This is a genomic window from Flavobacterium sp. RSP49 (assembly GCF_003968735.1).
Taxonomy (GTDB): Bacteria; Bacteroidota; Bacteroidia; order Flavobacteriales; family Flavobacteriaceae; genus Flavobacterium.
The window spans coordinates 36550-94220 of sequence record NZ_RYDN01000010.1 but is presented as its reverse complement, the minus strand read 5'-3'; the positions used below and the strand labels follow the sequence as shown (position 1 = coordinate 94220).

Sequence of the window (57671 nt, the reverse complement as noted above, 5' to 3'; positions counted from 1 at the left end):
TCGTTTGTTAGGATTAGAAAAAAAGACCCGTATTTATCAGGCCTCTACCTCTGAATTGTATGGTAAAGTTCAGGAAGTGCCACAGTCCGAAACGACTCCTTTTTACCCGCGTTCTCCGTATGCCGTGGCCAAGATGTATGCGTTCTGGATTACGGTTAATTACAGAGAAGCGTATGGAATGTATGCTTGTAATGGGATTTTATTTAACCATGAATCGCCGATTCGCGGAGAAACGTTTGTGACTCGCAAAATTACAAGAGCTGCCTCCAGAATAGCATTGGGATTGCAGGACAAACTGTATTTAGGAAATCTGGATGCCAAACGCGATTGGGGGCATGCTAAGGATTATGTGCGCATGATGTGGATGATTTTGCAAGCGGAAGAAGCTGAGGATTGGGTTATAGCCACTGGGAAAACTACACCCGTACGCGAGTTTGTAAAAATGGCTTTTGCAGAAACAGGAATTACACTTCGTTTTGAAGGAGAAGGAGTAAAAGAAGTTGGGATTATCGAAAGTATTGATCTCATAAAATACCAAAACAGCGTCTGTCCTTATAACGACAAAAAACAAACAGCCAACAACCAGCTTCCCCAAATAGGAAAAGAAGTGTTAGCGGTGGATCCGAAGTATTTCCGACCCACAGAAGTCGACTTATTGATTGGAGATCCAACTAAAGCCCGCACCAAGCTAGGATGGGAGTGTCACTATGATTTGCCAGCATTAGTTAAAGAGATGATGCAAAGCGATTTGAAGTTGATGCAAAAAGACCAATACTTGAAAGATGGAGGATATGCTACGTTGAATTATTTTGAGTAGAGAAGTGAAGTTATTGGAAATAAATGCTGCCGATTGCTCCTCTAAGGTAAATAAAGGATATTTATCATTTATTTACCTTAAAAATTAGATTTGCCATTAATAAATTTAGTCGAGATACTAAGATTAGATAGAAAAAGCTAATTGAGTATTTTTTTAATTTTATTAAATGAATTAGAAATATTATTTATGACTCCTAAAAAAGACATCTTCGAAAAGTACAATTAATGATATAAAGATTAAATAGTAATGTTTTAATAAAAATATTAAAAATGAATATTTTGAAACTTATTGGACATGTAAAACCACTTTTTTCAACTGATATATCTAAAAGTGAAATTCAACTAAAGGAAGTTATAGCTAAATCATCTTTTTTAGTTTTTGGAGGCGCTGGATCCATAGGGCAAGCTGTAACCAAAAAAAATTTTAAACGTACTTCATCAAAGCTACATGTTGCAGATATTAGCGACAATAATATGGTGTAGCTGGTTTGGCTTCTAATTCAGATATATGTTTTTTATCCGTGTTCAATTTCTATTTGTTCGATACAAAGGAAATAAACACTTGCGAAAATCAACTAAAATCATGCGAATACTTGTTAAGAAGTAGTAAACAATTGTTTAAAATAAAGCTCTTTTGCTAAAAACATAAAGTTAAAATTATTAATAACTATGTTTTTTAGTACAGACTAAATAGTTACGTTTTTTGTTATCGTCAATTTTTCAAGTTTTTAGCCATAAATTTCATTATCGCAACAAAATTAATGTTGTTTCTCAACTTATTCACTTCACCTTTTTGCTTAAATTATGACAACAGTAAGTCGAAAGTTTAAACTTCATAAAGTCAAAAGGAACACTATTGCAAACAGTAGTTTAAAATCAATCTGTTGCGTCATTTTGTCTAATTTTAAAACTCGACATTATACAGTAGCTGTTACTTATTATTTAAAAAAATCCTGTCATAAATTAAAATTAGAAAATCCTTAATTGTAAAAATATGAAATCAGTAAATCGTGTAGCAATCAATTCTGGGATATTGTATTTTAAGTCTGTAATTACAATAACGATAACGTTGTATTCTACGCGGTTAATTTTGAATGCATTAGGAGTTCTTGATTTTGGGATTTACAGTTTAGTCTCGGGAGTTGTATTAATGTTATCGTTCCTGAACACTGCAATGTCATCTTCTACACAAAGATATTTATCTTATTATTTTGGTAAAAACGAATTGAGTATGCAACAAAGAGTATTCTCAAATAGTCTTCTTCTTCATATTGTTATCGCAATTTTTCTAAGTGTTTTGTTATTTATAGCAGGATTTTTTTTATTTGATGGTTTCCTGAATATTCCTCTTGAAAGAGTAGAAACAGCTAAGTGGGTTTATTATTTTATGATTATTTCAGTTTTTTTTACAATAATTTCTGTGCCGTTTACTGCATCGATAAACGCTAATGAGGATATGATAGTTTCGGCAATAGTTAATACAGTTGAGGTGTTGCTAAAATTGAGTATCGCTTTATTACTTTTTACAATTACTCTTGATCGATTATTTATTTATGCTCTCCTTATTGCAGTATCTAACGTATTGGCAGCAACTGCTTATTTGATTTTTAGTATAAAGAAATATGATGAATGTGATTTTAAACTATTTAAAAACAAAGACGATGCGTTATTAAAAGAATTAAGTTTTTTTGCTGGTTGGAATCTTTTCGGAACATTAAGTTTTCTATCGAGACAGCATGGTTTGGCAATTATTTTAAATATTTTTTTTGGTGCGGCGATAAATGCAGCCTATAGTATAGCATATCAAGTAGCAGGACAACTTACTTTTTTGTCTGCAACTATGTTAAGTACACTTAATCCTCAAATTATGAAAAGTGAAGGCGCAGGAGATCGGGAAAGAATGTTAAGGATATCTTCTCTCGCCAGTAAATTGTGTTTCTTTTTAGTGGCAATTTTAGCAATTCCTTTATATTTTCACATGGAATACGTTTTAACAATATGGTTAAATGTTGTACCAAAATATACGGCTGAATTTTGTAAATTAATTTTAATTTATATGCTCATTTACCAGTGGAGCGTTGGGATAATGTCTGCTGTACAAGCTATTGGTAATATAAAAGTGTATCAGACAGTCGTTGGTTTGATACAAGTTTTAATGTTGCCGATTACCTATCTTTTGATGTGGTTGGGTTATGATGCGACATATGTTTTATATTTATTGATTGGTCTTGAAATTTTGTCATTTATATTTAGAGTTTGTTTTTTAAATATTATGACCAAACATTCAAAGATTGAATATATTAAAGAAGTGGTGATATTAACAGTGTTTCCTTTAATTATAACTCTCGTATTGATAATAATTGTAAACCAATATATTGTAAGTGATTTATCTTCTCTTCTCATAAATATTTTAATTGTGGCTGTATTATTTTCTGTGACTTTCTATTTTATAAGTTTGAGTAAACCTCAAAAATTATTAATAAACAATTTGTTTGAAGCTATCGCAGAAAGGGTTAAACGAAAAGTTATTTAATGAGTAGAAACTTAATACAAATAAACTATTTATAAAATTTTAAAAATGAAAACAGTTTTAGTAAGGGCGTACACTTATTGTAATTTAGGTGACGATCTTTTTTTGAAAGTTTTAGTGGAACGATACCCTGAAATTCAATTCACGATAATTGCGCCAAAACTTTATGAAAAAATTTTTAAACAGTACGAAAATGTTTTTATTAAACAAATACCTTCTTCTCCTTTGTTTAAAAAAATAGTAATGAAGATAGTTGGTTTGTTTTCTATTTCTAAAAAAGAAACTTATGTTCTAAATATAATTAAAAATTTTTATTCAAAAGAAGCCAAATTTGTTGATGCTTATATATATATCGGAGGGTCGCTTTTTATGCAAAAAAATGAAAAAATTAATTTAATTGATATTCTTAATAAAGAAATAACAAATATTTTTCATGATAAAAAGAAGTTTGTAATAGGGGCTAATTTTGGTCCTTATTTGACAGTTTCGTATTTAGATTTCTATAAAAAACATTTATTAGATTATGATGACGTTTGTTTTAGAGAAAAATATTCAAAAGATATTTTTAAAGATTTGTTGAATGTTAGAAATTGTCCGGATGTAGTTTTTCAGTTAAAATTACCAGTAGTTCGCAAAGAGGAGGGCAGTATTGGCTTTTCTTTAATGGACATTTCTTGGAGAAAGGAATTATCACAATATGAAGGCAGTTATTTATCATTTATTAAAGAGCTAATATCAAAAGCTCTTGATGATGATAGAGGTGTTTATTTATTTTCTTTTTGTGCGGATGAAGGTGATGAAAAAGTGATTTCAAGAATTGTAGAGTCTTTTCCACTAAAGTTTAGAAATAAAATTGGTGTCATCAGATACGATGGTGAGATTGATAAATTTTTAAGTCTGTATTCAAAAGTAGAATCTATGTTTGCTACGCGATTTCATTCAATGATTTTAAGTTCTTTGTTAGGTCAGAATATTTTTCCAATAATGTATAGTGAGAAAATGAATAATGTATTAAAAGACTTTAATTATAAAGGAACTTATTCTAAAATATCAGATTTAGGTAGATTAAATCCTTCAGAATGTTTAAAAAATATTATCAATAATAGACTTGAAATAAGTTCTTCAATTATTGAAAAATCAAAAGGAAATTTTCTTTTTGTGGATAAGTATATTAATAATTTATAATGATTGCTTTTCTTCAGGTATCCATCGTTGTTCCAGTGTACAATGCTCATAAATATTTGCATAAATGTATTGACAGCATTTTAGATCAAACGTTTTTGGATTTTGAGTTACTATTAGTTAATGATGGATCTTTAGATGGGTCTGCTGAAATATGCGAGGAATATGCGCAAAAAGACAGTAGAGTTAAAGTTTGTCATATTCCTAATTCAGGAGTATCTGCCGCTCGTAACAAAGGAATTGAACTAGCTAGCGGAATTCATATTGCTTTTGTAGATGCGGACGATTGGATTGAAAACTTTTTTTTAGAACGATTTTATGAAATTTTGAGACATGATGAAATTGATTTAATAGTATGTGGATATTGTTATGAGTATGTATCTAACAAACCACGGCACTGTTATTCCTTGTCCGATCAAAAAGCAAAAACAAAAAATCAATTGGGTCAAGTTATTCCAGAATTAGAATATAATAGAATGATTAGTACTGTTTGGGGAAAGTTGTATAGACGTGATATAATCGTCAATAATAAACTAAGTTTTGATACAACGATAAGTTTTGGTGAAGATACAATATTTACTTGGAGTTATTTATTTTTAGTAAATTCTATTGCAGTTACCGATACAATTGGATATCATTATGTACAGTATGATGAGATAACTTTAACGAAGAAGTTATATGGATGCGACATTACTAAAAAAACGAGAGATAAGTCTTATGAATTAAGAATACAAATTTTTGAAAAATATGATTTATTTTCAAATAATAGATTTCTTAATGCAATTCAAGGGGAATACATTATGATGTCAATTTTAGCCAATTTGTCTATGTATAATTTAGCCTTTCGAAAAGTAAAAAAAGAAAGATACGAAAACTGGTTAGAATTAGCAAATAATTCTTATTTGCAGGATATGTATATCCAATCAAGATTTATTAAAATAGTACGAATTTTGCTTTTTTATAAACAGATAAACGTGTTAGATTTAGTTTTAAAAAGTAGAAATTTAATTATTGAGAAATAATCCATGCCTTTTATAGTAAAATCGAAAAAAAATGAATACCTAAGTTTGCATTGGAAGGCTTTATATGGGCGGTATTGAAAAGTAAGCTATAGATTTAGCCTTAGGCCTTAAAAATAAAAAACATAATGTGCATCTCATGGTTTTTTTTAAATAGTTTAAAAAAAGTAATTACTCATAAACGAAGGGATTACTGTACACGTGTTACTTTTAAAATCTGGAAAATATTTAAGATTACCTATCTGATTTGGGAGACTATTAGTTCTAATAAAAGCGGATATAATTCATTTAAATATATTGGCTTTCTTGGCTGTACTTTAATTACTTTTTTTTAAAAACAGTTTAAACCATTTTCCAAGTTGATAATAATAAGTTCGTTGCAAAAATGTATGGTTTTGTTATTAATGACGTTGTAGGAATTTCAAAAAATGTTAAGCAAATATTAAAAAATTTTTATAATTTTTTTCATAATAACAATTGGACTGTAATAAATAAAAGTGTTTTATTTGGCGATATAAAAATATCGGATTATTGGAACTGGCCAATTAACCGAATTATAAATGTCACCATTGATTAATGACCAATTAAAGAAAGAGTTTATTCGTATAGGAAAGATTCAATCGGTTAGGAAAAATTTACTCGGATAACGAAATATTAAACGATTAACCAGTTTAATATTTCAAAAAACAGCCGAGTAACAAGAAAATAATGAAAAACGAATTAATCATTCATTAATCCAACATGCTTTTCCAACATATTGAGGTTTGAATAAAGGATGAATCTGTTTGGTTTATGCAAATGCAAATGGCGAAATTATTTTAAATTACACGACATAAGTAACAGCCACTTTATAATGTAGTGTTTTAAAATTAGACAAAATGACGCAACAAATTGATTTTAAACTACTGTTAGCAATAGTGTTCCTTTTGACTTTATGACATTTAAACTTTCGACTTACTACTATCCGTTTAAAAAAAACATCGATTGGTATTTGTCCAATAAATATTTGTTGCTTAATATTACTTCAGGGAATTATTAAAAGTATTATTAAAACAAATATAATTAATTCTAATAATTAACACAGATGAAAGGAATTATTTTAGCCGGAGGCTCAGGAACTAGATTATATCCCTTGACAAAGTCAATTTCAAAACAATTGATGCCCATTTATGATAAACCGATGATTTATTATCCGTTGTCGGTATTGATGTTAGCTGGTATTCGAGAGATTCTTATCATTTCTACTCCTCACGATTTGCCTAATTTCAAGAATTTATTTGATAATGGAAGCCAGTTGGGATTAACTATTGAATACGCTGAACAACCTAGTCCAGATGGTTTAGCTCAAGCTTTTATGATAGGAGCTTCATTCATAGGTTCAGACTCCGTTTGTTTGATTTTGGGAGATAATATTTTTCACGGTCAAGGATTAACGGATTTACTAAAAACAGCTGTAGCTAATGTAGATTTAGATAACAAAGCAACAGTTTTTGGTTATTATGTTCAAGATCCAGAACGTTATGGTGTGGCAGAGTTTGATTCTAAGGGTACTGTGGTTAGCATAGTTGAGAAACCAGTAACGCCAAAGAGTAACTATGCAGTGGTTGGATTGTATTTTTATCCCAACTCAGTAGTCAAAATTGCTGAAAAAATTAAACCAAGCGAAAGACGCGAATTAGAAATTACTGCGGTGAATCAAGAATATCTGGCTCAAAAAGAATTAAAGGTAGAATTAATGGGACGTGGTTATGCTTGGTTAGATACAGGAACTCACGAATCACTTTTGGAAGCTTCAAATTTTATACAAACTATTGAAAAGCGCCAAGGATTAAAAGTGGCTTGTTTAGAAGAAATTGCTTATGAAATGGGATTTATCACTAAAGAAGAAGTTATTGAATTGGCACTGCCATTACAAAAAAACGAATATGGACAATATTTGCTGAGATTAGTTTCACATAAATAAAAAACAATGACCTGAAATGAAAAATATAGAGCCTCAAATAATTCATTTGCCTAAAATTTTAGATTTAAGGGGAAATCTAACTTTTTTGCAGCATCCAGACCATTTACCTTATTCTATACAAAGAGCGTATTGGATATATGATGTTCCAGGTGGCGAAATAAGGGGAGGTCACGCTTTTAAAGAGCAAAACGAATTTATTATTGCCATTTCAGGAAGTTTTGATGTAGTTATAGACCAAGGAGAAAGCGAAAAGATATATTCATTAAATCGTTCATATGTGGGTTTGCATATACCACCTGGAAAATGGCGAACTATACAAAATTTTTCGACTAATTCGTTGGCTTTAGTATTAGCTTCTACAAAATTTAATGCCGCCGATTATATAAGATCGTATGATGAATATAAGAATTTTAACTACAACTTAAATAATTTGTCAACTCCATCTTATTTAAGTGAAATTGTATCTAAAATATCTATAAATGCAAGTAAAAGTAGTATTAATGATTGTAAGATTATAGAATTAGACAAAAAGCACAAAGAAAAAGGAAATATTACAGTTGTTGAAAACCGAATTGAAGTACCTTTTGATATCAATCGTGTGTATTATTTATATGATGTTCCTGGTGGTGAAGAAAGAGGCGGACACGGACACAAAGATTTATATCAATTAATTGTTGCTGCCGGCGGTAGTTTTGATGTCGTTTTAAATGATGGAGTAAACCAAAAAACGGTGACACTTAATAGACCATATCAAGGTTTGTATATTGTGCCGGGAATTTGGAGAGAACTTAACAATTTTTCATCGGGTTCTACTAGTTTGGTTTTAGCTTCTAATAAGTATGAAGTTGAAGATTATATTAGAGATTACGAAGAGTTTAAAAATTTTAAAAATACTATTTAAATGATACATCAATTATCAGAAGTTCAAGCTGAAATTCCTAAAAATACCAATGTGTGGCAATATACCGTAATTTTGTCTAAAGCAAAAATAGGAGATTCATGCAATATTTGTAGCCATTGTTTTATTGAAAATGATGTCGTTGTGGGTAATAATGTTACGGTAAAATGTGGTGTATATTTATGGGATGGAATAACCATTGAAGATAATGTACAAATAGGACCTAACGTAACCTTTACTAATGATAAATATCCACGTGCCAAACAAGCTTTCGAGTTGCAACGTACTATTATTAAAACAGGCGCTTCCATTGGTGCGGCTTCAACGATTTTAGGCGGAGTGACAATTGGAGAGAACGCTATGATTGGCGCAGGAAGTTTAATTACAAAAAATATACCAGCCAACGAGTTGTGGTATGGTAGTCCAGCAAAATTTATTAAAAAAATATATAATGATGATTAAATTTTTAGACCTTCAAAAAATAAATCAAAAATATGCTACTGAGCTAAAACAAATAGCTGCAGATGTAATTGATTCTGGTTGGTTTCTTATGGGCGAAAAACTAAATAATTTTGAAACAGATTTCGCAAAGTTTAATGGTGTTAAATATGCTATTGGTGTTGCAAACGGATTAGATGCGCTCAGGTTGATTCTAAAAGCATATATAAATTTAGGTCAAATGCAAGAAGGTGATGAGATAATTGTACCTGCAAACACTTACATTGCGTCTCTTTTATCCATTTCGGATAATAATTTAGTTCCTATTTTAGTCGAACCAGATTTAGAAAACTACAATCTAAATATTGATTTAATTGAAGAAAAAATAACGTCAAAAACAAAAGCCATAATGGTGGTGCATTTGTACGGGCAAATTTGTTGGAATGAGAAGTTAGTTGCCCTTGCCAAAGAGTATAATCTTAAAATTATAGAAGATAATGCCCAAGCTGTTGGAGCAACTTATAAAGGAAATAGAACAGGAAATCTTGGTGATGCCTCAGGTTTTAGTTTTTATCCAGGTAAAAATTTAGGTGCTTTGGGCGATGCTGGTGCAGTAACGACCAACGACGCTAATTTGGCAGCACAAGTACGTGCTTTGGGGAATTATGGCTGTAGTACCAAATATGTCAATAATTTTAAAGGTTTAAATAGTCGCTTAAGTGACATGCAAGCAGGTTTCTTGCATGTTAAGCTAAAATATATTGATGCAGAAAACCACAGAAGAAGAGAAATTGCCGCACGCTATATCAAAGAAATAAAAAACGATAAAATAGTTTTACCAAATCTACCAAATGCATCAGAAAATCATGTGTGGCATTTGTTTGTTGTTCGCACAGAAAATCGCGATGTATTGCAAAGTTATCTAACGGAAAACGGAATTCAAACTGCCATACATTATCCAATACCGCCACACAAACAAGCGGCATACAAAGAACTCAATCATTTGAGTTATCCAATAACCGAAAAAATACACAACGAAGTATTGAGTTTACCAATTAGTCCGGTGTTAACAGATGAGGAAGTGTCCCTTGTAATAAACCTTATAAACAAAATATAAAAATGGTTCTAAATGTAATTTTTTCATTCAACAGAGCAATGCAGTTGGATTATTTATTAACATCTATACTGAAAAATTATAAAATTGATTATCAAATTTTAGTTATATACCACACGTCAGGCGAACATGATAAAGGTTATGAACTTCTAATAAAAAAATATAAACAATATAATAATTTTTCTTTTGTCAAACGAAAACCTACTTTGCTTGATATCTCATGTTTTTTTTCAATAAAAAATAAAACCGATTTTAAATTTTTTCTGAAACATTCGCGAATATTTAACAGAAAAAGCGATAATTTTAAGTCACTTTTGGAAAAAAGTATACAGGGGTCTGATTGTGAGTTCGTAATGTTTAACACTGATGATGGATATTTTTTTGATGATTTGGATGTCGAAGAGGATGTGTTAACACTTATACGAAATAATCCAAGAAATACGAGTTATCGATGTTATGTTGGCGAAAATTTAGAAAATTTTCCGTCTTACGTTAAACGATGGGGAGATAATTATTTATGGGATTATTTTAAGGATAAAAATATTACTCATTGGTCTTATAATTTTGCAGTTGATGGAACTATATATGATCGAAAAACATTATTAAAAATATTATGCAAAGTTCCTTATCATAATCCAGTATCTTTAGAAACAAATGTTGTAGGTTATTGTACAAAAAACAAGTTATTTGGCATCGGTTTGGGTCCTATCACATCAAAAGTTGTAGGGACATTATTAAATCAGGTTTCAAAAGCGGTAGATAACCCAACAATAAATATTGATACTGAAATATTAAATAATTGGTATGTTAAGGGTTTCAGACTAAAACTGAAACTTCCCCAGAGCATAGATAAAGTTAATCTCGTACCTGAGGAAGTTAAAATCTATAATGATATCGAGGAACAAATACTTTACATACTAAACGATAGTGGAAGAGAGATACAACGGAAATTTGGTATAGGAGGCACAAAACTTTAAACTAAATTTAACTTGGAAAAATCTTATAAATCAACTTTTAAAAATACTGTAGCTTTTGGAGGAATTCAAATAATTACAATTTTTCTTAATTTAATAAAAGGAAAGTTCATAGCTATTTATCTTGGTCCTGTTGGTATTGGCGTCAATAATTTATTATTAACTTCTGTAAATTTAATAACAACCTTTAATGATTTTGGATTAGACCTCAGTGCAGTTCGCGATCTTTCTGAGGCTAATGAAACTGAAAATCAAAACAAAACTAATAGAACGATAACTATTGTAGAAAAACTATTTTTTTATACGGCAATATTTGGCGCTTTATTTTTAGCAATTTTTTCTTCACTTTTGAGTGAATTCACTTTTGGTAGTTCAGATTATACATTTTCTTACTTATTACTTTCAATTTTTGTTTTTTTTACTACACTTACTAAAGGTCAACAGACAGTAATGCGTGGATTAAGGAAAATTAACTTTATTATAAAGTCGGGTTTTTATGGCACTTTGGCAGGGGTAATTGTTAGTATTCCTTTTTACTATTTTTTAGGAGTAGATGGTATTGTTCCGACCATGATAATTACTGCGTTAATTAGTTTTATATTATCAGGCTATTATTATTCTAAAATTCCTAAAATTAAAATACAAATCAGTAATAAGGAAGTCTGGCGTGAAGGTAAACAAATGATGAAATTAGGAATTATGCTCATTTTTTCAATTCTTATTGGTATTCTAGTTAGATATCTTATTAGCGTCGGAATAGGTAAAATTGGAAACATCAAGGATGTAGGTCTTTATTCTGCTGCTATGAGTATCAGTGGACAATATGTTGGTTTTATTTTGGCTTCATTAGGGGCTGATTATTTTCCACGACTTGTTGCCGTTTCACAAAACACAAAAGAAGTAAATAGAATAGTTAATGAACAAACGGAGATAGTCTTATTGCTTGCTACACCATTATTAATTATAATGATTATTACATCTCCAATTTTGATCAAAGTTTTGCTTACTAAGGAATTTTATGAGATTATCGATTTTATAAGATTCATTGCTCTTGGATCATTTTTTCAGTTGGCATCTTATTGTATGGGATATATTTCTTTTGCGAAGAATGATAGAAAGACGTATGTTATTATGGAGGGATTAATAGGAAATTTTTTTAATCTTGTATTGAGTTTAATACTATATTATTTTTATGGACTTTTTGGTTTAGCGATAGGGTATCTTGCCTTATATGTTATTTATTTTATTATAATTTTAAATGTTACTGGAAAATTATATGATTTTAGTATTCACAAAGATAGTAGCCAATTTTTCTATGTTTCGTTCGCTTTTATATTTTTTGTTTTTTTAAGTTTTTATTTACCAAATGATTATTTAGCTTATGGAATTGCTTTAATTTTATTTGGACTTAATGCTATTTATAGTTACCATCATTTAAATAAAAGAATGGACTTAGAAGATTTATTTATTAAATTGAAATCTAAATTTAAAAGATAAATGGAAGGCACACACAATAGTTTAGATGCAAAGCAACCCTTAGTTTCGGTAGTAATTGTAACTTACAATTCAGCACCTTATGTTCTCGAAACTTTGGAAAGTATCAAAAATCAAAGTTATCAAAACATTGAGTTGATCATTTCAGACGATGCCTCGAAAGATAATTCCGTTGCATTGTGTGAATCTTGGCTTGAAGCCAATAAAAATCGTTTTGCAGCTACTCGTTTACTTTCGGTTTCTAAAAATACAGGCGTTGTTAAGAATTTTAATCGCGGAATGGCTGCGGCGGTAGGTGAATGGTTGAAATTACTGGCTGGTGATGATTGCTTGCCGGTGGAAGCATTGTCAAAAATGGTAGCATTCACGCAAATTAATCCAAATTGTGAAGTTCTACATGCGCCAGTTTTGAAATTTAAAGTAGATGCAACCAACACTACTGTATTTGAGAACGATTTCTCCGATCATCCAAAAGTGCTTAACGGGGAGGTGCCAGCTTTGAAGCAGTTTGAAATTTTAACAAGAGGATGTGTTGTTAACGCACCAGCGGTTTTTATAAAAAAAACTATTATCGAACGATTTGGTGCATTTGATACCGAAATACCTAATTGTGAAGACTGGCCTTATTGGCTGAAAATAACCAAAATGGGGATTCCATTTCATTATATTTCAGAACCTCTGGCATTTTACAGAGTGCGCGAAGATTCGGTGTATTCGTCAGGTTCCCTAGAATTTTACATTACCCCTTTTTACAAAACAGAGTACAATATATTTAAAAAATACATAATGCCTTATGTGTCCTTTTATCAGAAGTATATAACGGAATATGATTTTTATTTAAAAAAGCATTTTTCTAAAAGTAAACCTACTATAATCACCAAAATTTTATTTAACTCTTTACGAATGCCAGTAACCGTCTACTACAAATTTACTTAACTATAACAACAATAGCATGAAAATTTTATTATGTACAGGACGTTATTTCATGGGTGGTATTGAAAAATACGTACACGATTTGTGTATCAACTTGTCGGATAAAAACATAGAAGTAGTATTGCTAATATTTTATAAGATTAAGAACGAAGAAATCCAATTAATAAAAGATAAAAACATTGCAGTATATGAATTAAATGGCAGAAATGGAAGAGATTTGAAAATGATTAATCAATTTTATATTTTGGTTAAGGAAATTAAACCAAGTATAATACACTTAAATGTTATTCCTATATTAAGCTTTTTACCGCTTATTTTTTTTCAAGGGAAAATAATATTAACCATCCATCAATTAGATAGCAATAGATACACAAATATATTATTTAATAGAATAATTAATGGAGTAATTTACTTGTCTAAAAATATTGAAGCCTATTATAAAAATTTAAATTATCTTCCAAAAGCTACCTCAAAAATAATTTCTAACGGTGTAACTGTTTTTAATAAAAATCAATACAATGCACCAAAGGAGATTATAAATTTAATTATGGTGTCTCGTTTAGCTCAAGATAAGCAACCACATATAGCGTTGGAAATATTAGATTATTTGGTTCATAATAGTAAAAATAAATACCACCTAACACTAGTTGGTGATGGCGATGTTAATGATATTAATTATGTTAATGAAATTAAAAAATCAGTAATTAATAGAACATTAACTTCCAATGTTACTTTTGAAGGATGGCAAAAAGATGTTTTACCATCCTTGATTAAAGCTCATGGCTTTTTAATGCTTTCACGAAGAGAATGTTTTCCATACAACGTTTTAGAGGCGATGTCGGTTGGAATACCTATTTTTAGTTTTAATGTGGAAGGAGGATTGATTGACATGCATCAAAACAATTTTACGGGAATAATGATTAATTCCAACGAAGCTATTGCATTAGCTAAAGAAATAGATGCGGTTTTTAGTTCGAACCGTTGGCAAACGTACAGCGAAAATGCCTACCAAAATGCAAAACAATTTTCTGTTCCCAAAATGACAGAAAAAACGTTAGAATTTTACTATAGACTTTTAAAACAATAAATATTAATTTATAACAAAATCCTAATTAAATTTTTAATAAGTGATATTTTGAATAAAATAGACCAAATACTACCTTATTTGTATTGGAATAGTAAGGGTGTTAGAGTAGTGTCATCTTTTATTGTGTCTAGAAAGGCAAACTTAAAAAATTGTTCTATTTTCGGAAAATCTATAGTTTTAGAAGAAGCAATCGTCGGAGCAAATACGTATATGACGGATGCCTACATTCAACATGCAACTGTTGGTTCCTATTGTAGCATTGCTCCGGGAGTTAAAATTGGTTTAGAAGAGCACGATGTGGAAAATTTTTCTACGCATCCAAGTACATACGATAGTAAATTGTTTGTAAAAAGTAAAGGAAGATGTAAAATCGGCGACCATGTTTGGCTTGCCGCAAATTGCATTGTTTTGCAAGGAGTTACAATAGGGAAACATGCCGTTATTGTTGCCGGTGCAGTAGTAACAAAGGATGTTCCAGACGGCGAAATTTGGGGTGGCATACCTGCGAAATTTTTAAAGAAAAGAGATTTATGAAATACATCGTTGTTCATGCAGGCAGAAGAGACGATTATCAGGTTGCATTAGCATTAGCAGAAGAAAATTCTTTGCAATTCTTGGTTACGGATTTCTATACACCATTTGATACAAATTTTCTGGGGAGCATTTTAAAATTTTTGCCTGTATCAATGCAACGTAAATTGGCAAAAAGATATAAAATGGGACTTAGCAGTAACCTCGTTCGTATAAGTTATTTATCTATGTTTTATGAAGTAGTATTTTTATTCTCTAAAAGCAGTAAGTACAGTGCTTTAAAAGATAAAGCATTAGGGAATTTGGCAAAAAGATTGTCAGTTCAATACCAAATGCCAATTTTGAGTATGAATACCTATGCCAAGTATGCGTTTCAAAATAATCCTGTAAGTCCAAAAGTATTATTTCAATTTCATCCCCATACAACTTTTGTAAAAAATATTCTAAACGAAGAAATAAAGATTAATCCAATTTCTAAAAAATCATTATTGCAGGAATATGAATTCTCAGTATCTGATTTGGTTTTGGAAAATCTTACACAAGAAATTCACTTGGCAGAGCACATTATTTGCGCAAGCACTATTACTGCCGTATCTTTACAAAAAGAAGGAATTAGTAAAGATATAATTAAGGTGATTCCGTATGGTGTTGACACTACTTTATATCCTTACAAGAAAAGAGATGTTTTAACCACAGATTCTACTTTTAAAGTTGTCTTTATTGGTAGTTTAAACCAACGCAAAGGAATAACCTATTTATTAGAAGCACTTGAAAGTATACCAAATGTTGAACTTAATATTGTAACTAGAGGTATTTTTGATATAAATCTTTTAAAAAAGTATAGGGTTAAAGTCAATTTATATAAAAATATTCCTCATGTTGAGATGGTTTCTATTTTACATTCCTCCCATTGTTTTGTATTGCCATCTTTAATAGAAGGTTTTGGTCAGGTAATTTTAGAAGCAATGGCAACGGGAATTCCAATAATAGCATCTGAAAACACGATAGCTCCGGATATAATTAAAGATGGAGAAAATGGTTTTGTTGTTCCTGTAAGAAATGTAATTAAAATAAAAGAAAAAATAGAATTGTTAGTGAAAAATCCTGAATTGATAGGTATAGTTGGCAATAAGGGATACCAAACTTCGGTTGAATTAAGCTGGCAAATATTTAGAACAAATATTGTTAACCATCTAAAGCAAATTGCAAAATAAATATGGAGTTTTACTTACTTGGAATATTATTTTTTTTGGGTTTTGTTTTTGGTGCCAAAGATTTCCGAAGGCATTTTTTGTTGCTCTATGTACTTATAATTTACTTTATCTGTTTTTTTCTAGGGCCATTAAATTCAATCAATCTTAATTGGTACACCCATCTTGGAGGTAATTTTAGTGCTGGTTTTTATGAGACCTTACAACTATATGCCTTGGCTTTATTCTTCTTTTTGTTAGCATATTCAATTTCATTTAAGTTTAGTAATTTTAAAAGAAAAGTCATTTTTTACTACCAATTAAACTCTAAGCATAAGTATTATATGTGGTTTTTTTTTATATCATTAGTTTCAATGATTAGAAGAAATTTTGAAGAGAATGTTTATGGAGGAGGCTTTTATAACTATTTAGCTTTTTTGGGAGATTCTCTAATTTTAGCTTTTATTGTTTTAATTTATGAAAAAAAATTTAGCAAAACTTGGCATTGGCTACTTTTAGGCGGTTCTCTTTTGGCTTATATGGTTCTTGGTTTTCGGTATAGAATTTTACTTTTAATAATCGGAGTTATTTATCATTTTGCAGTAACCTCGAATCTTTCTTTTAAAACAGTAATAAAATGGATAGCCATAGGGTGTGTTGTTGCTTACGCTATTAATTTTATTACTTTAAACAGGGAAGCCCTTAGAACCTTAGAATTTCAGGATGTAACTTTTGAATCCAAAACACAATATGGTTTGTCACCGTATCAGATGGTACTGCAACAAACGGATAATTACAAGACCGAAATGATGGTTGTTAAGTACATTAGAGATAATAATATTGAGCCTGATTATGGGGAGTCTATGTTTACTCATATTTTTATTCGAATTATTCCAGCATCTTTTTTTGAAAACGATAAAAAACCTGAAATTCCTCAAATGAATGTATTACGTAATTCGTTCAATAGCATAGAAGGATATTATGCCGGTGCAGCAGTTTCTAATGTTATTGAATATTATATTGCGTTCGGCGTAATTGGAATCATTTTTTTTATGTCTTTACTAGGTTCCTTTTTAGGCTACATTGCAAAGAAAACCAACTTTGATATTACTCGAGATAGAGTAATAAATGCCATGATAGCCATGGTGCTCTTTCAAGAACTTACTCGAGGATATCTGCCTCAAAATATAACGCTACTAGCGTTTCTTTTAATAACTTTGAAATTATTTTATAAAAAACGACATGCTAGTAGTAGTAACGAACATACCAACACCTTATAGAACTGCATTCTTTAATACGTTGCAACAGGAGCTGCTTCGTGTAGGACAAAGTTTGCATGTTTTATATTGTGCAAAAACCGAAACGGGAAGGTATTGGCAATTTGACCCAGAAGAAAATCACTATCCTTTTTCTTTTTTAAAAGGTTGGCATCCCGAATTTAAAGGGTATTATCCGCATATTAATTTCGAGTTAATAATCCATTTAAAAAAATTAAAACCCAATTGGATTATGGCAGCTGGAAGTTGGAATGCACCTGCAACCATCACTCTGCTTTTAAACAAAAAGAAATTAAATTGCCCAATTATTTTTTGGAGTGAAGGTCATTTTGATGCCCAAGTGCGTAGCAATAAGTACATAGATTATCTTCGCAGAACGATTTTAAAGAAATTGGACTATTTTGTGGTTCCCAATTTAAAATCTAAAGAGTACATTTTGCATTACAACAGAAATGCGGTAGTAGAATTTTTGCCAAATACAGTAGACGAAAGTTTTTTTTCCTTATCTATTAACGATTCAAAAGTGCAAATCAGAACTTCCAAAGGGTTGCCATTGGATAAAACCATTTTAGTATTGGTATCTTCATTAGATACCCGAAAAGGCGTTTTAGATTTCTATGATGCATTTAAAGAAGCAAAAAGAGATTCTCTTTATGTCGTACAAATTGGAACAGGAGAGTTTTACGAAACGTTAAAAAAGCGAATAGCGACTGATAATCTTGCTAAATACTATCGTCTAACGGGGCAGTTAGTGCCCAAAGAAGTTAGAGAATATTTAATAGCTGCGGATGTTTTTGTATTACCAACAAAATCAGACCCAAACCCTTTAAGTCCTATTGAAGCCTCTTTTCTAAAAAAAACTTTATTAGTTTCGTCAAAGGCAGGAAATGCAAAAGACCTTATAGTTGATGGTGAAAATGGTTGGATCATGAAGGAAATTAATAATGAAGAATTAATGAAAAATATTAATATAATCGCAAACACTAAAAAAGAAGTATTAGAAATGATGGGTGAGAAGTCTTTTGATATTGTTTCAAATTCTTTTACAAGAAAAAAAGCTTCAGAAAATCTTATTATTTTTTTAAATAAAATAAAAAATTGAAAGTTTTATTAGACAATTCCAATCTTTTTGCAGGAGGAGGTTTGCAAGTTGCTGTATCTTTTTTACGAGACTTAAAAAAGATACAAAGTCCTGTTCAATTTCATGTTATACAATCGTGTAATTGTGTGAAAAGCTTAGGAGATGAAAATTTTCCTGAAAATTTTATATTTTACAACTTAGGCCAAAAAGAACAATTTTCTAAACTTAAAAGAATTATTAGTGTTAAAAATATAGAAAACACAATAAGACCAAATTGTATTTTTACACTTTTTGGGCCCTCATACCATAAAAGTAATTATCCAAAAATTGTAGGATTTGCAATACCACATATAATCTATCCAAATTCACCTTTTTTTTCCAAAATTTCATTCAAAGAAAAGCTATCTTTATTTTTATTAAATAAGCTAAAGGAATATATGTTTAAAAGAAATTCGGATGCTTTGATTTTTGAATCTGAATATGCTAGAAATTTTTTTGCTTCAAAAATTTCAAATAAAACACCTACATATTGTGTTAATAATACTCTAAATGAAACATTTTTGCAAACAGATAATTGGAAAGAAATTTCGTTAGAAAAAACTTCAATATTTAATATTTTGTGCTTGTCTGCAAATTATGTCCATAAAAATATAACTATAATACCAGAAGTTATTGATGTTTTAATTAGTAGGTACAAGTTTTTTGATTTCACTTTCCACATTTCACAAGATAAGAAAGACTTAGATTTTGGAGATAAATATGATAATTACATAAATTATTTGGGGAAAGTAGATTTAAGTAAGTTACCAAGTCTTTACAGCAAAATGCAATTATTATTTATGCCAACATTATTAGAAGTTTTTTCCACTACTTATCTTGAAGCAATGTTTATGAATATTCCTATTGTAGCTTCTGACATGCCATTTGCTCATGATGTTTGTTCGGATGCTGCATTATACTGTTCTCCAACTGACCCTAGTGAATATGCTGATAAAATTTATCAAATTATTAATAATTCAGAATTGAAAAACGAATTAATTTTAAATGGTTCTAAAAACATTCTTAAGTTTGGAAATAGTATGGGTAGAACTAATAAATATCTTAAAATAATAGAAAATTTTTCAAATGAAAATACAAAATAAAACCCTACTGATCACAGGTGGTACCGGTTCGTTCGGAAACGCAGTATTAAACCGCTTTCTTCATACCGACCATTTTAAGGAAATTCGTATTTTTTCTCGTGATGAGAAGAAACAAGACGATATGCGTAATCAATTAAAAAATGATAAGCTTAAGTTTTACATTGGCGACGTTCGTGATTACAGTAGTGTAGAACGTGCGATGCGTGGAGTGGATTATGTATTTCATGCAGCCGCATTAAAACAAGTGCCTTCCTGTGAATTTTTCCCTTTAGAAGCGACCAAAACCAATGTGTTTGGAACTCAAAACGTAATTGATGCCGCAGCAGCGAATAAAGTGCAAAAAGTAATTTGTTTAAGTACCGATAAAGCCGCTTATCCAATTAATGCTATGGGTATTTCCAAAGCCTTAATGGAAAAAGTGGCAATAGCTGCTTCAAGAAACACAACGGATACTACTGTTTGTTTAACCAGATACGGAAACGTAATGGCTTCACGAGGATCGGTTATTCCGTTATTTTTAAAACAAATCCAGTCAGGACAATCCATTACGATTACAGATCCTAAAATGACCCGTTTTTTAATGTCATTGGAAGAAGCAGTGGAATTAGTTTTGTTCGCTTTTGAACACGGAAATCCAGGCGATTTGTTTGTCAATAAAGCACCAGCGGGAACGATTGGCGATTTGGCACAAGCCTTGAAAGAACTTTGCAAATCAGATACTGAAATTAAAATTATCGGTACCCGTCATGGTGAAAAATTATACGAAACCTTGTGTACACGCGAAGAGATGGTAAAAGCTGAGGATATGGGAGATTTCTATCGAATTCCAGCAGATAATCGGGATTTGAATTATGCACAATATTTTTCGGAAGGAGAACAAGACGTTTCCATGATTGAGGATTATCATTCGCATAATACGGAACAATTAGGCGTTAACGGGATGAAAAAATTGTTAGTGAATCTGCCTTTAATTAAAAAAGAGGTTTTTGGAGAAGATGTGGTGCAGATGCCGGGGTAAAATTAGTGTTCAGTAGTCAGTTTTTAGTGTTCAGTAATCTGGTAACAAATTCCAAACAGTAGACATTGGCATTAATTATCAATCGAAAAATAAGATGGTTCCGAGAATAATAACAGGAGATAATCATTCTGATGCTAGAGGTACAGTTCGATTTAACAATTCTTTTGATGCAACGGCTGTAAAAAGAATATATCTCATAGAAAATAACGAGAACACATTTGTTCGTAGGTGGCAAGGACACCGCATAGAGCAACGGTGGTTTTCCGTTTTGCATGGTAGTTTTAAAATTGAATTGATTGCCATTGATAATTGGGAGCATCCTTCTATTGATTTAAAATCACTATCTTTTATTGTAAATGCTGAAACACTTGATATTCTCCATATTCCTCAAGGGTACGTAAGTAGTATTCAAGCGCTCAAGGCAGGAGCAAAATTGTTGGTCATGGCAGATTATTTGTTAGGAGAAATCCAAGATGAATATCGATTTGATATTGATTATTTTAAATAGAAAAGTTTTACACAGATTTTTTTAATTTTTTGAAATTAGTAAGAATCAGTATGAAGCTAGATCAGCTATTATCAGTGTGAAATCAATTAGAAAATATAATTATGATTAAAATAGGAATAACAGGACAGGCAGGTTTTGTCGGGACGCATTTGTACAATACTTTAGGGTTATTCCCAGTAGAATTCCAGAGAATTGATTTTCAAAAAGAGTATTTTGCTGATGAAAATAAGCTAAACGAATTTGTTGCGCAATGCGATGTGATTGTGCATTTAGCTGCGATGAACCGTCATAATAACCCTCAAGTTATTTATGATACGAATATTGGTTTAGTTCAGAAATTAATAAAGGCTCTTGAAGTTACAAGTTCTAAAGCACATGTTTTATTTTCCTCTTCTACCCAAGAAGAAAGAGATAACCTGTATGGAAAATCTAAAAAAGAAGGACGGGAGTTAATGATGTATTGGGCTGAAAAGGCAGGAGGAAAATTCACAGGAATGATTATTCCTAATGTTTTTGGACCTTTTGGTCATCCCAATTACAATTCGGTGGTAGCTACATTTTGCCATAAATTATCCCATAATGATACTCCTACTATTGAAGTGGATGGGGATATGAAGTTGATTTATGTGGGAGAATTGGTTGATGCGATTCTTTCAGAAATTAGCAGCGGAGAAAGTAAATCTGAAATTTTTATTCCTCATACTTCGGAATCTAAAGTTTCTCAACTGTTATTGTTGCTGGAAACCTATAAAGAGCAATACCAAGACAACGGGGTAATTCCTACTATCAATACTGCATTTGAACTGAATTTGTTCAATACATTTCGTTGTTATATGGATATAAAAAATCATTTTCCAGTAAAATTTGTCGAGCATACAGATCCTAGAGGATCTTTTGTAGAAATCATTCGATTAGGAGTTGGTGGGCAGGTATCATTTTCTACTACGGTTCCCGGAATTACGAGAGGAAATCATTATCATACCCGCAAAATTGAACGCTTCGCTGTAATCAAAGGGAAAGCCTTAATTCAATTACGTCGTGTAGGTACAGATGAAGTATTGGATTTCTATTTAGATGGAAATGAACCTGCGTATGTAGACATGCCTATTTGGTACGCTCATAATATAAAGAATATTGGCGACGAAGTATTATATACTAATTTTTGGATAAATGAATTTTATGACCCGAATGATGCGGATACGTATTTCGAGAATGTTTAAAAATTTGTTAAGCTACATTTATTGTCACGCAGATTTTAAGGATTGAAATGATTTTTATGGAAGTAAATGACATTACATTTAGAATTAGAGGGTGTATTTTTAAAGTATATAATACTCTTGGTCCGGGATTATTAGAATCGGTTTATGAGGCCGCTTTAATGTATGAGTTTAAGAAAAAAGGTATAATGGCACAAAGTCAAGTAACTTTGCCTGTATTGTATGATGATGTAATATTAGAACTTGGTTTTCGGATCGATATTTTAGTTGAAAATAGGGTTATTATAGAACTAAAATCGGTTGAAGAGTTTTCTAAGGTTCATTATAAACAGTTATTGACCTATCTTAAATTATCCAATAAGGAAATTGGAATTCTTATTAATTTTAATTCTGCTGATATAAGTGAAAACACAAAAAGAATTATTAATAACTACTATAAAGATGAATAAACGCATTTTGATGCGTAAATTCTTTAAAATCCTTTGAATCTGTGTGCGATTACCATTCTAATAGTTAAAAGATAAAAGAGAACTTAAAAAATTGTTAGCAATTTTTAAATTATAATCTGCGTAAATCTGTGAGATCTGCGTGAAATAGAAACAAATGAAGACGAAATTAAAAGTAATGACGGTCGTAGGGACCCGTCCGGAAATAATTCGATTATCCAGGGTAATGGCGGCTTTAGACCATTCAGAAGCCATTGAGCATGTAATAGTTCACACAGGACAAAATTATGATTATGAACTCAACCAAATTTTCTTTGACGATTTAGGGATTCGTAAGCCCGATTTTTTTCTGAATGCCGCCGGGGCAACCGCAACTGAAACCATCGGTCAGATTTTGATAAAAATTGATCCATTATTAGAGACTGAAAAGCCAGATGCTTTTTTGGTATTAGGCGACACCAATAGTTGTTTATGTGCTATTCCTGCAAAGAAACGTCATATTCCTATATTCCACATGGAGGCAGGTAACCGTTGTTTTGACCAAAGAGTACCGGAGGAAACGAACCGTAAAATTGTAGATCATGTGTCTGATATAAATTTGACATACAGTGATATTGCACGAGGGTATTTATTGAGAGAAGGATTACCTGCGGATAGAATCATCAAAACCGGTTCTCCGATGTATGAGGTTTTGAATCATTATTTGTCGGATATTAATGCTTCGGGGATTTTAAATACGTTGCATTTAGAAGAAAACAAATATTTTGTGGTTTCGGCTCATAGAGAAGAAAACATCAATAACGAAAAAAATTTCAAGGGATTAATGGATAGTTTAAATCTGATTGCCGAAAAATATGGCTATCCAATTATTGTGAGTACCCATCCGAGGACTCAAAAGATGATTGATTCCAAACAAATTGCCATGCGTCCGGAAGTTCAGTTTTTGAAACCAATGGGCTTTAATGATTACAATGCATTGCAAATGAAGTCGTATGCCGTTTTATCAGATAGCGGAACCATATCAGAAGAGTCTTCTACATTAAATTTTCCGGCTTTGAATATTCGTGATGCCCACGAGCGTCCCGAAGCCATGGAAGAAGCGTCCGTAATGATGGTAGGATTGAATCCGGAAAGGATCATGCAGGGATTGGCCCAATTACAAACCCAAAAGAGAGGTGTCGAACGCAATTTTAGAGCCGTATCTGATTATTCAATGCCCAATGTTTCGGAGAAAATGGTACGGATTATTTTGAGTTATACGGATTATGTGAAGCGAGTAGTTTGGAGTGAATACAATTAATTGAAGTTATGACTATTCTTTTTTTGACATTGGTTAAAATTAAATCCTTGGAAGAGCGAGGGATTTACACCGACTTGCTTCGTAAATTCAAAGAAGAAGGACATGATGTTTTTGTCGTGAGCCCTTCCGAACGCAGAGATAAAAAAAAGACTCACCTTTCAACCAAGGATGGAGTGGGTATCTTGAATGTCCGTACCTTTAATCTTCAAAAAACGAATATTGTAGAAAAGGGGATTGGTACATTAGCGATTGAATATCAGTATTTAAATGCTATTAAAAAATATTTTTCGACCATAAAATTTGATTTGATTTTGTATTCCACACCACCGATTACTTTTTCGAAAGTAATTGATTTTGTTAAAAAAAGAGACAATGCTTACTCCTATTTGTTATTAAAAGATATCTTTCCTCAGAATGCGGTGGATATGAAAATGTTAAAAGAAGGAGGGATAATGCATAAGCTGTTTCTGAAAAAAGAAAAAAGACTCTATGAACTTTCCGATGCAATTGGTTGCATGTCTGAAGCCAATAGAGATTATGTCTTAACCCATAATACATCTATTGCATCTCATAAAGTAGAAGTGAATCCGAATTCTATTGTGCCTATTGAGACATTACAAACATTGGAAGAAAAACAGATTATCAAAGAAAAGTATGGACTGCCATTAGAAAAAAAAATACTAATCTATGGTGGTAATTTAGGAAAACCTCAGGGATTAGATTTTCTGTTAGAAACAATAAAAACAACTATAAAGCCAAATGTTTTTTTTTTAATAGTAGGTTCGGGTACTGAATATAGTCGTATTTTTAAATGGTTTCAAAATCAACAACCTAAAAATGCTTTATTGTTGGAGGGGCTGTCTAAAGTGGATTATGACAAGCTTTTAAATGCTTGTGATGTAGGACTAATATTTTTGCACAAAGATTTTAAAATCCCTAATTTTCCATCGCGATTGTTGTCGTATTTAGAAATGAAAATGCCGGTCATTGCCGCTACCGATTCAAATACAGATATTGGTAGTATTATCGAAAAAAATAATTGTGGCTATTCAGTTTTATCAGGAGATAGTGAGAGCATGCAAAGCGCAATAAATAAAATAGTCTCCAGTGATGAAGCCTTTTGTAAAATGCAGGAAAATGCATGGAATTTATTACAACGAGAATATACTGTTACTCATTCGTATCAGCTGATTAAAAACAAAATAGAAAATGTATAAATTCTTTTTTAAAAGAATCATTGACTTCATTGGAGCGTTAACCGGACTGCTTCTTTTAAGTCCGTTGTTCCTTTTGGTCACAGTAGGGTTATATTTCGCCAATGAGGGTAAACCTTTTTTTTTTCAAATGCGTCCCGGCAAAAAGAAACGACTTTTTAATATCATTAAGTTCAAAACGATGAATGATAAAAAAGATGCAAATGGGCATTTATTGTCTGATGAAATAAGATTGACGAAAATAGGGATTTTTGTGCGCAAAACGTCTTTGGATGAAATCCCCCAATTGTTGAATGTACTGAAGGGAGAAATGAGTTTGATAGGACCCAGACCATTACTTCCGGAATACTTGCCTTTGTATAATGTTGTTCAACAAAAACGGCATGACGTAAAGCCAGGAATAACAGGGTGGGCACAAATTAATGGACGGAATGCAATCAGCTGGGAACAAAAATTTGAATACGATGTTTGGTATGTGGATCATTTGTCTTTCATGTTGGATTTAAAAATATTTTTTTTAACCTTGAAAAAAGTATTGGCTACAAAAGAAATAACAGCAGAAGGGCATGCTACTATGCCTCGTTTTGATGACCTAAAAAACAACATTTAAATGATGGTGTGTCTTAAAGGAGTTTATAATAACTAGTAATCTCATTTTCAGTTTGAATAGTATTTACATGAAAAATTTTAAAAAATAAATATGAAAAAAAATATATTGGTTACTGGAGCCGGTGCTCTGTTAGGTCAAGGAATACTGAGATTATTACAAGTGTCAGATTTTTCAAAAAAAATATTCACAGCCGATCCAGATCCCCGTTCAACAGGACATTGGCTAGGGGATTATGCGATCACTATTCCTAAAGCAACTGATGAAAATTATATTGAAAAAATAGAAGAGATTGTGCTCGAACATAAAATTGATGCTATATTAGTGGGGACAGATGTAGAATTGCCGATTTTTTCAAAATATAAAACAAAACTATTAAATAATTATAATTGTAGAGTAGTTATCAGTAGTGAAGAAGTAATTGAAATTGCTAATGACAAGTTTTTAACTGCATCATTTCTTGAAAAAAATAATTTCCCATATCCTTTTTCTGTTATGGCAAATAATAAAAATAGTTTGTTAGAAATTGAAACAAGACTAGGGTTTCCATTGTTCGCCAAACCATTTGACGGTGCACGTTCTATTGGGATAAAAAAAATAGAGAACCATGATGAATTAATGGAAATTTACGACCCTAGAAGTAATTTGGTCGTTCAGCAATTTTTATCAGAAAGTGAGGGAGAATATACATCAGGATGTACTGTTGTAGCAGGAAAGTGTAAAGCTATTGTAACATTGAAGCGGGATCTCAGAGATGGGAATACCTATAGGGCATACGTTGATGAAAACACATCAAAATATGATGAATTTATAATTCCAATAGCAGAAAAATTAAATCCAGACGGACCTGTTAATTTTCAATTTAGAATTTTTAATGGAAAGCCGATAATTTTTGAGATTAACGGAAGATTTAGTGGAACAACTCCTTTACGTCATTTTTTTGGATACAACGAAGTGGAAGCTTTATTGAAATATTATCTTTTTGAGGAAGATATTATAGCACCGAAGTTGAAAAAGGGAATTGTTTTGAGAGCTTGGTCAGACTTGTTTGTTAGTGAAGAAGAGTACAAAGAACTGAATGTTAATAAGAAACTAGAAAATCCAGCAGCGATATTTTATAATTTTAAGCTTTAAAATAAATTTATATGACTTTAGCTGTAGTTGTTGGAGCAAATGGTTTCTTAGGGAGTTCTATTGTAAAGAAATTAATTGATGAGAATGTCGAGGTTTTAGCAGTTTACAACAAACGGTTTGATTCCATAGATAAAAAAGCGAAATTAATTACAAGTGAAGATCTTTTGAATTCAAACACAAAACCCGATTATGTTTTTTTTGTGGTAGGGAATTATACAAACTCACATCAAGAATTATTACTTATAAATGAAAACTTATATAGATATTCATTAAAGTTTAATAATTCAAAATTTATTTATATATCAAGCACAAATATTTATGGGATTCATGATAGTATAATAACTGAAACTTCTTCTTTTAATAATCCTGGAATTTACGCCCAATCCAAACTTTCTGGCGAATTCATAGTAAGTTCAATGCTAAACTATGCTTTAGTTCGTCTAACATATATTTATGGCCGGGGTATAACTAATAACTCATTTATTCCACAAATAATTAAAAGTGCAAAAGACTTAAATCAAATCACTTTATTTGGGGATGGCGGTAGAAAGCAAGACTACATTTATATTGATGATGCAGTCGAGCTTTGTTTACTTAGTGCTAAAACAAAATTTAACGGGATATATTTAGGTGCGACAGGAAAATCAATATCAAATAGAGAAGTTGCAGAAGAAGTTGCAAAATTTATATCATGTACTGTCGTTTTTAAAGGAAAGGATTTAGGAGCTTCTTTTTATTTTAATACTCAAAAGACACAACTTGAAGTTAATTGGACACCTAAGATATTAATCACTGAAGGGATAAAAAACATGTTATTATGATAATAACTGTTTTTGGGGATGTACATGGAAACCTTATCGCTCTTGAAAAATTATTCGAACTAGAGAAACATAAAACCGATTTATTTGTTTGTCATGGCGATGTAGTTAATTATGGACCGTGGACGAATGAATGTGTTACTTTTTTGGATAGTATAAACAATGTCACGTTATTAAAGGGGAATCATGAAAATTATTATTTAGAGGGTCTATACGATGGACAAAATGAGGTCGCCCGATCATTTTTTAAGTTTTGTTATGGGAATTTCAATAAGAATTTGATAACTACTATTTCAGACTACGAAAATCAAATAGTAATTCCTGATTTTACTGTTCAACATACGATTGGGAATCAATATATTTTTGCAGATACGGATATTACGGATTTAAAAATTAATTCAAACTACATATTTGGACACTCTCATCAACAATTTAAAAGAGAAAAAGATAATTTTAAACTCTATAACACAGGGAGTATTGGGCAAAACAGGGCTTTAATAAATTTGTCTTGTTATTTGAAAGTAGATACTATTAAAAAAACAGTTCAGTTGAAAAATTTTATTCATGATATTAACAGGGTTATTAATCAAATGGAATTTGAAAAATATCCCCAGATTTGTATTGATTATTACAAATCAAAAAAGAGAGTTTAAGTGATAATGATTAGATGACTGTTGGACTCTTTTTTGGTAGTATAAGGCATACTTTTTTAAGACTATCTTTTTATATTTATGGATTCGCATTTCAATAGATACTACGAGGTTCAACGGACTTTTCATCCAAAAGAGAATTGGACAGTTAAACCATACTTTTTCCATTTTTAAATTAAAAAGAATACATCCAAAAATAAATGTCATTTCTACAATAAATTGGTTTTTAAGAAAAATTAAATGAATTACCTTAATTTCTGAAGGTTTTCTCTGTACTATAAGTACTGTTGTAGCTACGGCCCGATATTTCCGATTATTATGACCAGTTGCAAGGCGAAGCAAGAAAGATTTTGGAGTTGAAAACGGGGACTTGCTAGTGGGGCTTCATTAAAATATTTTAGCGAAAAATATTTACTTTCCCAACAGCAAATCCCTTCTCAACTTATGATGACAGGGTTATTTTTACGGAGAAAAGTTAAAATAAATTTAGATTATTACTACAATAATAATTTATTGATATTAAAATAATTAAAACAATACTGAGATAATGAATAATTCAAAAATATGGCTTTCGTCTCCACACATGGGCGGGAACGAACAAAAATACGTACAGGAAGCTTTTGATAGCAACTGGGTGGCTCCCTTGGGACCTAATGTTACGGGCATGGAACAGGACTTAGAAATGTATTTAGCAAATCAAGCTAGTGTTGGAGCTTTAAGTTCCGGAACAGCAGCCATTCACTTAGGACTTGTGCTGCTGGACGTGCAAGCAGGCGATACCGTACTGTGTCAGAGCATGACGTTTTCGGCCTCGGCAAACCCTATTTTATATCAGGGTGCAACTCCCGTATTTATTGACAGCGAATGGGATACCTGGAACTTATGTCCCATAGCATTGGAGGAAGCCATTGTCAGTGAAATAGCCAAAGGAACAAAACCCAAAGCCATTATAGCGGTGCACTTGTATGGCGTGCCGTATCAAATAGAAGCGGTTCGTGCTGTTGCAGATGCCTATGAAATTCCAATACTAGAGGATAGTGCCGAAGCTTTGGGGAGTAGCTACAAAGGACAAAAGTGTGGTACTTTTGGCGATATAGGCGTGTTGTCTTTCAATGGCAATAAAATTATCACCACATCAGGGGGTGGCGCCATTGTGACACCTACGGCAGCGCTTAAAGAAAAAGCCATTTTTTTTGCTACACAATCCAGAGATGCTGCGCCGCATTACCAGCATAGTGAAATAGGATATAATTACCGCATGAGTAATATTTGTGCTGGCATTGGTCGGGGCCAAATGGAAGTATTGGATGATCATGTGGCACAACGCAGGCTGATGCACGATTTTTATGCCAGTATTTTTGAAGAAGTCCCCGGTTTGACTGTCTTTACGGTTCCCAACACTGATTATTTTGCCAATTATTGGCTGAGTGCCATTTTAGTTGATCCTGAAAAGGCCAATGGAATGACTAGGGAAACCATGCGATTGGCACTGGAAACAGAAAATATAGAATCACGCCCTTTGTGGAAGCCGATGCATTTGCAACCTATTTTTGAGAAGTACCCATACTATGGAAGTACAGTTGCTGAAACTTTATTTGAAAATGGGTTGTGTCTGCCTTCCGGTTCTAATTTGACAGTCGATGACAGAAACAGAATAAAAACAGCCATACTGAATTTGTTTGCGTAAAAGGCGCAAATATAATTGATGCAGTACGGATAGTGATGGCTGCAGGCCAAAACAAAATTTTCGAATAATTTAGCCACAGCGGAAATAAGAAAGTCGAAAGTTTAAAAGGCGTAAAGTCAAAAGAATTAACTTTAAGTAAAACAGCTTTAAATTAGATTGTTACTTAAGTAAGTCGAAAGTTTAAAAGTCATAAAGTCAAAAGAAGCACTATTATAAAAAGTAGTGTAATAGCAATCTGTTGCGTCATTTTGTCTATTTTTAATACACGACACTCTATAATAGGTGTTACTGAGTTTCTTCTTCCCATTCAAAAAATAATCTGTGAAAATTGGTGTAATCTGTGTTAAAAAAGACACGTTATTTAATTTGCTTCGTTTATTCGAACACAGCTCTGGGTTCTCCGTCGCCGAGATGACAAAAGAAAAGCTATTTTAAAGATTTTGTCCAAAGCTGCTGCTGATTAAACGTATTGCCTATTCAAAAATAATCTGTGAAAATTGGTGTAATCTGTGTTAAAAAAGACACGTTATTTGATTTGCTTCGTCTGTTCGAGCACAGCTCTGTGTTCTCCGTCGCCGAGATGACAAAAGAAAAGCTATTTTAAAGATTTTGTCCACAGCTGCTGATTAAACGTATTGCCTATTCAAAAATAATCTGTGAAAATTGGTGTAATCTGTGTTAAAAAAGACTCGTTATTTGATTTGCTTCGTTTATTCGAACACAGCTCTCGGGACTTCTTCCTCAATCTTCTTTCCTTTTCGCTAAATATAAACCATTAGTATCTTTTTTGAAATTATAGCGTAAAAAATAATTAATTAATTTTAACATTTTATATTCGTGTTAGATTTGGATTTCTCTTGCCAAGCAGCTTGCAAAAGGTTTATTGGGGGCAATGAATTTTATTTAGGTATAGTAAGCTGTTTTTGGTAAGAATATATAAATTTTATTGCTGTACAAAATGGAAGATACGGATAAGTTTTATAATCAAACGGAAAAAATTATAGAGCAAAATGCTCTTTTTTTAATTTTAGAATCGAAAGTAATTTTTAATACTGGTAGAGAAAAAGTCATACTGCATCCAAACCAAATTACAAATGTGAGACTAGTAAAAAATAGAAATTGTACCCGCAATATTTTGATTTTGGTTTTTCTGATCGTATTATTTTTAAAAGTAGAAGCCTTTTTCAATGAAAGTATTCTGTTTTATTTTTTATTTTTAGGGGCAATCGTAATTTCGGGTATATTGGCGAGTCATATAAAGAACCACTCTTATGTTATGTTGATCAATAAAGGGCGATTTGACTATGATGAAATATTTGTTTCCAGAAAAAATGGTATCTATGCGAATGACTTTGTTTCAGAGTTTAAATCAGTGCAATCCGTGTTAAAAAAGATTCATTATTAGATGTGCTTCCCTTGTTCATACACAACCCTTTGGTCTCCTTCATTGAAATAACAAAAAGAAAAGCCGTTTTAAATAGTTTGGCCACGTATTAAACAGATTTCCTCAATTCACTTTCTCACTCTTCACTCTTCACTCTTCACAACATCCATTATATTTATGAGAACGATCGATCCAGCAGAAAAAATACAAAACAAATATAAACCAAGAATAATTGTACTAAGAAAGACAATACACCTCTATTTTTATTTATGACCCATGGACTAGTCTTTTTGTTCGTCTTAAAAAAAATAGTGGGTGTAAGAAAAAGTTTTATTTCATATCTTTGACGTCAATTTCGTTGCGCGCATCTAACCTAAAAACAACAAATTTTGAACCCGGAAACCAACATAAATGCAACCCGATTTAATTCTAAATTCTTTTCAAGAATAAACCGAATGCTGAGTTTGCATAATTTGGGTTATTTGCCCCGATGGATCATTATATTGATTGATCTTATGGTGCTTACCACCTCCTTTGTGTTTACTTTTCTGATCTTTAAAGGAACAGGCATGGATTATATTATTACCGACCACAGTACAATTTTAATTGCTGGTTTTTTTGCGACTAATTTGTTTTTCTTTTGGCTTTTCAGAACCTATTCCGGAATCATCAGACACTCTTCTAATATTGATGCGGTCAAGTTGTTATTTTCACAAATTTCCGTGCTGATTATTTTTTTTATCTTTAATTTTCTTTTCGAAATTTTTTTCAAACAGAAAGCATTCCTAAATACAGCCCTTTTTATCAATATTGTACTTTCTTTTTGTGGCTTGTTTTTATACCGAGTGGTCGTGAAGCAAACGTTTGAGTTTTATTTTTCAGAAAAAAACAACAGTAAATTGATACGAACCATAATTTACGGGACCGATGCCAATGCGATTTCGGTAGCGAATGCGCTGAAATTTGAAACGCCATCGCGCTTTAAAATAGTCGGATTTGTAGATAAGAACAATCAAAATGCATCGAAGCGCATGTTGAATCTGCCGATTTTGGTGCAAAAGAAAAAGTTGCCTACACTAATGCGTTCTATAGGTGCCGAAAGTGTCATTATAGCGGATAAAAGTTTGTCTAAAGAAGAACAGATTGTGATCGTAGACCAGTGTCTGGAGTATAATTATAAAGTATTTACCGTTCCACTGATCTCCAATTGGGAAAATCAAAAGGAAATTTCCCAAAAAGTAAAAATCATACAAATTGAAGATTTGTTGGAGCGAAAACCGATAGTGCTGGACAATAAAGCCATATCGAAACAATTAAAGGATAAGGTAGTTTTGATTACTGGTGCAGCAGGTTCTATAGGAAGTGAAATTGTCCGACAAATATTGGTGTTTAATCCTAAAAAGATTATTATTCTGGATCAGGCGGAGACCCCATTGCATCATTTAAAACTGGAAACCGAGAACAGCAGTGCCACAGTAAAAATACGTACGGTCATAGGAGATATCAGAAACAGACAGGCGATGGATGAAATCTTTAAAGCCTACCGTCCGCAGGTTGTCTATCATGCTGCAGCTTATAAACATGTGCCGCTGATGGAAGAAAACCCCGGTCAGGCTATATTTACTAATATCGAAGGGACAAAAAACGTAGCCGATTTATCGTGTCGCTATAACGTAAAGAAATTTGTGATGGTCTCTACGGATAAAGCGGTAAATCCCAGCAATGTGATGGGAGCCAGCAAGCGGATCGCCGAAAAATATGTGCAGTCCCTGCAGATGAAAGATCAGTTGGAGAGAGGGGCGGAAGCTACCAAATTTATTACAACACGTTTCGGCAATGTTTTGGGATCCAATGGCTCTGTTGTGCCGTTGTTTACAAAACAAATTGCCGAAGGAGGGCCGCTGACCATCACCCACAAGGATATTATTCGGTATTTTATGACAATCCCGGAGGCCTGTCAATTGGTGCTGGAAGCCGGGGCAATGGGAAATGGAGGGGAGATTTATATTTTTGATATGGGAAAACCGGTGAAAATTATTGATTTGGCTCGAAAGATGATTAAGTTAGCGGGATTTATTCCGGAAAAAGATATTAAAATTCAAATTGTAGGGTTGCGTCCCGGGGAGAAATTATACGAGGAATTGCTCAATGATACCTCTAAATCGATTCCCACACACCATGCTAAAATAATGATTGCACAGGAAATTCAGGAAGAGTTTGAAAAGCTGCATGCCGATGTTGAGGAATTAATCAGTATTGCTAATTTGTTTGGCAATGAGGAAATGGTAGCGCAAATGAAAAAGATAGTACCCGAATTTAAGAGTATGAATTCAGCGTATGAAATATTAGACAATCACGAGGAAGCTGCTGCGGTTCCCGCTTTAATAAACCAGTAGTTCCTGCGAACTGCTGTAGCTACACGATTTGATGCAAAACAAAAAAGTAGTGTAGCGCAAACCGTTTTTATTGCTACATAACAAGATCGTACTTATTGTATGATATGTACTGGAGGAGACATTTCGTTTCAAGAGTAATTAGAACCGGGATCATGCGGAATTTTAAGCATAAAAGAACGTTGTTTTATTCTTTTGCCGGAAGAGAAATCGAATCTGTGTATCTTGTCAGGTGATTATGCTTTCATGCAAAAAGTCGCATCAAGAATAATGGCAGTCGTTAGTGCGTGTGCTGTTGCCTTTTAATAGGGGTTCGTGCAGCCTATTGTCAAGGGCGTATAGGCGATTATTTCAGTTTTTTTCGAAATCACAGGCGCAGCTCAAAAAATATTCGCAAAAGTAAGTATACCCTGCGGGCGAATGGCTATATTTGCTTCCTTAAAATAAAAATACATGAACTATTTTTTCGTACTTAAAAAATCAATTCCTTTTTTCTTTTTAGCGGTACTGTTTTCTTGTGCCTCTAAAAAAGACATGATTTATTACCAAGATGTTGATGCTTTGGGCACTCAGGAAAAATCAAATTCGTATGAAATAAAAATACAACCCGATGATTTACTGATGATCCTGGTATCAGCAGAAGACCCTGAAATAGCCATTCCATTTAATATAACGACCAATGTGACTGGTGCAGCCAATCCCGATGGTATGGGGATACAAAGTTCACAATTGTATCTAGTAGATGACCAAGGATGTATTGAATTCCCGGTTTTAGGCAAATTAAAGGTAAGTGGATTAACCCGATCGGAGTTTCTTAACAGCATACAGAATAAGATTGCGAACTACATTAAAAATCCGATCGTTAATTTGCGCATTATGAATTTTAAAGTGTCCATACAAGGAGAAGTTACCACTCCGGGTACGTATCCTATATCCTCCGAGCGGATAACCCTTATTGAGGCCTTGAGCAGGGCCGGGGATTTGACGGTGTATGGGAAACGGAACAATATCTTAATTATACGCGAAATTGATGGAATCAAATCATACAACAGAGTCGATATCACGAAGGCTGGGTTTATGAATTCTCCTTTTTATTATTTGGCACAAAATGATGTGGTGTATGTGGAGCCAAACCAGAATAAAATTAATGTCGCAGCTGTTAATCCTAGTACAGGTTTAATATTTTCAGTTGTTTCGATCTTAATCACTTTAACAACATTGATAATTACTACTTCAAAATAAAACGCTTTCATGGAAAATAATATGTTAAACGAAAATTCGGAACAGGATTTTCAAATCAGGACTATTATAGATCAATATGCCTCCCGTTGGAAATGGTTTTTTTTAGGGATTTGTATCTGCTTGTCTGTTGCCTATATTTATTTGCGGTATACAGTACCTCAGTACCGCGCTTCTACTACTATATTAGTGAAGGACGAAAAGAAAGGCGGTTTGTCTTCTGAATTAGCCGCTTTTGCCGATATGGGAATTGGAGGTGGAAATAGTAATATTGATAACGAAATTGAAATATTAAAATCCAGAACCTTAATTGAAAGTACGGTTCGGAAAATGAATCTGAATATTGCCTTTGTTGTGGAAGGCAAGATTGTCAATACTGATTTGTTTAAAAGCGCTCCGATTGTAGTTAATTTTATAGCTAAAAAATCTAATTTTTATACCTTCAGAAGGTCGTATGAATATACAGCCCTTTCAGCGAATACATTCAAATTAGAAGACCTGTCCGGACAAGGAAATATTTTATACCCCAATAAAAAGGGCTTTCGGTATGGTCAACCTATTGAAACGAAATATGGGACCATGGTTATTTATAAATCGGTAGCTGCTGCCAAGTCAGTTAATGAAAATAACACGCCAATCACTATTTTGATTAGTCCTCTAGAAAATATAGCGGCAAGTTTTAGAACGAGATTGAAAGTAGAACCGCTGAGTAAAACCAGCAGTATTGTTGAACTTTCTATTGTGGATCCGGTGCTGGAAAAAGCAGAATTTTTTCTGGATAATTTGGTTCAGAATTATAACGAAGAAGCGGCAGCCGACAAAAATTTTATTTCGGAGAATACCTCTAAATTTATTGCCAGCCGACTCGCTTTGATTACCGATGAGCTGGATGGAGTTGAGCAGAAAGTGGAGCAGTTTAAAAATAACAATCAATTAACCGACATTGAGACCGAAGCCCGACTTTTTATTGAAGGATCCAGTGAATACGATAAAAAAGGGGTAGAAACAGATATTGAACTAAATGTGATTGCTTCTGTACTTGACTTTATGAAGAAAAGTAAACAATCCGATTTGTTGCCTACTAATATCGTGAGTGGAGAAGCCATCGGGTTAATTGGGTCCTACAATCAATTGGTTCTGGACCGCAACAGGATCTTGAAATCGGCTACGGATGCGAATCCAACGGTCATTAAAATGGAGCAACAGTTGTCCTCTTTAAAGTCGAATGTAGTGTCAAGTCTGAGCCGCATGCAGTCGAATTTAGAAATTCAAAAAAGAGATTTGAACAGGCAGGAAGGGCTTTTGAATAACAAAATTGGTAGAATACCGGTGCAAGAGCGGCAGTTTAGAGTGATTGCCAGACAGCAAAAGGTAAAAGAAGAGCTGTATTTGTATTTGTTGCAAAAAAGAGAGGAAACCGCTATTTTCTTGTCGGCTACCGAAGACAACGCACGCGTGATTGATGCAGCAAAAGGTTCTGATATTCCTGTTGCCCCTAAAAAGAATATTATTTATTTGGGCGCATTTCTAATGGGGATTTTAATTCCTTTCGGAATTATTTACCTGATGGATTTATTGGATACTAAAATAAAAAGCCGTTTAGATCTGGAAGGAAAAACCATGATTCCTTTTATAGGCGATGTACCTACCTCTGATACTCCTTCAGAAATTATAATCTCAGAAAGCCGCACCAGCTCAGCAGAAGCGTTGCGCATCATCCGAACGAACTTAGAATTTATGGTGAGTAAAGTCCCGGAGGATCAGGCTAAGACCATTTTTTTAACCTCTACTTTTCCTAAAGAAGGGAAGACCTTTGTTTCGGCAAATCTTGCCGCCACTTTTGCTCTGTCCGGTAAAAAAGTACTGTTGATAGGAATGGATATCAGAAATCCAAGATTGGATGAATATTTGACGCTGCCTGATCGTGGTGTTACTAATTATTTGTCTTCAAAAAGTTTAGTTTTAGAAGATTTAATCGTTAAATACGAAGGGTATGAGCATTTTTATGTGTTGCCTGCCGGTGTAGTGCCGCCAAATCCAGCTGAATTATTGATGAATAAGAAAGTGGACACCCTTTTTGAGACCTTGAAAAATCAATTTGATTATATTATAGTGGATACCGCTCCGGTAAGCTTAGTAACAGACACCTTGTTGATAGCGAAACATGCCGATTGCTTTATTTATGTGGCACGGGCTAACTTTTTAGAAAAACGAATGCTGAATATAGTAAATACATTGTACCGAGAGCAAAAATTGCCTAATATGTGTTTGTTACTCAATGATACGGATTCGACTAAAGGCTATGGATACGGCTATGGCTATGGTTCCAAAATAGAAAATATTCCATGGTACAAAAAAATATTTAAAAACTAATTAGTACTGTTGCAGGACTTTAAAAAGGTTTATAAAGAATTATTTTCTTTATAGACCTTTTTTTTATGTGTTCAATAATGTCAGTTCGTGCGCAGTCGAGAACCGTTGTTGTGTTTCGTCCGTCACTTCGAGTAATTTTGCATAGTAATGCGAAAGCTTTACTATACAAAATTGTATCGAGAAGCCTGCAAAATGCAAAGGTTCTCGATACATCGCAGTAATTTTCTATCGCAAATTACTGCGCAACTCGAACTGACGAATGTTTAGATGATCATGTCAGTTCGAGCGCAGTCGAGAACCGTTGTTGTGTTTCGTCCGATTTTTTACTCCAACTTAAAAAACTCATTGTTCGCAATGGCTTCCTCGAGTGGTTTTAAGTCTTTCAGACGTACCTTTTGTTCAAAAGCAGCAATGTGGTTGTCATGATGCACATCAGAGCCCACATACGTGTACATACCCTTTTGGAGTAATTCCGTTGCGGTTTTAGTAATGGCCGCACCATAGTAACCCACCACTGACAATAGGTTGAGCTGGAATAAACAGCCTGCCCTTTTAAGTTTTAGATACTCATTAAAGTTGTTGTGATAGAAAAGATAGCGTTCTGGATGAGCCAAAACGGGAATGTATCCTGCCACCTGCAGATCAAATAGGATGGAGTATAACTGGATGGGGGCATTGATATAGGACATTTCTACCAGTACGTACTTGTCTTTCAAGGTCAATAAATCACTGGATTGAAAAAGTCGGACAAACTGATCGTCCATCAAATACTCAGCTGCCGCTTTCAAAGGGACGATGACATTGTTCTTTTCCAAGGCTAGTACTGTTGTCGTTTTCTTAGCGAGAATATGTTCATGGGTATTGTCCCAAACATGTTGGATAATGTGCGGTGTTGTTATGAATTGGGAAATACCAAAGGATTGAAGCGCGCGCGTTAGTCGCAACGTATCCTCAAAAGTTCTTGCTCCATCATCAATTCCTGGTAAAAGATGCGAGTGAATGTCAATATGGTGGTCTGGAATCAGGTCCTTCAGCAGGGGTTTTGATTTGAATAGGTTTAACATCGTGCAAAGGTAACAAAAAAGAAATGGGTGTTATACATGGCAAAATTTTTCTTTTCAAATGTCGTGTTTTAAAATTCGACAAAATGACGCAACAGATCGATTTTAAACTACTGTTTGCAATAGTGTTCCTTTTGACTTTATGACGTTAAACTTTCGACTTATTTAGTTCCGAGTTGGGTATGGATTATTTATTTTTCTTTGCTTTAATCAACAGCTCCAACTGATCCCAAAGTGCTTCCGGTATCGCTTCTAACAGATTGAATTGTCCGGCGCCTTTCAGCCACTCACCACCATCAATCACCACCACTTCACCATTGACATACGCTGAAAAATCAGAGACCAGATAAGCGGCTAAATTAGCCAATTCCTGATGGTCTCCTACGCGTTTCAATGGCACTTTTTTTGCCATATCAAATTTCTCGGCCAAGTCACCGGGTAGTAAACGGTCCCACGCACCTTTCGTCGGAAACGGTCCCGGTGCAATTGCATTAGAACGGATGCCGTATTTTGCCCATTCTACAGCAAGACTGCGCGTCATGGCCAGGACACCTGCTTTTGCTGTCGCACTAGGCACCACATAAGCAGAACCGGTCCAGGCATACGTTGTTACGATGTTTAAAATAGTTGCTGATTTTTGTTTGGTGTCAATCCAATGTTTTCCAAAAGCAAGGGTGCAGTTTTTTGTCCCTTTCAAAACAATATCAATCACGGTGTCAAAAGCATTTGCAGAGAGTCTTTCTGTGGGGGAAATGAAATTTCCGGCGGCGTTATTAAGAAGGACATCCACTTTGCCAAAAGTGTTCAAAACCTCTTGCAGCATGTTTTCGACTTCACTATAATGACGTACGTCACATTGAATAGGAAGGCAGGTTCCGCCAGTTAGCGTTTCCAGTTCCGCAGCGGTTTTTTTTAGTTTTTCTAAATCTCTGGAGGTGATGGCGACTTGCGCTCCTAATTCCAAGAAATAGTGGGTCATTGCTTTTCCTAAACCACTTCCGCCTCCTGTGACTACAATCACTTTGCCTTTTAGAGCATCGTCCCGCAACATTTTATCTGAATAACTCATGTTTTTTATGTTTTAATGGTAAATATAGCAAAATTAAATAGTATGCACGCATAATAAAATAATAAAATATTGAAACGATTTGCTAAAGAATGACTCCATCACACGGCGATTCAACAGTTTCTGGAGCCTGTGTGTTGTAATCATTTTTGTTTTTGGGGTGTCATTATTGCGTAGCGACCCGCATCAGGGTGGCATTAGAGCGCACTATGGGAGCTTCATAACAATAGATATACTCGTGCTGCTATATAGAAGTTTACTCCTAAAAAAATCATTACTTATAATAATAAAAATAGGGTTTTATAATTAGAATTAATGATTAGAGGTGTTGTTTTATTAAGTCCAATAATTCAGCGTATTCTGTTGCTTTATTGAATTGTAACTTTGATAACTGATCTGGTTTACCCTTTTAGTAAAAGGTAAAGAAGTTTGAATTTACATTTTGTGGATGATAAAAATAGTTGGTCGTTTGTGCAGGTCGATGGTTTCTTTTTTCCAGGCCGCAATTTTCTTGGTCTTGATATATTCGGTTGGTAAAGTGATATCCGCAGCAATGCACAAGTGTGTTTCGGGATGCAGTGTTTGCAATAAATCTTCCAGTAATTTGTTGTTGCGATACGGCGTTTCAATGAAAATTTGAGATTGATTTTTTTCAAAAGAAAGTCTTTCCAAGGTTTTGAAGCTGCCTTTTTTTTCCTCTTTTTCAATAGGCAAATAACCATGAAACGTAAAGCTTTGTCCATTCATTCCGGAAGCCATCATGGCCAAAAGGATGGAAGAAGGACCAACCAAAGGAACAACCTGAATGCCTTTTTCATGGGCTAATTTGACAATCACAGCACCAGGATCAGCCACTCCGGGACAGCCTGCTTCGCTCATTAAGCCCATATTTTGCCCTTCCAGCAATGGTTGTATAAAGTCTAAATGTTCTTTGATTTCAGTGTGTTTGTTTAAAACAAAAAGTTTTAACTCGGATTGTTTCTTCTCTGGACTAACACCTTTTATCGATTTGCGGGCTGTTTTGTCGTTTTCTACAATATAATAATCAAGGAGATCAATACTTCTTTTTATGGTTTGTGGCAAAACATCCATAGGATCGCAATCGCCCATTGTGGTAGGGATTAGATAGAGTTTTCCTAAAACAGCATTTGGTTTCATAGGTGTAATTTATGTTCCTAAAGATAGTGTGTTTATATGATGGTCAGTATATTGTTAGGATTCCCAAAATAATTTGATCCGAAAAAACTAGCTGTGTTTGGCGATTAGCTTTTGTGCAAGAACCGTACACGCTTCATCCAGCATGTTGTAAACAATTTCAAATCCATTAGGCAAACCAAAATACGGATCAGGAACATCTACTTTTTCGTTTGGAAATAAATCATTCAAAATCAGTTGTACTTTTTCTATTTGTTCCGGGTGCTCCGCAAGCTGCACGACGTCTTCATAATTGGAATTATCCATGACGTAGATATAGTCAAATGTGTCGAAATCAGCACTACTGAATTGCCTCCCTTTTTGATTTGAAATGCTAATTTTGTTTTTTTTTGCTACAGCAATAGAGCGTTCGTCCGGCGATTGGCCAATGTGCCAGGATCCAGTTCCTGCAGAATCCACTGTGAATTTGTTCTTTGGAAGCTTAGAAGCTAATAGGCCTTCAGCCAATGGGGAACGACAAATGTTTCCCAAACAAACCATTAAAATTTTTATGGACATAAAGAGTCTATAGCGTTAATTTTTTATTGATATCTTCCACAAATTTTTTGAATTGTTTGTCCGTAGCCACTAAATTATCAACGGTTTTGCAAGCGTGTAATACCGTAGCGTGATCGCGATCTCCAATTTGAGAACCAATATTTGCCAAAGAGGCTTTTGTGAATTTCTTTGCAAAAAACATCGCCAGTTGTCGGGCTTGCACCACGTGTCTTTTTCTGGTTTTGGATTGCAGTGTTTCTAAATCCAGCTGGAAATACTCCGAAACAATTTTTTGAATGTAATCAATAGAAATTTCTCGTTTTACATTTTTTACAAATTTTTCAACGACACTTTTAGCCAGTTCCAGTGTTACTTCTTTTTTATTAAATGACGATTGTGCAATCAATGATATAATGGCTCCTTCTAATTCTCTTACATTCGATTTGATATTACGCGCTACGTATTCGATGATTTCGTCCGGAATTTCGACACCGTCTCTGTACAATATGTTTTTTAGGATGGAAATTCTGGTTTCATAATCCGGTTGGTGCAATTCAGCACTCAATCCCCATTTGAAACGCGAAAGCAACCGTTGTTCAATATCTTGCATGTCAACAGGCGCCTTGTCCGAAGTTAGGATGACCTGTTTGCCGTTTTGATGTAAATAGTTGAATATGTGAAAAAACACATCTTGAGTTCCTGTCTTTCCGGAAAGAAATTGCACGTCATCAATAATTAAAACATCAATTAATTGATAGAAATGGATGAAATCATTTCGATTGTTTTTCTTTACCGAGTCGATGTATTGTTGGGTGAAAATTTCAGCCGAAATGTATAAAACGGTTTTTTCAGGGTATTTGTCTTTTATTTCTACCCCAATGGCATGCGCCAAATGCGTTTTTCCAAGACCAACACCACCAAAAATCAATAACGGATTGAACGACGTTCCACCCGGTTTATTGGCAACCGCCATACCTGCAGAACGAGCCAATCGATTTGAATCCCCTTCTAAAAAGTTGTCAAAACTATAATTTGCATTCAGTTGTGATTCGATTTTTAAATTTCGGATGCCTGGAATTACAAATGGATTTCTTAATTCGGGATTTAAGTTTTTAAAAGGAGCATCTACTTCTTGCGGCTTCATAGGAACTCTATTGGCGCTTGGCAACTGTTCCGTAAATGGTTGTTTATTGCCGTAAGTGTTTTCCATTCTGATTTTATAAAGTAACTTTGCATTTTTTCCAAGTTCTTTAGTAAGGGCCACTTTTAACAATTTGACATAGTGCTCCTCGAGCCATTCGTAAAAAAATTTACTAGGTACCTGAATATATAATGCGTTATCGGTAAGTTCAACTGATTTGATTGGTTCGAACCAAGTTTTGTACGCTTGGTCTTGGATGTTGTCTTTTATAAAAGACAAACAGTTTTCCCATACTGATTGAGCAGTTTTGTTCATAGATTCTATTAAATTGTTTTTAATTGGTAATTTTTATCTTACTAAAAAAAAGAGGTTGTGTGATTATTTATTGGGGTAACAAATATGTGAACAAATTTCTGTAAAAAAAAATATATAGGGCACTAATTTACCAAATTATTGTTGTAAGGCGCTTTTTTAAATTCAAAATTTTTTAATATTTACGTAATGAAAGATCATCAAATAGAAGTTCGGGTGCGATACTCGGAAACAGACCAAATGGGAGTTGTATACCATGGGAATTACATCCCTTATTTTGAGATAGGAAGGGTGGAATGGCTCAGGAACAAAGGGATATCCTATAAAAGTATGGAGGAAAGCGGAATTGCGCTGCCAATTGTTTCTATGAATATAAATTATAAAAAATCAGCGCGCTATGATGAGTTGTTAACGGTTCATACGATTTTCAAAAGCCAGACTTCGGTGAAGATAGAATTTGATTGTGCTATTTATAATGAATTTGATGAGTTATTAACAACGGCGCAATTTATTTTGGTTTTTGTCTCCTTAGAAACAGGTCGTCCAATGGCACCTCCAGAATATATTTTAGAATTGTTAAAAACAATGGAATAAAGTACAAAAGAAGTACTATTGAATAAGAATTAACCCGATGGGTGCAATTATTCAAAACGTCAGTTCGAGTATTTTTTGTGTAGTAAAACGGAACAAACTTCTCGATACGCTTCGCACTCGAAGTGACGTGTATCGAGAACAGTTTTTAATACTAATTTTCTAGTTCTCGATATAATCCCGCCCAAAAGCGGGATCACTCGAACTGACGAAAATTATCATCAAAAATTAATTGCACCCAACGGGTAAGAATTAGAGTCGTTTTATACCAATTTCAAACATCGAATTGAAAGTGTCGAATAGTTTTTCGGCATTTTTTTTTCGGGTTTTCAGCTCGATTTTACCTATCGGAAGGGTAGTGATCGCACTTATTTCCATTTCCTGTGAAACAATTTCCAATTTTTGTTCCTTGATGACCCGCATTACTTTATTCATATTTTGGTACTCAAAGGCGAGGCTAAAATGACAATCGATTGTTTTCTCTATAATGACACAGCTTTCCAGAATCAGTTGTGCCGTGGTTTTATAGGCAGCAATCAAGCCGCCAACGCCTAACTTCACGCCGCCAAAAACCCGAACCACGACGATCAGGATATTAGTAACTGAAAACGACTGAATTTGTCCGTAAATAGGCATACCGGCACTATGGCTTGGTTCTCCGTCATCGTTTGCTCTATAGGCCACTGTGCTGGTGCCAATTTGATAGGCATAGCAAAAATGTCCTGCATGAGGATGTTGCTTCCGCAAAATATCGATGAGCGGCTTTACTTCGTCCTCCGATTGAATGGGATAGGCATAGCCAAAAAATTTGCTGTTTTTTTCTTTGAATAGCAGTTCCTCTGAAGAAAATGCAATGGTGTTGTATGTGTCTTTCAATTGAAATTAAAAAAAAGAGTGAAATTTGATATGACTTGAAGCGGTTCTTTCAAATTATTTTTTTGTCCAGTAAATGGATGACATCTTCTGTGCCTACTTGTAAATTCCAAACTTCAAATCCCAATGCGAGTGCGACATCCGTATTTTCTTTTTTATCATCGACAAATAACGTTCGCTTGGGCGCTAATTCATGGTTGCTTATCAAATGATGAAAAGCGTCAGGATTTGGTTTTCTTAAGCCTAGCTCAAATGAAAAATAGACTTTCTCAAAGCATTGGTAAAAATCCCTGTAAAAAGAAATCCCGTTTTTGCGTTCGAACGTTTCTATATGAATAGCATCCGTATTGGATAATAAAAACAAGCGGTATTTTTGCGAAAGCATTTGCAGGAATTCCAATCGATACAACGGGAAATCGAGAAGTATGGCATTCCAAGCGGCTAAAATTTCTTTTGTGGTGGCATTTGGAAGATGTTTTTGAATGCCCGATAGGAAATTATCACGGGAGATTTTTCCGGTTTCAAACTGGATGTTCAAATGGTCTAAATCAGCATTCCATTCCTTCAGGCCTAATTTCTGGAACGCAGTATTGGTGGCTTGTTTGTCTAAGTTGATAAAAACATCTCCAAAATCAAAAATGATAGTGTTAATCATGGTTTTTGTGAATTAGAAGTTCGTCTGAACCTATGCATTGTTTTTTGAACTGTTTTTGAACAAGAATAGGCGCCTTGATTCCAGTTTTAAATTGGATATTTCCAACAAATATTCGAGCTTCATCCCAAAGATTAGCATCGATAAAAGTTTGCAGCGTTTGCCTTCCGCCTTCAATGATAACGGATTGAATTTGATGTTTGTACAGGGATTGAACCAGGTGTTCAGCTGTGTTTTTTTCAAAATCGATGCACTCAAAGATAGTATTTTCTTTTTCAACACCCGTTTTAAATCCGGATAAAAGAATAGTTTTAACGTGATTGTCAAAGATGTGACTGTCTTTTGAGATGCGGTTATTTTGATCTAAAACCACCCGAATGGGATTGTTTCCATACCAATCGCGCGCATTGAGTTTTGGGTTATCATCAATAACAGTTTGTGTTCCCACCAGAATGGCTTGCTCCTCAGTGCGCCATTTATGAACCAGTTGTCTGGAATAAATAGTGGTGATCCAGACCGGTTTTTTTTCTGATTTTTCTTTTGGCGCAATAAAACCATCTTGACTTTGTGCCCATTTCAAAATAATATATGGTCTTTTCTTTTCGTGAAAGGTAAAAAACCTTTTGTTGAGCTCCTGGCATTCGTCTTCCAGAACGCCTAGGGTTACGTGTACTCCGGCTTCCATGAGCTTTTTGATTCCGTTTCCTGCCACTTTTATATTGGGGTCAACAGTGCCTATAACTACATTTGGAATTTTATTTTTGATAATCAAATCACAACAGGGCGGTGTTTTGCCAAAATGACTGCAAGGCTCTAAACTCACGTAAATAGTTGCTTTATTCAGCAGCGATTTGTCTTTTACGGAATTTATTGCAAGGACTTCTGCGTGCGGTTCTCCTGCTTTTTTATGCCAGCCTTCGCCAATGATGTTGCCGTCACAAACAATTACACTGCCTACTAACGGATTTGGATAGGTGGTTCCCAGACCATTTTTGGCCAGCTCGACGCACCGTTTGATGTATTTTTCATGTATTTTCACCCAACAAAAGTAGTGATTTTTGCGTGTAGCCCCAATCTGGTACTCAAACTTGGGATTGAGGCAGGATTAGTTTTAAAAATGTTAGAGAATAACAACAAACAATTGATACTTTTGTGGCTAAAATTAGTTTCTGAAAAAAAATGGAAAAGTACCGCATTAGAAAAATAAAAAAAGAAGACAATCTTGCAGTTGCAGCATTGATACGAGCAGTTTTTGACGAATTAAAGATTCCAAAAGTAGGAACGGCGTATGAAGATCCGTATTTGGATTTAATGTATGAGGAATATAATAAGTCAAAATCAGTTTATTATGTGGTGGAAAAGGATGGAGAAATTATAGGTTCTGCCGGGGTTGCCCCACTTGAAAATGAAGCAGAAACCATTTGTGAACTTCAAAAAATGTATTTCCTGCCGGAAACCAGAGGTCTTGGACTTGGAAGTCAGATGATGGCAAAGTGTTTAGAAAGTGCCAAGGATTTTGGTTTTGAAAATTGTTATCTTGAAACGATGCCATTTATGCTTGATGCCCAGAAACTGTATAAGAAAGTAGGTTTTGAATACCTTGAGTCGCCCATGGGAAGCACTGGTCATACCAGTTGTCCGATATGGATGCTCAAAAAATTATAAATCATGAATTTTAAATGAAAAATAGTTCCGTTAAAATTAGAGATTACAGAACCCAATTTATTCAAGAACTGACTCCAATTTATGATGCCGGAGAAGCAGAGAGTTTTTTCTATTTAATAGCAGAAGAAAAGCATCAACTGAAAAGAATAGATCTGGCCTTGCATCCTGATTTGGTTTTTTCGGAAACAGAAAGGGTAGCTTGGAATTCGATTTTGGCACAATTAAAACAGGAAATCCCGATACAATATCTTTTAGGCAAAACGAGTTTTTACGGATTGGATTTTGAAGTCAATGAGAATGTATTGATTCCAAGACCCGAAACCGAAGAACTAGTCGCATGGATTATTAGAAATAATTTAAAGATTGAAAAATTCAAAGATTTAAAGATTCTTGACATAGGAACGGGAAGTGGTTGTATTGCTGTTTCATTGGCAAAAAACATTCCGAATGCGCAGGTTTTTGCAATTGATGTGTCTGAAAAAGCGTTGGCTACAGCCCACAATAACGCCCACAATAATGCTGTAAATATTACTTTTATCAATCAGAACATTCTTGTAACTGAAGATTTACTTCAGGAATTTGATGTTATTGTTTCTAACCCGCCGTATGTTCGCAATTTAGAAAAAGAGGAAATTAAGAAAAATGTATTGGACTATGAACCGCATCTGGCACTTTTTGTAGAAGATAATGACGCATTGATTTTTTATAAAAAAATAGCCAAACTGGCTCAAAAAAATCTGCTGCCAAACGGAAAGTTGTATTTTGAAATTAATCAGTATTTAGGCAAAGAAATGGTCGATTTACTCGAAAAAATGAATTTCAAAAACATCGAATTACGAAAAGATATTTACGGGAATGACCGGATGATTAAAGGAGAAATAAGTAATTAGTATTTATAGGTTGAAAACGGATCACTTTTTCAAAAGTTTTAGAGACTGGCCACTGACCACTGTAATCTACTCATAACGCAAGGCTTCAATGGGATCCAGGACCGCCGCTTTGATTGCGGGATATAAACCGGAAGCAATCGCTACAATAAAACTGGTAATAAAAGCCGCCATGATAGCGCCCCACGGAATTACAAAGGCAAAGTCCATGGCTGTGGCGATACCAAATCCGATTAGGATTCCAAAAACAATGCCTACTAATCCGCCCATTTGGCCTATAAGTAATGTTTCTATAAAAAACTGAATGGCGATTGTCGTTTTCTTGGCTCCCAAGGCTTTACGGACTCCAATTTCCCGGGTGCGTTCCGTAACGGAGACGATCATGATATTCATCAGGGCAATCGAAGATCCCAGCACGGTGATAATGCCTATGAGCCAGGATGCCAGTCCCAGGTATTTTGTAATTCCTAAAATTCGGTTGATCAAGTCGTCGCTGCGCACGACGCCAAAATTACTGTCTTTTACGGGACTCAATTTACGAACCCGGCGCATCGTACTTGTGGCGTTGTCCAGGGCTTGTTCCAGTAATTCTTTTTTGCCCACCATGACACTCACTGTATAATTGATGTTGGGTGCCGTAAACAAGGAGCGCGCTAGTTGAATTGGAATCAAAACCCGTAAATCCTGACTGTTCCCAAACGTGGATCCTTTCTCTTTCAAAACTCCGATGACCTTAAATTTAGCTCCTCGGATGGATATTATTTTATCAATAGGATTTACGTCTTTCAGCAATCCTTTTTCAAAATCCGACCCTACAACACATACATACGCATTGTTGTCAATGTCAAATCCTGTAAAATTGCGACCGGTACTGGTTGCTAATCCGGAATTCGTTATGAAAAATTCGTCAACTCCTAGGATCGTATTTTCGGGATCCGTTTTTGTTGCCTCATATTTTATTTCGGCGGCAGATGTTGCGGTAAAGGAAAGCGACGTTTCTGTAAGTGGGTAGTTGTATTTATTCTTGAAAGCTACAGCCTCCGGATAAGAAATGATAGGATTAATGATTTCTCGCTCGTCCCCGCCACGATTTCGAGTGGTGTTTTCGTACTGTTTAATGTTGAAGGTATTGGCTCCCATGGAGGCAAAATCGGAGGAAATAGTGTTTTCAAGTGCCGAAACAACCGTAAGAATACTGACTAAAGCCGTGATTCCAATAGCGATAATCATCACCGTAAGCACCGTTCGCAACAATTGCGTTCGGATGGAACCAAATGCAATCCTAATATTTTCTTTGAATAATTTTAACATCATAAACGTTTGACACGAAATTACAATTTTTGTTACAAATTTTGTGCAGCTAAAAACTAATTTATTGGAATCTCTTTTTTTTGAAGCTATTTCCGGCTTTCCGTTGCAATTAAGCACTAAAAATAATTTATTTTTAATTGTCAAAAAGTAGCTTCCTTTGGTCGCTCTTTTCGTCAAAAAAACAATAGTATTTTTAGCGCTTAATTTTCACTGCAATCCGGGCTAGAGATTCGGTAAATAAAATGCGGGTTTTTTTAGAACGAATTATTTTAAAAAGTAAGATATTTGCAAATAGTACAATTTCAGAATTCGGATTTTCGATGTTGAGTTGGTTGATCATTTTTTAACAGTTGTAATTCATAATACCTAATTCGTAAAGTAACAATGGCATCAAAACCTAGTATTCCAAAAGGAACCAGAGATTTCTCACCAACCGAGGTGGCAAAACGGCACTATATAATCCAAATCATAAAAAACAATTTCGAGAAATTTGGTTTTCAACCCATAGAAACCCCTTCATTTGAAAATTCCGAAACCCTAATGGGAAAATACGGAGAAGAAGGCGACCGTTTGATTTTTAAGATTTTGAATTCCGGAGATTATTTGGCGAAAGCCAATGTCGCGCATCTCGAAAATAAAGACAGTACAAAACTGACAGCGAGCATTTCGGAGAAAGCATTGCGGTATGACTTAACCGTTCCATTTGCCCGGTATGTGGTACAGCACCAAAACGAGATTGAATTCCCGTTCAAAAGATACCAAATCCAACCCGTTTGGAGAGCGGATCGCCCCCAAAAAGGCCGTTTCAGAGAGTTTTTTCAATGTGATGCGGATGTGGTAGGGTCTAAATCATTGTGGCAAGAAGTAGAATTAGTGCAATTATATGACACTGTTTTTTCAGCTTTGGGATTAGAAGGGGTAACCATCAAAATCAATAACCGAAAAATATTATCCGGAATTGCAGACGTGATTGGAGCATCGGATAAACTGATCGATTTCACAGTGGCACTCGATAAACTGGACAAAATTGGAGAAGACGGGGTCAAAAAAGAAATGATGGAGAAAGGAATTTCAGCAGCAGCAATTCTGAAAGTCCAGCCGTTATTCCATTTTACAGGAACCATTTCTGAGAAAATAAGCCAACTTTCAGTCTTGCTTGCTGAGTCAGAGGAAGGAATGAAAGGCTTGGAAGAATTGCGTTTCATTTGTGATAATGTGATGAAATTAGGTTTGAGCAATTCGACTTTAGACCTGGATGTAACTCTGGCTAGGGGATTGAATTATTATACCGGTGCCATTTTTGAAGTGGCGCCGCCACAAGCTGTTGCAATGGGCTCCATTGGCGGCGGCGGAAGATACGATGATTTGACCGGAATTTTTGGATTGAAAAATATGAGTGGTGTGGGGATTTCTTTTGGACTGGACCGCATTTACCTGGTGATTGAAGAATTGAATTTGTTTCCGGAAACCGTAACAGCAACTTCAAAAGCATTGTTTATTAATTATGGTGATGCTGAAGCTTTTTATGGATTGCAAGCCATTCAGAAGCTTAGAGCTGCAGGAATTAAAGTGGAATTGTATCCGGATAATGCCAAAGTGGCCAAGCAGTTTCAGCATGCGGACAAACGAGGAATTCCTTTTGCCGTAATTGCAGGAGAACAGGAAATCGCGTCGGATACGTTTGTGCTCAAAAATTTAATATCGGGGGAACAGCGTACAGTGGATTTTGAGGGTCTAAAACAAGATTTGTTACGGTCTTAATTTAAACACATAAAAAAAGCTCCGTTTTAGTACACGAAGCTTTTTTTTTCTATAAGGTAATGGTGAATTAATAATTGTTTAGAATAAAATCGTGAGTTTTTACTTTTGAAAAGTGTTCTAAATAAAAAATTTTAACAAAGCTAATGAAACAACGGCAAGATAATCTTAAAATAATCTTAAAATTTTGAGTACTCAGGTGTTATATTGAAAAGAAAAGCGAAATCAATAAAAAGATGACAATTTGACATTTTAAAAGAATTGGCAGTACTTTTGCAATCCCAAAAAGAATAAAAATGAAGTTTAAGAATATTTTTAAAAATACGAGTACTATGACTACCGAAAATACAGAAATCGATCAAGAATTAGAGGAGTTGACATTAGAAGATAATGCCAATGAAGAGCAAATCATTGTTGAGGAATTAAGTGTAGAAGAGCAATTAACGCAAGACTTAGCTAAAGAAAAAGATAAATATTTACGCTTATTTGCTGAATTTGAAAATTACAAACGCAGAACAACCAAAGAGCGTATTGAATTATTCAAAACGGCTAATCAAGAAGTGTTATTAGCGATGCTGCCTGTATTGGATGATTTTGACAGGGCTTTGGTTGAAATAAACAAATCGGATGACGAATTGTTGACAAAGGGAGTGGAGCTTATTCATGAGAAATTAAAAAGCACTTTGATTTCTAAAGGATTAGAGCAAGTTGAGGTGAAAGCTGGAGATGTTTTTGATGCGGATTTTGCTGAAGCAATCACGCAGATTCCAGCTCCAAAGATGAAGGGGAAAATTGTTGATGTTCTTGAAAAAGGATATAAATTAGGAGACAAGATCATTCGTTTTCCAAAAGTGGTTATCGGTCAGTAGAGACGCGATTTATTGCGTCTTAATTAAATAGACAAAGACGAGATACATTGCGTCTGTATGGTTTAAAAAAATAAAAATGAAAAAAGATTTTTACGAAATATTAGGCATTTCCAAAAGTGCTGATGCTGCTGAAATTAAAAAAGCATACAGAAAAAACGCTTTACAGTACCATCCTGACAAAAATCCCGGAGACAAATCGGCAGAAGATAAATTCAAACTAGCTGCTGAAGCTTACGAAGTATTAAGCGACCCTCAGAAAAAAGCCAAATACGACCAATACGGCCATCAAGCTTTTGATGGATCGGGTGGTTTCAGTGGCGGAGGTGGTCACGGTGGCATGAATATGGATGATATTTTTAGTCAGTTTGGAGATATTTTTGGTGGCGGTTTTGGTGGTTTCAACAGCGGTGGAGGCGGTGTTCGTCGCGCTAAAGGAAGCAACCTGCGCATCAAAGTAAAATTGACGTTGGAGGAAATTGCCAACGGCGTGGAGAAAAAAGTAAAAGTAAAACGTAAAGTTCAGGCCCCTGGAGTTAGTTATAAAACGTGTTCAACCTGTAACGGTCAAGGACAAGTAATGCGTGTTACGAATACCATTTTGGGCAGAATGCAATCGGCTTCTACCTGTCCTACCTGTGGTGGTTCCGGACAAATTCTAGATAAAAAACCAGCCGAAGCAGACGCGCAAGGAATGATTCTTGAAGATGAAACGGTTTCTATAAAAATACCTGCGGGTGTGGTAGACGGCATGCAATTGAAAGTGTCTAATAAAGGGAACGATGCTCCGGGAAACAGTATTCCTGGAGATTTAATTGTGGCAATTGAAGAGTTAGAGCATGAATTCTTGAAACGCGAAGGAGAGAATTTACACTACGATTTATACATCAGTTTTGCAGAAGCGGTTCTAGGAATTTCCAAAGACATTGAAGCTATAAACGGAAAAGTGAGAATCAAACTAGAAGAAGGAATCCAATCCGGTAAAATTTTGAGATTAAAAGGAAAAGGAATTCCGAGTATCAATGGGTATGGAAACGGCGATTTACTGGTTCATGTCAATGTTTGGACGCCAAAAACGCTGGATAAAGATCAAAAACAGTTTTTCGAAAAAAATCTTACGGATGAGAATTTTATTCCAAATCCGGAAAAATCAGACAAATCCTTTTTTGAGAAAGTAAAAGACATGTTTTCATAAAAAAAAATTTAGACTCGAGTTATCGATTCGATTATAAAAATACATTACCCATCCTTGTTATAATAAGGATGGGTTTTTTATGAAATCGCCATTAACAATTTGTTTGCAAACAAACACCAATACACTTAAGGCAATAACAGAGGATCGCTAAAAATTAAATGCTACATATAGGAAACAATTCTTAGTATTTTGGCACTAATTATCTACTTTTACACCAATTAAAAAATAAGCATGAGTAATATTCTTGAAGTGAATAAAGTTGTCAAGCAATACGGTGATTATGTTGCGCTTAACCAGGTTTCATTAACGGTTCCTAAAGGAAGTATCTACGGACTTTTAGGTCCAAACGGAGCCGGAAAAACATCACTTATCCGAATAATAAACCAAATTACATTACCGGACAGTGGCGAAATTATTCTTGATGGCGAAAAACTGCAACCCAAACACGTTCAATATATAGGATATTTACCGGAAGAAAGAGGCTTGTACAACACGATGAAAGTAGGAGAACAATGCTTGTATTTAGCACAGATGAAAGGGCTTTCTAAAGCTGAAGCCAAAAAACAACTGGAGTATTGGTTTGAAAAGTTTGAAATACAAGGCTGGTGGAACAAGAAAATCCAGGAACTTTCTAAGGGAATGGCTCAGAAAATTCAGTTCGTCGTGTGTGTGTTGCACAAACCAAAACTATTGATATTTGATGAACCTTTTTCTGGTTTTGATCCCGTGAATGCCACTATTATCAAAGAAGAAATTCTGGCGTTGCGAGAAGAAGGAGCTACCATAATTTTTTCGACACACCGCATGGAAAGCGTGGAGGAATTATGTGATCACATCGCTTTGATTCACAAATCAGATAAACTGATCGAAGGAAAACTGGACGATGTTAAAAGACAATTTAAAACCAATAGTTTTGAAGTGGGTATTTTATCGGATAATGCAGCGGGATTGATGTCTGCTATTACACAAAAATTTAACGTTGCTCCGGCACATTTTAAATCGCTGAACAACGAGTTAAAACTGGAAATCCAACTCGGAAATGCTACGCCAAATGAATTATTGAATATCCTTACACAATGTGGACAAGTAACACATTTTGTAGAAAAAATTCCAAGTGTAAATGATATTTTCATTCAAACAGTAACACAATAGATGGTTAGACTTCATAGATTGTCAGACTTTTTACAGTTTCCTAATCTAATTGTTCTAAAAAAATCTAAGTAATCTAAAAATTTAAGCAGTCTAAAAAATGAGTATCATTTCATTAATCATAAAAAGAGAATTTATTACTAAAGTGCGTAATAAATCTTTTGTTGTAATGACTTTTTTAAGTCCGTTGTTATTTGTTGGGATAGCAGCATTTATAGGCTATTTAAGTTCCATGAAAGCGGATACCAAACGGATCGCCATTCATGATGAATCCGGTTTGTTCGTTAAAGAATTTATACTTAAAAACAACAAAAACAGCCAATACAAATACCTCGATTTATCTCTTGTAGATTTAAAATTTTTGAAAGACAGCATCGCTGACGAGCGCTATGAAGGACTATTATATATTCCAAAGTCAGAAAACACAAAGGATTTCGAAAATAAAATACAGTTTATTTCAAACAACAGTCCCAGTATTTCTTTTATAGAAAAAGTTCAGGATGTGATTGCCAATAAATTGACGAAAAACAATTTAGAAAAAGCACATTTAGATACGCTTGCCATTAAAAAAGCCCAGGCCCAAGTCAATATTAGTTTGACGAAAGCATCGGGTGAAGAGAGTATCAAAGGACTTAACGAAATCAAAATTGGGATTGGTGGCGCATTTGGATACCTTATAATGATGTTCATAATCATCTACGGAAACATGGTGATGCGAAGTGTGATCGAAGAGAAAACCAGCCGAATCGTAGAGATTATTATATCCTCAGTCAAACCGTTTCAACTGATGATGGGCAAAATCATTGGAACTGCGCTAGCCGGATTGCTGCAGTTCCTTATTTGGGCTATCATTGGACTCTCATTAATGTTTGCAGCCTCAGTCTTTTTTGGGGTAAATGTGGGTCCAAGCGCCAGCGTTTCGCCTGAATTGATGCAAGCTGCACAGCAGGAAATGACTGGAACTGCCCAAATGTATATTAAGGAATTATGGAATCTGCCCATTGCAAATATCTTGATTGGATTTGTGATTTATTTCATCGGCGGTTATTTTTTGTACAGTTCGTTTTACGCAGCCATTGGTGCCGCAGTAGACAATCAGACGGACTCACAACAATTCCTTTTGCCAATCATTATGCCATTGATGCTGAGTGTTTACGTTGGTTTTTTTACGGTTATCAATGATCCACACGGAACAATTGCCGTTATTTTTTCAATGATTCCGCTTACATCACCAATTGTTATGCTGATGCGAATTCCGTTTGGCGTACCTTTGTGGCAAATCGCCATTTCAGTAACGCTGCTATTTGGCACCTTCTTTTCTGTAGTTTGGTTTGCCGCAAAAATATACCGAATAGGAATACTAATGTATGGCAAGAAACCCACTTGGAGGGAATTATATAAATGGTTGAAATACTAATAGAAGTTTAATCGGTTATTTGGTTAACGATTAACCCAATAAAGAAAAGAGATGTCAAAAATACTAATCATAGAAGATGAGGCCGCCATTCGAAGAGTACTTACAAAAATACTTTCGGAAGAAAATGATACTTATCAGGTGGAAGAAGCCGAAGATGGTCTTGCAGGTCTTGAAAAAATAAAAAATAACGATTACGATTTGGTTTTGTGCGACATCAAAATGCCTAAAATGGATGGTGTTGAGGTACTGGAAGCCGTCAAAAAAATCAAGCCCGAAATTCCTATGGTGATGATTTCTGGTCATGGCGATATGGAAACGGCTATCAATACAATGCGTTTGGGAGCCTTTGATTACATCTCAAAACCGCCCGATTTAAACCGATTGTTGAATACAGTTCGAAATGCTTTGGACAAAAAACAACTCGTAGTAGAGAACAAAATTCTGAAGAAAAAAGTTAGCAAAAACTACGAAATGATTGGCGAAAGCGACGCCATCAATCACATTAAAGTGATGATTGAGAAAGTAGCCCAAACCGAAGCCAGAGTTTTAATTACGGGACCCAACGGAACCGGAAAAGAACTGGTTGCACATCAATTACATGAAAAAAGTGAGAGAGCTAATTTTCCTTTAATCGAAGTGAATTGTGCGGCTATACCATCGGAATTGATTGAAAGCGAATTATTTGGTCACGTAAAAGGAGCGTTTACCTCCGCAGTGAAAGACCGCGCAGGAAAATTTGAAGCGGCAGATAAAGGCACTATTTTCTTGGATGAAATAGGAGATATGAGTCTTTCGGCGCAAGCTAAAGTATTGCGTGCTTTACAGGAAAGTATGATTACCAGAGTGGGAGCGGACAAAGATATCAAAGTCGATGTTCGTGTAGTCGCGGCAACCAATAAAGATTTGAAAGTCGAAATTGCTGAAGGACGTTTCCGGGAAGATTTATACCATCGTTTGGCCGTGATTTTGATAAAAGTTCCGGGATTGAACGAAAGACAGGATGATATCCCGATGTTGATTGCTCATTTTGCCGAAAAAATTGCTTTGGAGCAAGGAAATGCGGTAAAAAAATTCTCTGCAGCAGCGATTCATTTATTGCAGGATTATGATTGGACAGGAAATATTCGGGAATTACGAAATGTAGTGGAGCGTTTGATTATCCTCGGCGGAAGCGAAATTTCTGAGAATGATGTGAAGTTATTCGCATCTAAATAAAATAAAATTAATGATTTAAAAATGTAATGATTTAAAGATTCGGTACTAGTTTGAATCTTTTAATCTTTTAATTTTTAATCTTTCAATCATAAGAAATGAAACTAAAAAAAATAAACCAAGCCTTGCAACAAGCCCTGATTGAAAACGGTTTGACTGAGGCCAATGCGATTCAAAAAGAAACATTTTCGACACTAAAAAGTGGTTCGGATTGTATTATTATCGCACCAAAAGGAAGCGGGAAATCAACTACAATCGTGCTAAATGTAATTCAGAGATTGACAGGCGCAACTGAAGAATCGCCAAGGGCTTTGATAATTGTTGAAGACAAAGCGAAAGTATTGGAAATGGAATCCCTATTTGAAAAATATGGGAAGTATTCTAATTTAGAAGTCTATGGTGTTCATGACAAAGGCGATATGGAATACGATAAGAATTATATTTCCAGCGGAATTGACGTGTTGATAGGGACTCCAAATAAGCTAAGTGAAATGTTTACTACGGCTGGTTATAATGTAAACCGATTAAAAATGCTTGTTCTTGATGATGCAGATCCAATTTTGAAATTGCGTCATGAGACAAAAATCATGCGTATTTCGAATAGTATTGTCAAGACCCAACGTATTATTTTGTCGGAACAATTCACAGAGCGAATAGAGGTTCTTGCGGAAAAAATGCTGGTGGAGCCTTTTGAATTCGATTTTGATGGAGAAGAGGAAGAGGAAGAGGAGGAAGATTTAGAACCTGAAGTTGGAGATGACTTCCATAGCTAGAAGAAAATAAATAATTTATACTCCTTATGCTCCGCAAAGTTTTTAACTTTGAGGAGGTTTAGTTCAGTCAATGCTCCGCAAAGTTTTTAACTTTGAGGAGGTGTAGTTCAGTCTATGCTCCGCAAAGTTTTTAACTTTGAGGAGGTGTAGTTCAATCTCAGACTGAAATAATAACAATAGAATAGGCTACATATTTGCTCCGCAAAGTTTTTAACTTTGAGAAGGTGTAGTTCAGTCTATGCTCCGCAAAGTTTTTAACTTTGAGGAGGTGTAGTTCAATCTCAGACTGAAATAATAACAATAGAATAGGCGATATATTTGCTCCGCAAAGTTTTTAACTTTGAGAAGGTGTAGTTCAGTCTATGCTCCGCAAAGTTTTTAACTTTGAGGAGG

52 protein-coding genes (1 of these 52 running past the window's edge) are annotated in these 57671 nt (G+C 34.2%); 43 read left to right on the top strand and 9 right to left on the bottom strand.

Features of this window, described 5'->3' with window-relative positions; all coding sequences use genetic code 11:
• The 33 genes from gmd to EKM02_RS07345 form a co-directional block, all read left to right on the top strand.
• Positions 1-817 carry the 3' portion of a GDP-mannose 4,6-dehydratase gene (gmd, locus tag EKM02_RS07505; protein WP_126453811.1) on the top strand. 359 nt of this gene lie to the left of the window's left edge, so only the last 817 of its 1176 coding nucleotides appear in the window; the start codon falls outside the window, past its left edge; it ends in the stop codon at positions 815-817.
• Between the two features lie 269 nt (positions 818-1086).
• A complete protein-coding gene (locus tag EKM02_RS07500) occupies positions 1087-1299 on the top strand; it encodes a hypothetical protein (RefSeq protein WP_126453809.1) in 213 nt (70 codons plus the stop codon).
• Positions 1300-1810: 511 nt separating this feature from the next.
• Positions 1811-3349, top strand: coding sequence for an MATE family efflux transporter (locus EKM02_RS07495; RefSeq protein WP_126453807.1), 1539 nt, complete (start codon positions 1811-1813; stop codon positions 3347-3349).
• Between the two features lie 45 nt (positions 3350-3394).
• A complete protein-coding gene (locus EKM02_RS07490) occupies positions 3395-4531 on the top strand; it encodes a polysaccharide pyruvyl transferase family protein (protein WP_126453804.1) in 1137 nt (378 codons plus the stop codon).
• Positions 4531-5550, top strand: a complete 1020-nt coding sequence (locus EKM02_RS07485; protein WP_126453802.1) for a glycosyltransferase family 2 protein — start codon at positions 4531-4533, stop codon at positions 5548-5550. The genes EKM02_RS07490 and EKM02_RS07485 overlap by 1 nt, the downstream gene beginning before the upstream one ends.
• Positions 5551-6631: 1081 nt before the next feature.
• Complete coding sequence (gene rfbA / locus EKM02_RS07480; protein WP_126453800.1) at positions 6632-7510, top strand: glucose-1-phosphate thymidylyltransferase RfbA; 879 nt, start codon at positions 6632-6634, stop codon at positions 7508-7510.
• A gap of 16 nt (positions 7511-7526) precedes the next feature.
• On the top strand, positions 7527-8411 hold the full coding sequence (locus EKM02_RS15190) for a sugar 3,4-ketoisomerase (protein WP_126453798.1): 885 nt from the start codon (positions 7527-7529) through the stop codon (positions 8409-8411).
• On the top strand, positions 8412-8870 hold the full coding sequence (locus EKM02_RS07470; protein WP_126453796.1) for an acyltransferase: 459 nt from the start codon (positions 8412-8414) through the stop codon (positions 8868-8870).
• Positions 8863-9963 (top strand): DegT/DnrJ/EryC1/StrS family aminotransferase, encoded by a 1101-nt coding sequence (locus EKM02_RS07465; RefSeq protein ID WP_126453823.1) that lies wholly within the window; start codon positions 8863-8865, stop codon positions 9961-9963. Before EKM02_RS07470 ends, EKM02_RS07465 begins: the two co-directional genes overlap by 8 nt.
• Positions 9964-9965: 2 nt before the next feature.
• Positions 9966-10937: a hypothetical protein gene (locus EKM02_RS07460; RefSeq protein ID WP_126453794.1), complete on the top strand. Its 972-nt coding sequence runs from the start codon at positions 9966-9968 to the stop codon at positions 10935-10937.
• Positions 10938-10949: 12 nt separating this feature from the next.
• A complete protein-coding gene (locus tag EKM02_RS07455) occupies positions 10950-12431 on the top strand; it encodes an oligosaccharide flippase family protein (RefSeq protein ID WP_126453792.1) in 1482 nt (493 codons plus the stop codon).
• Positions 12432-13364 carry a glycosyltransferase gene (locus tag EKM02_RS07450; protein ID WP_126453790.1) on the top strand — a complete coding sequence of 311 codons (933 nt, stop codon included), beginning with the start codon at positions 12432-12434 and terminating at the stop codon, positions 13362-13364.
• Positions 13365-13380: 16 nt separating this feature from the next.
• Positions 13381-14448: a glycosyltransferase gene (locus tag EKM02_RS07445; RefSeq protein ID WP_126453788.1), complete on the top strand. Its 1068-nt coding sequence runs from the start codon at positions 13381-13383 to the stop codon at positions 14446-14448.
• Between the two features lie 48 nt (positions 14449-14496).
• Positions 14497-14982, top strand: coding sequence for a DapH/DapD/GlmU-related protein (locus EKM02_RS07440; protein ID WP_126453786.1), 486 nt, complete (start codon positions 14497-14499; stop codon positions 14980-14982).
• Entirely contained in the window at positions 14979-16193 is a 1215-nt protein-coding gene (locus tag EKM02_RS07435) for a glycosyltransferase family 4 protein (protein ID WP_126453784.1), read from the top strand. Before EKM02_RS07440 ends, EKM02_RS07435 begins: the two co-directional genes overlap by 4 nt.
• 2 nt (positions 16194-16195) lie before the next feature.
• Positions 16196-17449 carry an O-antigen polymerase gene (locus tag EKM02_RS07430; RefSeq protein ID WP_126453782.1) on the top strand — a complete coding sequence of 418 codons (1254 nt, stop codon included), beginning with the start codon at positions 16196-16198 and terminating at the stop codon, positions 17447-17449.
• Complete coding sequence (locus tag EKM02_RS07425) at positions 17412-18548, top strand: glycosyltransferase family 4 protein (RefSeq protein ID WP_126453780.1); 1137 nt, start codon at positions 17412-17414, stop codon at positions 18546-18548. Before EKM02_RS07430 ends, EKM02_RS07425 begins: the two co-directional genes overlap by 38 nt.
• A complete protein-coding gene (locus EKM02_RS07420; RefSeq protein WP_126453778.1) occupies positions 18545-19669 on the top strand; it encodes a glycosyltransferase in 1125 nt (374 codons plus the stop codon). Before EKM02_RS07425 ends, EKM02_RS07420 begins: the two co-directional genes overlap by 4 nt.
• Positions 19653-20687 (top strand): polysaccharide biosynthesis protein, encoded by a 1035-nt coding sequence (locus tag EKM02_RS07415; protein WP_126453776.1) that lies wholly within the window; start codon positions 19653-19655, stop codon positions 20685-20687. The genes EKM02_RS07420 and EKM02_RS07415 overlap by 17 nt, the downstream gene beginning before the upstream one ends.
• A gap of 94 nt (positions 20688-20781) precedes the next feature.
• Positions 20782-21195, top strand: coding sequence for a WxcM-like domain-containing protein (locus tag EKM02_RS07410; RefSeq protein ID WP_126453773.1), 414 nt, complete (start codon positions 20782-20784; stop codon positions 21193-21195).
• Positions 21196-21296: 101 nt separating this feature from the next.
• On the top strand, positions 21297-22415 hold the full coding sequence (locus tag EKM02_RS07405; protein ID WP_126453771.1) for an NAD-dependent epimerase/dehydratase family protein: 1119 nt from the start codon (positions 21297-21299) through the stop codon (positions 22413-22415).
• A 56-nt stretch (positions 22416-22471) separates the two neighbouring features.
• Positions 22472-22861 (top strand): GxxExxY protein, encoded by a 390-nt coding sequence (locus EKM02_RS07400; RefSeq protein WP_126453769.1) that lies wholly within the window; start codon positions 22472-22474, stop codon positions 22859-22861.
• 154 nt (positions 22862-23015) lie between these two features.
• Positions 23016-24158, top strand: a complete 1143-nt coding sequence (wecB, locus tag EKM02_RS07395) for a non-hydrolyzing UDP-N-acetylglucosamine 2-epimerase (protein ID WP_126453767.1) — start codon at positions 23016-23018, stop codon at positions 24156-24158.
• 8 nt (positions 24159-24166) lie between these two features.
• Positions 24167-25375: a glycosyltransferase family 4 protein gene (locus tag EKM02_RS07390; RefSeq protein ID WP_126453765.1), complete on the top strand. Its 1209-nt coding sequence runs from the start codon at positions 24167-24169 to the stop codon at positions 25373-25375.
• Positions 25368-25982 (top strand): sugar transferase, encoded by a 615-nt coding sequence (locus EKM02_RS07385; protein ID WP_126453763.1) that lies wholly within the window; start codon positions 25368-25370, stop codon positions 25980-25982. The genes EKM02_RS07390 and EKM02_RS07385 overlap by 8 nt, the downstream gene beginning before the upstream one ends.
• A gap of 90 nt (positions 25983-26072) precedes the next feature.
• Positions 26073-27113 (top strand): ATP-grasp domain-containing protein, encoded by a 1041-nt coding sequence (locus tag EKM02_RS07380; protein ID WP_126453761.1) that lies wholly within the window; start codon positions 26073-26075, stop codon positions 27111-27113.
• Positions 27114-27124: 11 nt separating this feature from the next.
• Positions 27125-27934 carry an NAD-dependent epimerase/dehydratase family protein gene (locus EKM02_RS07375; RefSeq protein WP_126453759.1) on the top strand — a complete coding sequence of 270 codons (810 nt, stop codon included), beginning with the start codon at positions 27125-27127 and terminating at the stop codon, positions 27932-27934.
• Positions 27931-28584 carry a metallophosphoesterase family protein gene (locus tag EKM02_RS07370; RefSeq protein WP_126453757.1) on the top strand — a complete coding sequence of 218 codons (654 nt, stop codon included), beginning with the start codon at positions 27931-27933 and terminating at the stop codon, positions 28582-28584. The genes EKM02_RS07375 and EKM02_RS07370 overlap by 4 nt, the downstream gene beginning before the upstream one ends.
• Before the next feature lie 544 nt (positions 28585-29128).
• The gene (locus tag EKM02_RS07365; RefSeq protein ID WP_126453755.1) at positions 29129-30268 is read left to right on the top strand and encodes a DegT/DnrJ/EryC1/StrS family aminotransferase; all 1140 of its coding nucleotides are present in this window, start codon (positions 29129-29131) and stop codon (positions 30266-30268) included.
• Positions 30269-31226: 958 nt separating this feature from the next.
• Positions 31227-31673, top strand: coding sequence for a hypothetical protein (locus EKM02_RS07360; protein ID WP_126453753.1), 447 nt, complete (start codon positions 31227-31229; stop codon positions 31671-31673).
• Positions 31674-32107: 434 nt separating this feature from the next.
• Complete coding sequence (locus tag EKM02_RS07355) at positions 32108-34048, top strand: polysaccharide biosynthesis protein (protein ID WP_126453822.1); 1941 nt, start codon at positions 32108-32110, stop codon at positions 34046-34048.
• A 450-nt stretch (positions 34049-34498) separates the two neighbouring features.
• Complete coding sequence (locus tag EKM02_RS07350) at positions 34499-35287, top strand: polysaccharide biosynthesis/export family protein (protein ID WP_126453751.1); 789 nt, start codon at positions 34499-34501, stop codon at positions 35285-35287.
• A gap of 9 nt (positions 35288-35296) precedes the next feature.
• Entirely contained in the window at positions 35297-37657 is a 2361-nt protein-coding gene (locus EKM02_RS07345) for a GumC family protein (protein ID WP_126453749.1), read from the top strand.
• A gap of 323 nt (positions 37658-37980) precedes the next feature.
• Here EKM02_RS07345 and EKM02_RS07340 read toward each other — a convergent pair whose 3' ends face one another.
• From EKM02_RS07340 to dnaA, 5 genes are all read right to left on the bottom strand, one after another.
• On the bottom strand, positions 37981-38721 hold the full coding sequence (locus EKM02_RS07340; protein WP_126453747.1) for a tyrosine-protein phosphatase: 741 nt from the start codon (positions 38719-38721) through the stop codon (positions 37981-37983).
• Positions 38722-38905: 184 nt separating this feature from the next.
• On the bottom strand, positions 38906-39787 hold the full coding sequence (locus EKM02_RS07335) for an SDR family oxidoreductase (RefSeq protein WP_126453746.1): 882 nt from the start codon (positions 39785-39787) through the stop codon (positions 38906-38908).
• 432 nt (positions 39788-40219) lie between these two features.
• Positions 40220-40942 (bottom strand): SAM-dependent methyltransferase, encoded by a 723-nt coding sequence (locus EKM02_RS07330; RefSeq protein ID WP_126453744.1) that lies wholly within the window; start codon positions 40940-40942, stop codon positions 40220-40222.
• A gap of 87 nt (positions 40943-41029) precedes the next feature.
• A complete protein-coding gene (locus EKM02_RS07325; protein ID WP_126453742.1) occupies positions 41030-41497 on the bottom strand; it encodes a low molecular weight protein-tyrosine-phosphatase in 468 nt (155 codons plus the stop codon).
• 7 nt (positions 41498-41504) lie between these two features.
• The gene (dnaA, locus tag EKM02_RS07320; protein WP_126453740.1) at positions 41505-42932 is read right to left on the bottom strand and encodes a chromosomal replication initiator protein DnaA; all 1428 of its coding nucleotides are present in this window, start codon (positions 42930-42932) and stop codon (positions 41505-41507) included.
• Positions 42933-43118: 186 nt separating this feature from the next.
• On the opposite strand from dnaA, the gene EKM02_RS07315 reads away from it, so the two are divergent.
• The gene (locus EKM02_RS07315; protein WP_126453738.1) at positions 43119-43523 is read left to right on the top strand and encodes an acyl-CoA thioesterase; all 405 of its coding nucleotides are present in this window, start codon (positions 43119-43121) and stop codon (positions 43521-43523) included.
• A 249-nt stretch (positions 43524-43772) separates the two neighbouring features.
• Here EKM02_RS07315 and EKM02_RS07310 read toward each other — a convergent pair whose 3' ends face one another.
• The 3 genes from EKM02_RS07310 to ribD are packed head-to-tail and all read right to left on the bottom strand — an operon-like array spanning position 43773 to position 46084.
• Positions 43773-44396, bottom strand: a complete 624-nt coding sequence (locus EKM02_RS07310) for an IMPACT family protein (RefSeq protein ID WP_126453736.1) — start codon at positions 44394-44396, stop codon at positions 43773-43775.
• Between the two features lie 49 nt (positions 44397-44445).
• Positions 44446-45048 (bottom strand): HAD family hydrolase, encoded by a 603-nt coding sequence (locus tag EKM02_RS07305; RefSeq protein ID WP_126453734.1) that lies wholly within the window; start codon positions 45046-45048, stop codon positions 44446-44448.
• The gene (gene ribD / locus EKM02_RS07300) at positions 45041-46084 is read right to left on the bottom strand and encodes a bifunctional diaminohydroxyphosphoribosylaminopyrimidine deaminase/5-amino-6-(5-phosphoribosylamino)uracil reductase RibD (protein ID WP_126453732.1); all 1044 of its coding nucleotides are present in this window, start codon (positions 46082-46084) and stop codon (positions 45041-45043) included. The genes EKM02_RS07305 and ribD overlap by 8 nt, the downstream gene beginning before the upstream one ends.
• 140 nt (positions 46085-46224) lie before the next feature.
• On the opposite strand from ribD, the gene EKM02_RS07295 reads away from it, so the two are divergent.
• Positions 46225-46710, top strand: a complete 486-nt coding sequence (locus EKM02_RS07295) for a GNAT family N-acetyltransferase (protein WP_126453730.1) — start codon at positions 46225-46227, stop codon at positions 46708-46710.
• 14 nt (positions 46711-46724) lie between these two features.
• Positions 46725-47600: a peptide chain release factor N(5)-glutamine methyltransferase gene (prmC, locus tag EKM02_RS07290; protein ID WP_126453728.1), complete on the top strand. Its 876-nt coding sequence runs from the start codon at positions 46725-46727 to the stop codon at positions 47598-47600.
• Between the two features lie 66 nt (positions 47601-47666).
• Here the strand turns inward: prmC and EKM02_RS07285 are convergent, their stop codons facing one another.
• Positions 47667-48911 carry an ABC transporter permease gene (locus EKM02_RS07285; protein WP_199734679.1) on the bottom strand — a complete coding sequence of 415 codons (1245 nt, stop codon included), beginning with the start codon at positions 48909-48911 and terminating at the stop codon, positions 47667-47669.
• Between the two features lie 381 nt (positions 48912-49292).
• Here EKM02_RS07285 and hisS point away from each other — a divergent pair, with 381 nt between their 5' ends.
• From hisS to EKM02_RS07250, 7 genes are all read left to right on the top strand, one after another.
• Positions 49293-50669 carry a histidine--tRNA ligase gene (gene hisS, locus EKM02_RS07280; protein ID WP_126453726.1) on the top strand — a complete coding sequence of 459 codons (1377 nt, stop codon included), beginning with the start codon at positions 49293-49295 and terminating at the stop codon, positions 50667-50669.
• 293 nt (positions 50670-50962) lie between these two features.
• The gene (locus EKM02_RS07275) at positions 50963-51535 is read left to right on the top strand and encodes a nucleotide exchange factor GrpE (RefSeq protein WP_126453724.1); all 573 of its coding nucleotides are present in this window, start codon (positions 50963-50965) and stop codon (positions 51533-51535) included.
• Between the two features lie 76 nt (positions 51536-51611).
• On the top strand, positions 51612-52727 hold the full coding sequence (dnaJ, locus tag EKM02_RS07270) for a molecular chaperone DnaJ (protein ID WP_126453722.1): 1116 nt from the start codon (positions 51612-51614) through the stop codon (positions 52725-52727).
• Positions 52728-52958: 231 nt separating this feature from the next.
• Entirely contained in the window at positions 52959-53879 is a 921-nt protein-coding gene (locus EKM02_RS07265; RefSeq protein WP_126453720.1) for an ABC transporter ATP-binding protein, read from the top strand.
• 97 nt (positions 53880-53976) lie between these two features.
• Positions 53977-55293 carry an ABC transporter permease gene (locus tag EKM02_RS07260; RefSeq protein ID WP_126453719.1) on the top strand — a complete coding sequence of 439 codons (1317 nt, stop codon included), beginning with the start codon at positions 53977-53979 and terminating at the stop codon, positions 55291-55293.
• A gap of 51 nt (positions 55294-55344) precedes the next feature.
• Positions 55345-56508, top strand: coding sequence for a sigma-54-dependent transcriptional regulator (locus tag EKM02_RS07255; RefSeq protein ID WP_126453717.1), 1164 nt, complete (start codon positions 55345-55347; stop codon positions 56506-56508).
• A 95-nt stretch (positions 56509-56603) separates the two neighbouring features.
• Positions 56604-57278: a DEAD/DEAH box helicase gene (locus EKM02_RS07250; protein WP_126453715.1), complete on the top strand. Its 675-nt coding sequence runs from the start codon at positions 56604-56606 to the stop codon at positions 57276-57278.
• Positions 57279-57671 lie beyond the last annotated feature (393 nt).

Coding starts and splice junctions, on each gene's coding strand:
- EKM02_RS07500 (WP_126453809.1), top strand. CDS start 1,087: ATGAATATTTTGAAACTTATTGGACATGTAAAACCACTTTTTTCAACT.
- EKM02_RS07495 (WP_126453807.1), top strand. CDS start 1,811: ATGAAATCAGTAAATCGTGTAGCAATCAATTCTGGGATATTGTATTTT.
- EKM02_RS07490 (WP_126453804.1), top strand. CDS start 3,395: ATGAAAACAGTTTTAGTAAGGGCGTACACTTATTGTAATTTAGGTGAC.
- EKM02_RS07485 (WP_126453802.1), top strand. CDS start 4,531: ATGATTGCTTTTCTTCAGGTATCCATCGTTGTTCCAGTGTACAATGCT.
- rfbA (WP_126453800.1), top strand. CDS start 6,632: ATGAAAGGAATTATTTTAGCCGGAGGCTCAGGAACTAGATTATATCCC.
- EKM02_RS15190 (WP_126453798.1), top strand. CDS start 7,527: ATGAAAAATATAGAGCCTCAAATAATTCATTTGCCTAAAATTTTAGAT.
- EKM02_RS07470 (WP_126453796.1), top strand. CDS start 8,412: ATGATACATCAATTATCAGAAGTTCAAGCTGAAATTCCTAAAAATACC.
- EKM02_RS07465 (WP_126453823.1), top strand. CDS start 8,863: ATGATTAAATTTTTAGACCTTCAAAAAATAAATCAAAAATATGCTACT.
- EKM02_RS07460 (WP_126453794.1), top strand. CDS start 9,966: ATGGTTCTAAATGTAATTTTTTCATTCAACAGAGCAATGCAGTTGGAT.
- EKM02_RS07450 (WP_126453790.1), top strand. CDS start 12,432: ATGGAAGGCACACACAATAGTTTAGATGCAAAGCAACCCTTAGTTTCG.
- EKM02_RS07445 (WP_126453788.1), top strand. CDS start 13,381: ATGAAAATTTTATTATGTACAGGACGTTATTTCATGGGTGGTATTGAA.
- EKM02_RS07435 (WP_126453784.1), top strand. CDS start 14,979: ATGAAATACATCGTTGTTCATGCAGGCAGAAGAGACGATTATCAGGTT.
- EKM02_RS07430 (WP_126453782.1), top strand. CDS start 16,196: ATGGAGTTTTACTTACTTGGAATATTATTTTTTTTGGGTTTTGTTTTT.
- EKM02_RS07425 (WP_126453780.1), top strand. CDS start 17,412: ATGCTAGTAGTAGTAACGAACATACCAACACCTTATAGAACTGCATTC.
- EKM02_RS07415 (WP_126453776.1), top strand. CDS start 19,653: ATGAAAATACAAAATAAAACCCTACTGATCACAGGTGGTACCGGTTCG.
- EKM02_RS07410 (WP_126453773.1), top strand. CDS start 20,782: ATGGTTCCGAGAATAATAACAGGAGATAATCATTCTGATGCTAGAGGT.
- EKM02_RS07405 (WP_126453771.1), top strand. CDS start 21,297: ATGATTAAAATAGGAATAACAGGACAGGCAGGTTTTGTCGGGACGCAT.
- EKM02_RS07400 (WP_126453769.1), top strand. CDS start 22,472: ATGGAAGTAAATGACATTACATTTAGAATTAGAGGGTGTATTTTTAAA.
- wecB (WP_126453767.1), top strand. CDS start 23,016: ATGAAGACGAAATTAAAAGTAATGACGGTCGTAGGGACCCGTCCGGAA.
- EKM02_RS07390 (WP_126453765.1), top strand. CDS start 24,167: ATGACTATTCTTTTTTTGACATTGGTTAAAATTAAATCCTTGGAAGAG.
- EKM02_RS07385 (WP_126453763.1), top strand. CDS start 25,368: ATGTATAAATTCTTTTTTAAAAGAATCATTGACTTCATTGGAGCGTTA.
- EKM02_RS07380 (WP_126453761.1), top strand. CDS start 26,073: ATGAAAAAAAATATATTGGTTACTGGAGCCGGTGCTCTGTTAGGTCAA.
- EKM02_RS07375 (WP_126453759.1), top strand. CDS start 27,125: ATGACTTTAGCTGTAGTTGTTGGAGCAAATGGTTTCTTAGGGAGTTCT.
- EKM02_RS07370 (WP_126453757.1), top strand. CDS start 27,931: ATGATAATAACTGTTTTTGGGGATGTACATGGAAACCTTATCGCTCTT.
- EKM02_RS07365 (WP_126453755.1), top strand. CDS start 29,129: ATGAATAATTCAAAAATATGGCTTTCGTCTCCACACATGGGCGGGAAC.
- EKM02_RS07360 (WP_126453753.1), top strand. CDS start 31,227: ATGGAAGATACGGATAAGTTTTATAATCAAACGGAAAAAATTATAGAG.
- EKM02_RS07355 (WP_126453822.1), top strand. CDS start 32,108: ATGCTGAGTTTGCATAATTTGGGTTATTTGCCCCGATGGATCATTATA.
- EKM02_RS07350 (WP_126453751.1), top strand. CDS start 34,499: ATGAACTATTTTTTCGTACTTAAAAAATCAATTCCTTTTTTCTTTTTA.
- EKM02_RS07345 (WP_126453749.1), top strand. CDS start 35,297: ATGGAAAATAATATGTTAAACGAAAATTCGGAACAGGATTTTCAAATC.
- EKM02_RS07340 (WP_126453747.1), bottom strand. CDS start 38,721: ATGTTAAACCTATTCAAATCAAAACCCCTGCTGAAGGACCTGATTCCA.
- EKM02_RS07335 (WP_126453746.1), bottom strand. CDS start 39,787: ATGAGTTATTCAGATAAAATGTTGCGGGACGATGCTCTAAAAGGCAAA.
- EKM02_RS07330 (WP_126453744.1), bottom strand. CDS start 40,942: ATGAAACCAAATGCTGTTTTAGGAAAACTCTATCTAATCCCTACCACA.
- EKM02_RS07325 (WP_126453742.1), bottom strand. CDS start 41,497: ATGTCCATAAAAATTTTAATGGTTTGTTTGGGAAACATTTGTCGTTCC.
- dnaA (WP_126453740.1), bottom strand. CDS start 42,932: ATGAACAAAACTGCTCAATCAGTATGGGAAAACTGTTTGTCTTTTATA.
- EKM02_RS07315 (WP_126453738.1), top strand. CDS start 43,119: ATGAAAGATCATCAAATAGAAGTTCGGGTGCGATACTCGGAAACAGAC.
- EKM02_RS07305 (WP_126453734.1), bottom strand. CDS start 45,048: ATGATTAACACTATCATTTTTGATTTTGGAGATGTTTTTATCAACTTA.
- EKM02_RS07295 (WP_126453730.1), top strand. CDS start 46,225: ATGGAAAAGTACCGCATTAGAAAAATAAAAAAAGAAGACAATCTTGCA.
- prmC (WP_126453728.1), top strand. CDS start 46,725: ATGAAAAATAGTTCCGTTAAAATTAGAGATTACAGAACCCAATTTATT.
- EKM02_RS07285 (WP_199734679.1), bottom strand. CDS start 48,911: ATGATGTTAAAATTATTCAAAGAAAATATTAGGATTGCATTTGGTTCC.
- hisS (WP_126453726.1), top strand. CDS start 49,293: ATGGCATCAAAACCTAGTATTCCAAAAGGAACCAGAGATTTCTCACCA.
- EKM02_RS07275 (WP_126453724.1), top strand. CDS start 50,963: ATGAAGTTTAAGAATATTTTTAAAAATACGAGTACTATGACTACCGAA.
- dnaJ (WP_126453722.1), top strand. CDS start 51,612: ATGAAAAAAGATTTTTACGAAATATTAGGCATTTCCAAAAGTGCTGAT.
- EKM02_RS07265 (WP_126453720.1), top strand. CDS start 52,959: ATGAGTAATATTCTTGAAGTGAATAAAGTTGTCAAGCAATACGGTGAT.
- EKM02_RS07260 (WP_126453719.1), top strand. CDS start 53,977: ATGAGTATCATTTCATTAATCATAAAAAGAGAATTTATTACTAAAGTG.
- EKM02_RS07255 (WP_126453717.1), top strand. CDS start 55,345: ATGTCAAAAATACTAATCATAGAAGATGAGGCCGCCATTCGAAGAGTA.
- EKM02_RS07250 (WP_126453715.1), top strand. CDS start 56,604: ATGAAACTAAAAAAAATAAACCAAGCCTTGCAACAAGCCCTGATTGAA.